Annotated in this window: 51 protein-coding genes and 1 pseudogene (2 of these 52 only partly in view); 16 read left to right on the forward strand and 36 right to left on the reverse strand. The window is 60.9% G+C overall.

The window, feature by feature from the left end; all coding sequences use genetic code 11:
* Positions 1–570 carry the end of a 4-hydroxybenzoate 3-monooxygenase gene (gene pobA / locus ACFO3E_RS11680; RefSeq protein WP_066531237.1) on the forward strand. 600 nt of this gene lie to the left of the window's left edge, so 570 of the gene's 1,170 nt are visible here — the last part of the coding sequence; the start codon falls outside the window, past its left edge; the stop codon is at positions 568–570.
* Between the two features lie 8 nt (positions 571–578).
* Here the strand turns inward: pobA and ACFO3E_RS11685 are convergent, their stop codons facing one another.
* The 3 genes from ACFO3E_RS11685 to ACFO3E_RS11695 form a co-directional block, all read right to left on the reverse strand.
* Positions 579–1,523, reverse strand: a complete 945-nt coding sequence (locus tag ACFO3E_RS11685; RefSeq protein WP_197486365.1) for a DMT family transporter — start codon at positions 1,521–1,523, stop codon at positions 579–581.
* Between the two features lie 183 nt (positions 1,524–1,706).
* Positions 1,707–2,387, reverse strand: coding sequence for a pentapeptide repeat-containing protein (locus tag ACFO3E_RS11690; protein ID WP_197486366.1), 681 nt, complete (start codon positions 2,385–2,387; stop codon positions 1,707–1,709).
* 21 nt (positions 2,388–2,408) lie between these two features.
* A complete protein-coding gene (locus tag ACFO3E_RS11695; protein ID WP_066531241.1) occupies positions 2,409–2,735 on the reverse strand; it encodes a hypothetical protein in 327 nt (108 codons plus the stop codon).
* Positions 2,736–2,866: 131 nt separating this feature from the next.
* On the opposite strand from ACFO3E_RS11695, the gene ACFO3E_RS11700 reads away from it, so the two are divergent.
* Both ACFO3E_RS11700 and ACFO3E_RS11705 read left to right on the forward strand, forming a co-directional pair.
* Entirely contained in the window at positions 2,867–4,261 is a 1,395-nt protein-coding gene (locus ACFO3E_RS11700; protein WP_380804874.1) for an RNB domain-containing ribonuclease, read from the forward strand.
* Between the two features lie 24 nt (positions 4,262–4,285).
* A complete protein-coding gene (locus tag ACFO3E_RS11705; RefSeq protein WP_066531776.1) occupies positions 4,286–5,242 on the forward strand; it encodes an SDR family NAD(P)-dependent oxidoreductase in 957 nt (318 codons plus the stop codon).
* Positions 5,243–5,372: 130 nt separating this feature from the next.
* Here the strand turns inward: ACFO3E_RS11705 and ACFO3E_RS11710 are convergent.
* The 3 genes and pseudogenes from ACFO3E_RS11710 to ACFO3E_RS11720 all read right to left on the reverse strand — a co-directional run bounded on the left by ACFO3E_RS11710 (position 5,373) and on the right by ACFO3E_RS11720 (position 9,871).
* A pseudogene (locus ACFO3E_RS11710) lies at positions 5,373–6,121 on the reverse strand (SDR family NAD(P)-dependent oxidoreductase).
* A complete protein-coding gene (locus tag ACFO3E_RS11715) occupies positions 6,121–7,443 on the reverse strand; it encodes a family 1 glycosylhydrolase (protein WP_225870631.1) in 1,323 nt (440 codons plus the stop codon). The pseudogene ACFO3E_RS11710 and the gene ACFO3E_RS11715 overlap by 1 nt, the downstream one beginning before the upstream one ends.
* Positions 7,444–7,570: 127 nt before the next feature.
* Positions 7,571–9,871 carry an arylsulfatase gene (locus ACFO3E_RS11720; RefSeq protein WP_380804877.1) on the reverse strand — a complete coding sequence of 767 codons (2,301 nt, stop codon included), beginning with the start codon at positions 9,869–9,871 and terminating at the stop codon, positions 7,571–7,573.
* Positions 9,872–10,013: 142 nt separating this feature from the next.
* Here ACFO3E_RS11720 and ACFO3E_RS11725 point away from each other — a divergent pair, with 142 nt between their 5' ends.
* Entirely contained in the window at positions 10,014–11,258 is a 1,245-nt protein-coding gene (locus ACFO3E_RS11725) for a TetR/AcrR family transcriptional regulator (RefSeq protein WP_380804880.1), read from the forward strand.
* A 68-nt stretch (positions 11,259–11,326) separates the two neighbouring features.
* Here ACFO3E_RS11725 and ACFO3E_RS11730 read toward each other — a convergent pair whose 3' ends face one another.
* Positions 11,327–13,276, reverse strand: coding sequence for a flavin-containing monooxygenase (locus ACFO3E_RS11730; protein ID WP_380804882.1), 1,950 nt, complete (start codon positions 13,274–13,276; stop codon positions 11,327–11,329).
* 160 nt (positions 13,277–13,436) lie between these two features.
* On the reverse strand, positions 13,437–13,904 hold the full coding sequence (locus ACFO3E_RS11735) for a YaiI/YqxD family protein (RefSeq protein WP_380804885.1): 468 nt from the start codon (positions 13,902–13,904) through the stop codon (positions 13,437–13,439).
* A gap of 195 nt (positions 13,905–14,099) precedes the next feature.
* On the opposite strand from ACFO3E_RS11735, the gene ACFO3E_RS11740 reads away from it, so the two are divergent.
* Entirely contained in the window at positions 14,100–15,269 is a 1,170-nt protein-coding gene (locus ACFO3E_RS11740; protein ID WP_380805150.1) for an acyl-CoA dehydrogenase family protein, read from the forward strand.
* Between the two features lie 381 nt (positions 15,270–15,650).
* Positions 15,651–18,197: a TonB-dependent receptor gene (locus ACFO3E_RS11745; RefSeq protein ID WP_380804887.1), complete on the forward strand. Its 2,547-nt coding sequence runs from the start codon at positions 15,651–15,653 to the stop codon at positions 18,195–18,197.
* 191 nt (positions 18,198–18,388) lie between these two features.
* On the opposite strand, the gene ACFO3E_RS11750 is transcribed toward ACFO3E_RS11745, so the two are convergent.
* The 4 genes from ACFO3E_RS11750 to ACFO3E_RS11765 form a co-directional block, all read right to left on the reverse strand.
* Positions 18,389–18,847 (reverse strand): hypothetical protein, encoded by a 459-nt coding sequence (locus ACFO3E_RS11750; RefSeq protein ID WP_066531249.1) that lies wholly within the window; start codon positions 18,845–18,847, stop codon positions 18,389–18,391.
* Between the two features lie 197 nt (positions 18,848–19,044).
* Positions 19,045–20,997 carry a pyrroloquinoline quinone-dependent dehydrogenase gene (locus tag ACFO3E_RS11755; RefSeq protein ID WP_380804890.1) on the reverse strand — a complete coding sequence of 651 codons (1,953 nt, stop codon included), beginning with the start codon at positions 20,995–20,997 and terminating at the stop codon, positions 19,045–19,047.
* 106 nt (positions 20,998–21,103) lie between these two features.
* Positions 21,104–21,550, reverse strand: a complete 447-nt coding sequence (locus ACFO3E_RS11760) for a nuclear transport factor 2 family protein (protein ID WP_380804893.1) — start codon at positions 21,548–21,550, stop codon at positions 21,104–21,106.
* A complete protein-coding gene (locus tag ACFO3E_RS11765; RefSeq protein ID WP_380804895.1) occupies positions 21,547–22,164 on the reverse strand; it encodes a TetR/AcrR family transcriptional regulator in 618 nt (205 codons plus the stop codon). The genes ACFO3E_RS11760 and ACFO3E_RS11765 overlap by 4 nt, the downstream gene beginning before the upstream one ends.
* 300 nt (positions 22,165–22,464) lie before the next feature.
* Here ACFO3E_RS11765 and ACFO3E_RS11770 point away from each other — a divergent pair, with 300 nt between their 5' ends.
* The 3 genes from ACFO3E_RS11770 to ACFO3E_RS11780 all read left to right on the forward strand — a co-directional run bounded on the left by ACFO3E_RS11770 (position 22,465) and on the right by ACFO3E_RS11780 (position 25,031).
* On the forward strand, positions 22,465–23,247 hold the full coding sequence (locus tag ACFO3E_RS11770; protein ID WP_066531789.1) for an SDR family NAD(P)-dependent oxidoreductase: 783 nt from the start codon (positions 22,465–22,467) through the stop codon (positions 23,245–23,247).
* 451 nt (positions 23,248–23,698) lie between these two features.
* Positions 23,699–23,941: a hypothetical protein gene (locus ACFO3E_RS11775; RefSeq protein WP_066531253.1), complete on the forward strand. Its 243-nt coding sequence runs from the start codon at positions 23,699–23,701 to the stop codon at positions 23,939–23,941.
* Between the two features lie 277 nt (positions 23,942–24,218).
* Positions 24,219–25,031 carry a transglutaminase-like domain-containing protein gene (locus tag ACFO3E_RS11780; protein ID WP_380804898.1) on the forward strand — a complete coding sequence of 271 codons (813 nt, stop codon included), beginning with the start codon at positions 24,219–24,221 and terminating at the stop codon, positions 25,029–25,031.
* Positions 25,032–25,043: 12 nt separating this feature from the next.
* Here the strand turns inward: ACFO3E_RS11780 and ACFO3E_RS11785 are convergent, their stop codons facing one another.
* The 10 genes from ACFO3E_RS11785 to ACFO3E_RS11830 all read right to left on the reverse strand — a co-directional run bounded on the left by ACFO3E_RS11785 (position 25,044) and on the right by ACFO3E_RS11830 (position 31,455).
* Positions 25,044–25,739: a polyamine aminopropyltransferase gene (locus tag ACFO3E_RS11785; protein WP_225870636.1), complete on the reverse strand. Its 696-nt coding sequence runs from the start codon at positions 25,737–25,739 to the stop codon at positions 25,044–25,046.
* Positions 25,740–25,754: 15 nt separating this feature from the next.
* The gene (locus tag ACFO3E_RS11790) at positions 25,755–25,976 is read right to left on the reverse strand and encodes a hypothetical protein (RefSeq protein ID WP_066531260.1); all 222 of its coding nucleotides are present in this window, start codon (positions 25,974–25,976) and stop codon (positions 25,755–25,757) included.
* Positions 25,977–26,329: 353 nt separating this feature from the next.
* On the reverse strand, positions 26,330–26,665 hold the full coding sequence (locus ACFO3E_RS11795; protein WP_066531262.1) for a DUF6481 family protein: 336 nt from the start codon (positions 26,663–26,665) through the stop codon (positions 26,330–26,332).
* Between the two features lie 75 nt (positions 26,666–26,740).
* Complete coding sequence (locus tag ACFO3E_RS11800; protein WP_066531263.1) at positions 26,741–26,947, reverse strand: cold-shock protein; 207 nt, start codon at positions 26,945–26,947, stop codon at positions 26,741–26,743.
* A 271-nt stretch (positions 26,948–27,218) separates the two neighbouring features.
* Positions 27,219–27,374: a hypothetical protein gene (locus ACFO3E_RS11805; RefSeq protein ID WP_380804902.1), complete on the reverse strand. Its 156-nt coding sequence runs from the start codon at positions 27,372–27,374 to the stop codon at positions 27,219–27,221.
* Between the two features lie 39 nt (positions 27,375–27,413).
* Positions 27,414–27,692 (reverse strand): hypothetical protein, encoded by a 279-nt coding sequence (locus tag ACFO3E_RS11810; RefSeq protein ID WP_066531265.1) that lies wholly within the window; start codon positions 27,690–27,692, stop codon positions 27,414–27,416.
* Between the two features lie 278 nt (positions 27,693–27,970).
* The gene (locus tag ACFO3E_RS11815) at positions 27,971–28,867 is read right to left on the reverse strand and encodes a dienelactone hydrolase family protein (RefSeq protein WP_066531267.1); all 897 of its coding nucleotides are present in this window, start codon (positions 28,865–28,867) and stop codon (positions 27,971–27,973) included.
* A gap of 44 nt (positions 28,868–28,911) precedes the next feature.
* Entirely contained in the window at positions 28,912–29,220 is a 309-nt protein-coding gene (gene sorB / locus ACFO3E_RS11820) for a SorB family sulfite dehydrogenase c-type cytochrome subunit (RefSeq protein WP_380804905.1), read from the reverse strand.
* A complete protein-coding gene (gene sorA / locus ACFO3E_RS11825) occupies positions 29,217–30,416 on the reverse strand; it encodes a SorA family sulfite dehydrogenase catalytic subunit (RefSeq protein ID WP_380804907.1) in 1,200 nt (399 codons plus the stop codon). The genes sorB and sorA overlap by 4 nt, the downstream gene beginning before the upstream one ends.
* Positions 30,417–30,456: 40 nt before the next feature.
* Positions 30,457–31,455 carry a LysR substrate-binding domain-containing protein gene (locus tag ACFO3E_RS11830; protein ID WP_066531271.1) on the reverse strand — a complete coding sequence of 333 codons (999 nt, stop codon included), beginning with the start codon at positions 31,453–31,455 and terminating at the stop codon, positions 30,457–30,459.
* 331 nt (positions 31,456–31,786) lie between these two features.
* On the opposite strand from ACFO3E_RS11830, the gene ACFO3E_RS11835 reads away from it, so the two are divergent.
* Positions 31,787–32,320 (forward strand): hypothetical protein, encoded by a 534-nt coding sequence (locus ACFO3E_RS11835; RefSeq protein ID WP_380804909.1) that lies wholly within the window; start codon positions 31,787–31,789, stop codon positions 32,318–32,320.
* Positions 32,321–32,470: 150 nt separating this feature from the next.
* Here ACFO3E_RS11835 and ACFO3E_RS11840 read toward each other — a convergent pair whose 3' ends face one another.
* From ACFO3E_RS11840 to ACFO3E_RS11875, 8 genes are all read right to left on the reverse strand, one after another.
* Complete coding sequence (locus tag ACFO3E_RS11840; protein ID WP_066531274.1) at positions 32,471–33,454, reverse strand: hypothetical protein; 984 nt, start codon at positions 33,452–33,454, stop codon at positions 32,471–32,473.
* On the reverse strand, positions 33,451–34,227 hold the full coding sequence (locus ACFO3E_RS11845; RefSeq protein ID WP_066531799.1) for a hypothetical protein: 777 nt from the start codon (positions 34,225–34,227) through the stop codon (positions 33,451–33,453). The genes ACFO3E_RS11840 and ACFO3E_RS11845 overlap by 4 nt, the downstream gene beginning before the upstream one ends.
* A gap of 13 nt (positions 34,228–34,240) precedes the next feature.
* A complete protein-coding gene (locus tag ACFO3E_RS11850; protein ID WP_380804912.1) occupies positions 34,241–34,657 on the reverse strand; it encodes a DUF6152 family protein in 417 nt (138 codons plus the stop codon).
* A gap of 9 nt (positions 34,658–34,666) precedes the next feature.
* Positions 34,667–37,078 (reverse strand): TonB-dependent receptor, encoded by a 2,412-nt coding sequence (locus ACFO3E_RS11855; RefSeq protein ID WP_380804915.1) that lies wholly within the window; start codon positions 37,076–37,078, stop codon positions 34,667–34,669.
* Between the two features lie 39 nt (positions 37,079–37,117).
* Entirely contained in the window at positions 37,118–38,440 is a 1,323-nt protein-coding gene (locus ACFO3E_RS11860; RefSeq protein ID WP_380804917.1) for an SMP-30/gluconolactonase/LRE family protein, read from the reverse strand.
* A gap of 187 nt (positions 38,441–38,627) precedes the next feature.
* On the reverse strand, positions 38,628–39,449 hold the full coding sequence (locus ACFO3E_RS11865; protein ID WP_380804919.1) for a DUF6644 family protein: 822 nt from the start codon (positions 39,447–39,449) through the stop codon (positions 38,628–38,630).
* The gene (locus tag ACFO3E_RS11870; protein WP_380804922.1) at positions 39,446–40,075 is read right to left on the reverse strand and encodes a DUF6644 family protein; all 630 of its coding nucleotides are present in this window, start codon (positions 40,073–40,075) and stop codon (positions 39,446–39,448) included. Before ACFO3E_RS11870 ends, ACFO3E_RS11865 begins: the two co-directional genes overlap by 4 nt.
* A 362-nt stretch (positions 40,076–40,437) precedes the next feature.
* Positions 40,438–40,935, reverse strand: coding sequence for an Hsp20 family protein (locus tag ACFO3E_RS11875; RefSeq protein WP_380804924.1), 498 nt, complete (start codon positions 40,933–40,935; stop codon positions 40,438–40,440).
* 986 nt (positions 40,936–41,921) lie between these two features.
* Here ACFO3E_RS11875 and ACFO3E_RS11880 point away from each other — a divergent pair.
* From ACFO3E_RS11880 to ACFO3E_RS11905, 6 genes are all read left to right on the forward strand, one after another.
* Entirely contained in the window at positions 41,922–44,150 is a 2,229-nt protein-coding gene (locus ACFO3E_RS11880) for a TonB-dependent receptor (RefSeq protein WP_380804927.1), read from the forward strand.
* A 9-nt stretch (positions 44,151–44,159) separates the two neighbouring features.
* On the forward strand, positions 44,160–45,566 hold the full coding sequence (locus ACFO3E_RS11885; RefSeq protein WP_380804929.1) for an MFS transporter: 1,407 nt from the start codon (positions 44,160–44,162) through the stop codon (positions 45,564–45,566).
* A 27-nt stretch (positions 45,567–45,593) separates the two neighbouring features.
* A complete protein-coding gene (locus ACFO3E_RS11890; RefSeq protein WP_066531290.1) occupies positions 45,594–46,535 on the forward strand; it encodes a TauD/TfdA dioxygenase family protein in 942 nt (313 codons plus the stop codon).
* Positions 46,536–46,729: 194 nt separating this feature from the next.
* Positions 46,730–48,397 carry an arylsulfatase gene (locus ACFO3E_RS11895; protein ID WP_380805152.1) on the forward strand — a complete coding sequence of 556 codons (1,668 nt, stop codon included), beginning with the start codon at positions 46,730–46,732 and terminating at the stop codon, positions 48,395–48,397.
* Positions 48,398–48,618: 221 nt separating this feature from the next.
* Positions 48,619–49,302, forward strand: coding sequence for a glutathione S-transferase family protein (locus ACFO3E_RS11900; RefSeq protein WP_380804932.1), 684 nt, complete (start codon positions 48,619–48,621; stop codon positions 49,300–49,302).
* Between the two features lie 115 nt (positions 49,303–49,417).
* Entirely contained in the window at positions 49,418–49,669 is a 252-nt protein-coding gene (locus tag ACFO3E_RS11905) for a hypothetical protein (RefSeq protein WP_380804935.1), read from the forward strand.
* A 28-nt stretch (positions 49,670–49,697) separates the two neighbouring features.
* Here the strand turns inward: ACFO3E_RS11905 and ACFO3E_RS11910 are convergent, their stop codons facing one another.
* The 6 genes from ACFO3E_RS11910 to ACFO3E_RS11935 form a co-directional block, all read right to left on the reverse strand.
* Complete coding sequence (locus tag ACFO3E_RS11910) at positions 49,698–51,404, reverse strand: cation acetate symporter (protein ID WP_066531302.1); 1,707 nt, start codon at positions 51,402–51,404, stop codon at positions 49,698–49,700.
* Complete coding sequence (locus tag ACFO3E_RS11915) at positions 51,401–51,721, reverse strand: DUF485 domain-containing protein (protein ID WP_066531804.1); 321 nt, start codon at positions 51,719–51,721, stop codon at positions 51,401–51,403. Before ACFO3E_RS11915 ends, ACFO3E_RS11910 begins: the two co-directional genes overlap by 4 nt.
* A gap of 90 nt (positions 51,722–51,811) precedes the next feature.
* Positions 51,812–54,907: a TonB-dependent receptor domain-containing protein gene (locus ACFO3E_RS11920; RefSeq protein WP_380804938.1), complete on the reverse strand. Its 3,096-nt coding sequence runs from the start codon at positions 54,905–54,907 to the stop codon at positions 51,812–51,814.
* A 625-nt stretch (positions 54,908–55,532) separates the two neighbouring features.
* Complete coding sequence (locus tag ACFO3E_RS11925; RefSeq protein WP_380804940.1) at positions 55,533–56,561, reverse strand: PQQ-dependent sugar dehydrogenase; 1,029 nt, start codon at positions 56,559–56,561, stop codon at positions 55,533–55,535.
* On the reverse strand, positions 56,558–57,631 hold the full coding sequence (locus ACFO3E_RS11930; protein ID WP_380804943.1) for a methyltransferase domain-containing protein: 1,074 nt from the start codon (positions 57,629–57,631) through the stop codon (positions 56,558–56,560). Before ACFO3E_RS11930 ends, ACFO3E_RS11925 begins: the two co-directional genes overlap by 4 nt.
* Positions 57,632–57,633: 2 nt before the next feature.
* A protein-coding gene (locus tag ACFO3E_RS11935; RefSeq protein ID WP_066531310.1) for a DUF5989 family protein crosses the window boundary here: on the reverse strand, positions 57,634–57,671 show its final stretch. It continues 175 nt past the right edge of the window; only the last 38 of its 213 coding nucleotides appear in the window; its start codon lies off the right edge, out of view; the stop codon is at positions 57,634–57,636.

Genomic DNA, 57,671 nt, shown 5'->3' on the forward strand with positions numbered 1-57,671 from the left:
GCCAATCATGAGCGCGGATTTGCGCTGGCGTCGATGCGGTCGGAAAAGCGCAGCCGTTATTATATCCAGGTGCCGCTGGAGGAACGGGTCGAGGATTGGCCGGACGACCGGCTGTGGGATGAACTGGCGGTGCGGTTTGGGCCTGAGGCCGGCGCGCGGATCGTGCGCGGACCCGCGCTGGAAAAGTCGATCGCGCCGCTGCGGTCCTTCGTATTCGAACCGATGCGCCATGGGCGACTGATGCTGGCGGGGGACAGCGCGCATATCGTGCCCCCTACCGGGGCAAAGGGGCTTAACCTCGCGGCTTCAGATGTGTTCTACCTGTCCGATGCGCTGATCGGCTGGTTCGGGCGGTGCGACGCCGATGCAATTGCGGGCTATTCGACGCGGGCGCTCGCGCGGATTTGGAAGGCGGAACGCTTTTCCTGGCAGCTGACGCGGTTGATGCATCGCTTTCCGGACAATGATGCGTTCGACCGGCGGATGCAGTTGGCTGATCTCGACTATATTGCATCGTCGGTGGCCGCGCAGACGACGATCGCGGAAAATTATGTGGGCCTGCCTCTATAGGTCTGTCGTCACAGTTCGTTGGACGAAGGCACGACGATGGTTCGTGTCCTCCGTTCGCGCCAGATGACATAGCAGCCACCTGATCCGATCAGCATCGCGCCCACAACGCCGTTCCATGTCGGAAACGCGTCAAACAACAGGAAGCCCCACAGCATCGCCCAGACGATCTGCAGATAATCAAAGGGTGCAAGCGCCGAAATCGGAGCGAAGCGGACAGCGGCGGTTATCATGATCTGAGCAATGCCGCCCATCAGGCCGCCGAGCGCCAGCGCCACCCATATGGCGGGCGAATGAGCCTGGAACAGGAACGGCATTGGCACTGCCGTCGCGATCACCGATGCAATGTTGAACCAGAAAACGGTCGCCGTAGGACTTTCGGTCTGCCCGATCTGACGCAACGTCATTGTCACCAGCCCTGCGCCCAAGGCGGCGATCAGTGCAACCGCTACGCCCAGCGCCGGAAGCCCGGAGCCGCCGGGACGCACCACGACCAGCACGCCAAGCAGCCCCACGGCGATCGCGCCCCAGCGGTGCCACAGCACCTTTTCCTTGAGGACCAGCGACGAGAGAATTGTGGCGAAAAGCGGCGAGGAGAAACTGATGACGGTGGCCTCCGCCAGCGGCAGCATCGACAGGGCGAGGAAGGTGCAGAACATGACGCTGAGCCCGAGCGCGCTGCGGGTTGCATGCGCGCCGGGCCGCTTCGTCCGGACAGCGGCGATGCCGCCGCCGACCATCACCCACAAAATGATCGTCGGAAGCGAGAAGAGGTTGCGGTAGAAAAGGATTTCAGCGGGGCCAACGCCATGAAGCGTCGCATATTTGAGCGCCGCCATCATCGTGGCGAAGCATGTGACGCCGCCGATGCGCAAGGCTATGCCGCGTCCGCGATGTTCCACCGGAGGAAGTGCGGCGGCGGGCTTCGTGCCGAGCGTGCCTGTTCCGCTTTTCATATCCATCGCTTTTCCTTGGGCGTCGTAAGAAGCGCCCCGCACCTGCACGATAATGACGCGGCGCGGAAGGGCTTCGTTGGCTCAACCGCACTCGTGGAATAAGGGGCTTGGTTAGCCGAGCAGGGCACATGCAGTTTGCACCTTCTCACCTGCACGGCGAAGGATTGCGGCCGGCCGCGGTTTTCAGCGGATATTAAGGCCCAGCTCACCCAATATTTGCGCCGCCTGCTCCCGCGAAATTGTAGCGCCGCGGAAGAGTCCGGCGTCAACCAGACGCAGGCCGCCAAGATCCGCGCCGCGCAAGTCTGCGCCTTCGAAGCGGCAACCCTGCATATTCGCCTCACGCAGGCTGGACTGCTGGAAGCTCGCCTGGCGGAAATCACATTTGCGCAGGTCCGCTTGCGAGAAGTCCATGCGGGTCAGCGTTGCTCGCCGGAAGGAGAGGCCGGGCAGCTTGGCGTCGATGAGCAGGGTCTCTTCGAAATGGAAATCGACCCCCCGCACATCGGTAAGGTCTGCCCCGGTGAGCTTGCATTGTCCGAACTTTGCGCCCTCCAGCACTGTCCGCTTGAAGGACGCATTGTTGAAGTCGCTGGCGGCGACGGCCGCTTCGCTGAGGTCGCATCCTGTCAAGTTCGCGAACGCCGCGCGGCAGGATCGCCAGCGCGTGCGTTCTAGCTTCGCCCCGCTGAAATCCGTTTTCCGCAGATTGCAGCGTTCGAAAGACCAATCGGATAGATCGAGGCGCGAAAGATCTGCGTCCGACAGGTCGCACTGGATGAGCGACTGTGGTCCCTCAAGCTGTTGGAGGGTTTCACGGTCGAGCGTTCGGTCACATATCGGAGGCCCGTGTTCAGGGCTCATCGACATGCTCCGCGAACGCAGTCAGTTATCGCAATATTCCCAGCGGCCCGCGTTGCAGGCGGCGACGGCGCGACGCCATGCAGCCATCTGGCGCGAATAGTCGGCGCGCGCGTCTGCATAGTCGCCCTGATTGCCGCTTTGCGCCTGCCGATAATTTTGCATCATCCGGGCGTCGCGTTCGCGGACATAGGCCAGCTGCTGCTGGTTCATACGCTTGATGATCGCACGGTCGCGCGCGCGCGCCGCTGCGCTCCGCATCGTCGGATCATTCGGATCGTCAGCCAGCGCCGCCGATGGCGCGAGCGCCGCGCACGCCGCCGCGATGCAAATGGATATACTGAACTTCATCGGTTCCGCCCCCCTCATCCCTTATTCGCCTATTTGCTTTCCGTTTCTGCAACGTCAATCGATTTGCGACGAGCGGCGGGAGCATCGCCAATTATGGACAATCGCCGGGCCGCCTGATCTAACTGGCGGGGATGAAGACAGTTGTTGATAGCGGCAATGCGCTGGGCGCGGGCCTTGCGCTCATCCGATCCGAATTTCAGGTCCCTGCGGCATTTCCGCCCGATACGGTGCAGGCCGCAGAAGAAGCGGCCCGGCGTGTTCCGACCGAGCATGTCGATCGCACAGACCTGCCCTTCGTCACGCTCGATCCCGCTTCGTCCACCGATCTCGACCAGGCACTGTGGATCGAACCGAGCGGCGGCGATCTGCTGCTGCATTACGCCATCGCCGATGTGGGCTGGTTCGTCGATGATGGCGGCGCGATAGATGTGGAGGCGTGGCGGCGGGGGGAGACGCTCTACCTACCCGATGGCAAGGCGAGCCTTTATCCGCCGGTGTTGAGCGAGCGGGCGGCCAGCCTGCTCCCGCAAGGTCCACGGCCCGCCATCTTGCTTGTCGTTCGGGTTGACGGGGATGGCGCGGTTCGATTGGACAGCGTGGAGCGCGCATTGATCCGCAGCAGGGCCAAGCTCGCCTATGACAGTGTGGGGGCGGCGGACCTTCCGAAGGAGTTTGGTGAACTTGCGCGGCGTATCCGACATGCCGAAGCGCATCGGGGATCAGCGCGGGTCGATCCGCCGGAGCAGGAGGTTTCGGCCTTGGCGGGAAGCGGCTTTGAATTGGCGTTCCGGCCGCGTCTGGAATCGGAAGCGGACAATGCCAGCCTGTCGCTGGCGGCCAATCTGGCGGTGGCGGATGCGCTGCAATCGCATGCGACGGGCCTGTTCCGCGTTATGGCCGAACCGGATGAAAGGGCGGTGGCGCGGCTGAGGCTGAGCGCGCAGGCGTTGAAGGTCGATTGGCCGGCATCCATGACGCTCAAGGATTTCGAGCGGAGCTTGACGCCTGGCAATGCGCAGCATGCCGCGCTGATGATGGCGATCCGGCGCGCGGGGCCGGGGGCGTCCTATGCCCCCTATCGGGCAGGAGTGACGCCCTGGCATGCCGCTATGGCCGCCACTTACGCCCATGCGACCGCGCCGCTGCGGCGTTTAGCGGACCGCTATGTTCTGCGCGCCGTGCTGGAAGTGGCCAATGGCCGCGCAGTTTCCCCCGCCGTCAGCGAGGCGTTTGAGAAGCTGCCGACATTTATGGCGCGGGCGGATACATTGGCAGGGAAGATCGAACGGGCAGTGGTGGACCTTGCCGAGACACTGTTGCTGAGCGGGAAGGAAGGGGAAAGGTTCGGCGCCGTTGTAACGGATGTGGATGAGCGCGGCGCCAAGGTGCAGCTTTGCGATTGGCCGGTTACGTCTCGCCTGGCCGTGCCGGGGTTGAATCCGGGGAGCAGCGTTGCGCTGCGCCTGGAAAATGTCGATACGGCTCGTCGATCGCTTCTCTTCTCGCTGACGTCCAACGGCCGGTGATAGGGAAGGATGACAGGAGAGATCATGGCGCAAAATCAGAATAACCAGGCTGCAAGTGACGACTTTCCCACCGCGCAGGACGTGCTGCGCGACGTCGATCTGTCCGGCCGTACGGCGATCGTCACCGGGGCGTCTTCGGGCGTGGGCACGGCGATCGCATCGGCGCTCGCGGGGGCTGGAGCGGAGGTTATGCTGGCCGTCCGCAACGTCGAGGCGGGAGAGCGCGTCGCCGCCGAAATTGCCGCGGCAGGCGCCGCCGTGCGTCCTCAGGTGGCCGCTGTCGATCTGCTTTCGATGGCGTCGGTTCGCGCCTTCGCAGCAGGATGGGGCGATCGCCCGCTGGACCTGCTCATCAACAATGCCGGTTTGATGGGGCCGCCGCTCACCCGCACCGAAGATGGGTTCGAGAGCCAGATGGCGGTCAATTATTTCGCGCCATTTCTGCTGTCCGAGCTGTTGCTGCCCAACCTTGCCCGGCGCAAGGGGCGGGTGGTGATCGTCTCTTCGGGCTCGCATCAATTCTCCGAGCTGCGCCTGGACGACCTTAGTTACGAACGGCGCGACTATGAGAAGTTTGAAGCCTATGGGCATGCCAAGCTTTGCGCGAACCTGCTTGCCGTGGAATATAGCCGCCGCCATGCTGGCAGCGGCGTGACCATGAACGCGGTCACGCCCGGCGGCGTCGCGACCAATCTTGGCCGCCATGTCACATTCGAGGACGCCGTGCGCCTGGGCTGGGTGAATGAAGATGGCACTTTGCCGCAGGGGCGGATGAAGACGTTGGAGGAAGGTGCTGCCTCACCCGTGTGGACGGCAGTCGCGCCGGAGCTTGAGGGCAGGGGCGGGCTTTATATCGAGGATTGCGCTATCGCGTCGCTCTGGTCATCCGCCTTGCCGCCCGGCTGGGGCGTGACCGCCGCTTCGCTGGATGGCGATGCGGCCCGCCTCCTGTGGGATGTCGCCGAACCGCTGATCCGTTAAGGCGGTGCTGGACCGGCGCAAGAGAGGTTTGCGACCCAAAAGAGACTTGCCCGGCCCAGCGCAACCTTTTTACCCATGCGCGCAAGTTCGGGCTAACCGATCATCTTCGTCACTCTGATCGTTTTTCCAGTTACTGGTCAGAGCTTGGCCAGCCGCCCGCCGTCCACTGCCAGCGACGCGCCCGCGATGAACTTGACTCGTCGCTCGCAAGGAAAGCCGCCGCAGCGGCAATGTCTTCGGGCGTACCGACATCTTTCTTATCGATCACCTCCGCGCCTGATTGGACATTCGGATTGTTCCAGAGCATTTGCGTATCGATCGCTCCGGGAAGCACGGCATTGGAGCGGATCTTGACGCCGCGTCCCTCGATAGCCGTGCTGCGGGTGAGGGAGAGCATGCGGCCTTCGCCGCTGCATAGGGATAGGGTGCGGCGTTGGCGCTGGTCTCTATGGCATGGACGCTGGCTATGTTGACGATCGCGCCGCCCTTGTCGCCAAAATGAAGAAATGCCTGCTTCGTGAAAAAGGCCGCGCCGAGCAAATCGACCCGCAGCACTTTCAGCCAATCGTCGCCTGACCACTCCGCGAGCGTCTTGAACGGCATGAGCCCCGCATTGTTGACGATGATATCGATCCTGCCGAAGCAGGCCAGAGCTGTGCGGACGCAGCTTTCCACCTGATCCTCCGCGCCTACGTCGCAGCTGACGCCGATGGACTTCGGGCCGAGCTTGGTCGCGGCTGCTTGCGCAGCTTCGACCTTCAGGTCCGCGATGACGATCGCTGCGCCTTCTGCATGGAGCCGGGCCGCGATGGCTGCCCCGATCCCTCCGGCCGCGCCCGTGACGATCGCGACCCTGCCTTCAAACCGGGGCTCCATCATCAATCCTCCTGCACGGCTGGGGTGGTGGCGGGCGTCTTGATCATCTGTTTCGCGCGTGCACGCTGCTCGACGGCGAAGCTGCGGCCCGCATCGCTCGGGAGGACGACAGGGACCGTCAGGCATAGGCTTTGCGTCGGCAGCACGTCGCGCCATTGCTGGATCAGGCGCATATAGGCTTCGCCTACCGGGCGGATTTTGCGATCGAGGTCGTAAAGGCCGAGCGGATTGACGTTGCCGCGCTTTTCCCGGAGCGCGCTGTCCCAATCGACCTGGTCGGTGAGCGAATACCAGGTGAAGCCGACGACCGGTACACCGTCGTTGCGAACGCGCAGCACATTGGCCCATTGTTTCCACAGCCAATCGACAGCTTCCGTGCCGAGCGGCCCTTGCGACAGATTGGTTTCAGTGTGCATCACCGGCAAACGATAGCGCTGATGATATTGACGGGTTATCTCGCTATAGCCGAATATCTCGCCCGAGGCGCGCGTGGTCCCGTCCACGGCCACCCGATGTTCGTTGGTGACATAATAGTCATTGCCCATGATGCAATGCTGCTTCAGGCGGTTGTCGAGGAAGAAGTGATATTCCTCCCGCGTCATGCCGTTATCCATGAGATATTCATACATCTCTGAATCAAGGCGACGGCCATAATTGAGATCGAGCGACAAAAAGCGCTGCGAGTTCATGATTTCGGCGGGGCGGATCGCCGATGGAGCTTCCGCGTGGAAATATTCCGACGATTCACTTTGGATGAAGATCGCGTCGGGGCGCACTTCCAATATTTGCCGCATCGCCATCACATTGGCGCGCACGATATGCTTGAGCGCGGTGACGAAGGCGCCGTCATTGCTGAGCTGCTCGTTCCACCAGCCATAGCGCGCGGAAAAGGTGGCGCAGATATACATCTCATTGACCGGCGTATAGAGCTGAACCCAGGGAAAGCGTTCGGCAAAAGCGCGGGCGTAGGTGCAGAATTGCAGGGGAAAGTCAGGGTTCTGGAAATTGCCGATCCAATCCGGCACGCCGAAATGGCAAAGATCGACGATGGGGACGATGTTCAGCCGCTCCAGCTCGGAAAAGCTCTGGTCGGCAAAGTCCCAGTCATATTTGCCGGGCCCGAGCCAGGTGCGGTGAATGGGCGGGCCGTAACGCAGATAGCCTATGCCCATATCCTGCACGAGGGCGAAGTCTTCACGCCAGCGATCATAATGACCGCAGCTTTCCATCTCATCGACGCGCGTGCGGCCGTTGTCGATAGTCGGCACGCTGTTTTCGACACCTGTGGCGAACATGAAGGTGGTGATGGGCTTTCTCCCGGCCAAGGTTCTCCCCTGAACGCGGCGAAGCTGCTGCGTATCCCCATGTCTCCAATATCGCGCGCCAAGGCCGAGTTTGACTGTTCAGGATGCTCTCACGACGTCACAGCATCCTGCACTCAGCTTTTCATGGTCAGCGAAGGCGGATGGTCACCTTGTCGATCGCCGCATTTTCGATTGGGTAGCCCAGAGCTGCGCGCGCCGGATAGCGTCCCACCGGCGCTCCGCTGTCGATACCGACGCCGAAGGTTTCGTGGATGCTGAAGTGGATCGGGGTGCTGGGAACGTCGTCGCTGCCGACCGGCTGCCCATCGACGGAAAGGCGTAAAGTGCCGCCCTTGCCGATGCCGCCGCCGGCATAGTCAAAATCGACTTGCAGAATGTGCGGGCCGGGCTTTGCGGCTGTGGGCGCCGTCAGATGGACGGTTTTCGTATCGAACAGCCGATAGGTAAAGCTGGGGCGCCCCTGCTCATTAAGGTAGAGCGACATGCCCGCATCGGTCCCACCAAGCGCGGCGACGACACCGCGCGCCTGATCCGCCGCGTCGATCTGTGCGCGGATCGTCCAGGAGCGGCTATAGAGGCGGGGAATTGCTGCCTCCGGAATGCCTATGGCTCCCGCGTGATAATCGACCTCCTTGCGGCCTTCCGAAGGGTCGGGCAGTCCGGCCTTGCTCATGACCTGACCTTTGAGAGGCAGGACGCGATTGGCGGCCGCTTCGGTCATGAATAGGGCCTTCATCTCCTCCACCTTCGCGGGGTGTTTGGCCGCAACATCGGTGGACTGGGAAAAATCGCTGCGCAGATCGTAAAGCTCCCACTTGTCCGCGCTCATGGGACGATCAGGACTATATGCCCGCCAGGGAAGGCGGCCGTGGAAGGCGGAAGCCATCCAGCCATCCTGATAAATGGCCCGATTACCGAACACTTCGAAATATTGCGTCCGGTGTCGCTCGGCGGCCTTCTTGTCGTTGAACGTATAGGCAAGGCTGACGCCGTTCATCGGCTGTTGTTTCACGCCATCGACCGTGTCGGGGGCAGCGATGCCCACCACGTCCAAAATGGTGGGCGCAATGTCGTTGACGTGGCCGAACTGGCTGCGCAACCCGCCCTTGTCCTGGATGTGATCGGGCCAGCTGATGACCATTGCGTTTCGCGTTCCGCCGAGATGGGACGCGACAGTCTTCGTCCACTGGAACGGTGTGTTGCTGGCCCACGCCCAGGCGGCATTGATATGAGAGTAGGTTGCAGCGCTTCCGATCTCTTCCTCGCGGGCGAACTCCTTTGCACCGGGCGCGGGAGAAACGCCGGTCAATGCGCCCATATAACTGAGGCTGCCTTCAAGGCCGCCTTCTGCACTCGCGCCGTTGTCCCCGGCGATGTAGATGAACAGCGTGTTGTCATACTCGCCGCTCTTCTTGAGTTCGTCCACCAGCTTGCCGACCTGCGCATCGGTATGCGCCAGGAATGCGGCATAATTTTCCATCAGCCGTGCGGAGAAGCGCTTCTGTTCCGGGCTCAGGCTATCCCAGGCTGGCATCTCTGATGGACGGGGGGTGAGCTTAGTACCCGCCGGGATCACACCCAGCCGCCGCTGGCGGGCGAAAATCTCTTCCCGCAGCTTGTCCCAGCCTTGATCGAATTTTCCGCGATAGCGATCAGCCCATTCCTTGGGCACCTGGATCGGAGCATGGATGCCGCCGGTCGCGAAATAAAGGAAAAAGGGTCGGCTAGTGGAGGACGCACGCATGTTGCGCATCCATGTGATCGCATGATCTGCCAGATCTTCGGTCAGATGATAATGATCGCCCGCGGGCCGCATCACAGGAGTGGTGCCCTGGTAAAGCGTGGGTTCGAACTGATCGGTTTCTCCGCCCTGAAAGCCGTAGAAGGTGTCGAAGCCTTCCCCGGTCGGCCAGCGGTCGAACGGTCCGACGGGCGAAAGCTCCCAATCCGGCGTTTGATGCCACTTGCCGAACGCGCCGGTGGCATAGCCATTTTCCCGCAATATCTGCGCGATAGTCGCGGTTTCCTTGCCCTGAAAGCCGCTGTAACCGGGGCGGGCGTCGGAGGAATTCATGACCGCACCGATCCCGGTCACATGCGGGTTGCGGCCGGTCAGCAGCGATGCGCGCGTGGGCGAACAGATCGCAGTCGTGTGGAAGCGATTATAGCGCAGTCCGCTGCGCGCGAGGGCGTCGAACACCGGCGTTTGGGCAGGGCCGCCAAACGAAGAAGTTGCGCCGAAACCTACGTCGTCAAGGAGAATGAGGACGATATTGGGCGCCCCGGCGGGAGCATGGCGTTCATAAGGAGATGTAGCGGCAGGGGTGCTGGATGGCGCAGCAGCCAGAGTGGTCTGTGCGCCAGCGGTAAAGCCGCTGATCAGCGCCACCAAAGGCAGCATCGCTGCAAGCTTCGCAACATTGCGCACAGAATTCCTCTCCACCTGACGTCGCATATGATACGAGACTATACGGTATTATGATATGTTCGCAATAGCTTTGTCGGCGGGGTTGACCACAGGGGACGGATGGACGAACTCTGGGGATGCGTGAAAGGCGGATGCTGACTGGATGAAGGTTTCTAAAAAGCGGTTTGACCCAGCCGAGAAGCGGCAGAAGATCATGCGCCATGCAGCCGGTCAGTTCCTACGCCACGGCTATGAAGGCTGCACGATGGATCTCGTAGCGGCCAAGGCCAAGGTCGGGAAACAAGCCATTTACGAGTTTTTCGATAGCAAGGAACATCTATTCGCCGAAGTGACCCGTGCGCGGCTCGCCGAATTTCGTATCACCGCACCACGCCGCGATCTGCCAGCCCGCGAGGCGATCGAGCGGTATCTTATTGAGACCGTTGATAAGGCCGCCGATCCGACCGCCTCAGGCTTGTTGAGATTGAATATACTGATCTTTCGGCAGCACCCGGCGCTTGCAGCGGAACTGCATGACGGGCGGCGGCGGGGTGCGTCCGAGCTTGCGGCTTACCTCGTCTCTCTGGGAGAGGGGGAGTATGCTTCTCTGCGAGGCATCGACCCGCTCAATTTTGCAACACGCATGGCGGGCGTGGCGACAGAGGGTGTTCGGCACTTTCTAGGCGTTCCGTGGCAGGGGGAGGAGGAGCGGCAGGCGTCGGCGCGCTTTTCGGTTCGACTCTTCTTCGATGGCTGTTCGTGCGATGGGGCGCGGCCAGATCTTTCAGCTCACTCGCATGGACCCCTTAGCCCCGTGCGGCCCTACGCTGTCACGCGGCTTCCCGAGAGCCGGTTCGACGGATTATGCGTGAAGGCGCTGGCGGGCTTTCTTGATCATGGCTTTGACGGCATGAGCCTTGACTTGCTCGTGGCCGAAACAGGTGTCAGCCGGGCCACCATTTATCGCCAGTTCGGAAATAAGGATGGCCTTTTCCATTATGTTTTGGGCCGGGAGATTGACCGCCGGGCGGCAGTGACATGGCGTACGCCCCGCGCAAGCGATTTCACCAGCGAATTGGAAGTGTTGGCGGCGGATGTTCTCGCCGAACATCTTTCCTCGCCCTCCATCGCGATGTACCGCCTCTTGATCAGAGAGGTAAAGCGCGTTCCCGCTTTGGCCGTTGCTTATTATGACAGTCAGATTGATCGTCTGCGCGAACCTCTTTCAGATATTTTTGCGCGGCATCGAAATATTCGGCCGTGCGAAGGCTGTGTGAGGGCGTTTCACACTCTCGCAACCTTTGGAGTGAGGTTCCTAACGAGCCCGGCATCGCTCGACAGTGCCGGTATCGCGCAACTTTCGCGCGAAACGGCACGGATCATGGCGCGGCCCATCGCCGTAGATTGAAGGCCTATGTCTTGACGCGAGTAAATGCAGGAGGGGAAGTGCCTATCCGTGGCGCTTCCCCCACTCCGTCAATCGAGGCGATAGTCGCTTTGTACGGGTCCTCGCATCTCGTTCCACATATCGACAAGCCGGAAGGGCCAGGGTCCGACGGGGCGGCCCTTGCTGTTCTGATAGTAGCTTTTCGCTTTCGGGTGCGTCCAGATCATGTGCTTCATGCGATCATCGATCCGGCGGTTGTGGCGTGCAAAAGCGTCCTGCGTCGGCTCGATGGTGCGGGCGCCATTGGCGATCATATGATCGAGACACTCGATCATATAGTGGACCTGGGCTTCGCTGACGATGTTGAGGCCGCCCGCATGGTTCGGCCCCGCATTGGGACCAACTGACATGAAATAATTGGGATAGCCGGGGATGGTCGTGCCCATATAGGCGCGCTCTTCCTCGTCCGCCCAATCGACTGCCAAGTCATGGTCGCCGCGCCCCTTGATCACAAGATCCTTGACCAGCTTGCCATGGTTGAACCCAGTGGCGCAGATGATGACGTCGAATTTATATTCCGTGCCATTCTTCATGCGGATGCCGTCCGGCAGGATTTCCGCGATGGGCGTGTCATCCAGCGTGACATGCGATTGCACTAGCGCGTCGTACCATCCGGCATCCATCACGATCCGTTTTGAAAAGATCGGGAAATCGGGCGTCAGCTTTTCGATCAGATCGGGCCGAGACGCGAGCTTGTGTCGCATGTGCGACAGCGCATATTGACGCATCCCTTCATTCAGAGCGGATACGGCGATGCCGTCCTCCGGATAGTTCGGGTCCTTGACGACATTGGGATAGAGGCCGTCGGCTGCGAACCAGAATACGCGGAAGCGGAACCATTCCTTGTAATGCGGGATATGCCGCAGCGCCCATTTGACCGCTTCCGGCACTTCCTTGGTGACTTCGGGATTGTTGATCATCCAGTGCTTGGTGCGCATGAAGACGACCATCTCCTCGACCTCGCCGACGATGGTCGCCACGATCTGAGCCGAGCTGGCGCCGGTGCCGATGACCGCGACTTTCTTGCCTTTAAGATCGATCCCCTCGTCATAGCCCGCCGAATGCGTCAAGACCCCACGGAAGCTGTCGATGCCCGGAATGTTCGGCAGGCTCCAACGGTCGGCGGGCCCGAAGGCGTTGAATATGGCATTGGCCCGGATCACGTCCCGCTCGCCAGTCTTCACATTTTCAACTGTGACGTTCCAGAGCGCGGTCGCTTCATCGAACACCAGGCTAAGCACGCGTGTTTCGAAACGGATATGGCGGCGCAGGTCATATTTGTCGGCCACGCTGCGGAAATACTCGCGCATGTCGGCGCCGTGCGGATGATAGTGGTTCCATTCCGGACTGATTTCAAAGGAATAGGAATAGAAGTGGCTAGGCGTATCGACGCCGACGCCGGGATAGCGGTTCTTCCACCAGGTACCCCCGACCTCCTCATTCTTTTCGATCACCACATGATCATATCCGGCCCGTTCCAGTTCGATGCTGGCGAGAAGGCCGGTCAGCCCAGCGCCGATCACCAGCACCTTGAAGCCGGGAGGCGGCGGTGTTCTTTCCGCCTTTTCCTTGCGAGCAGCTGTACGCTGGAAGCCGCTCTGCTCCAGCACCATGGGGATGAATTCATTTTCGACCGGCTCGCCGACGCTGACGGTCATCATTTTCTGCATGAGGGCGAGCGGCGGGTCCTCATTCCGCGCCGCGCCGGGCGTGGTGAGCACGTAAAGCAGCTTTTCGCGCAGGTCGTCGATGCAGTCCTGCGGAATCTGATAGTCCGGATTGGTGTAGGGTGGATGGATGTGGACCTTGAACGTCTCCAGCATGGATTCGTCATGCGTCAGATGAACATAGACCATCAGCAAGGTTTGGAGGTTCGCTTGCTCCAGAGCGGCCTTAAGTTCCGGGCTGTCCTGCATCGGCAGTTGGTGGACCGGGGCGGTTGATCCGCGTTCGGCGCTATGGTGCTGCATCGTGCTCATATTCTCTCCTAAATATCGGGCGTGTATCGCCGCTATTTTTTTGTCGCTGCGCGTCAGGCGGCGGCCTGCGCTTCACTCTCCATATCCCGGCATATCTTGCGGAGCCCGCCTCAGGGACGCGCCAGATAATTTCGGCAACATATGCCGGAATTGGCGAGAGTCAATTTCTAAGGGCGCGCTTGAGCCGTATCACCGCCTCATCGAGTGCGGACAGGAAGCGCGACCGATCCGCCTTCGCAAATGGCGCTGGTCCCCCCAGGCCGTCGCCCACCGCGCCCGCGCGTAAATCGGCCATGATGGCCCGCACCGCAACGGCATTGCCGATAGAGGCTGTGGTGAAGGCTTTGCCCGTCGGCGCGATCACTGCGCCGCATCCGGACTTGAGGCAGCGGTCCGCCAGCAAAATGTCCGTGGTGATGACGATAGAAGCGGCATCGACATGCTCCACGATCCAATCATCCGCGGCGTCGAAGCCGTCGCTCACCACAATGCGTGAGATGAGCGGATGCGCCGGCACTCGGATGGGACTGTTGCTGACGACGATGACTGGCACATCATGGCGCCATGCGACTTTATATGTTTCGTCTTTGACCGGGCAGGCGTCAGCATCAATGAAAATCTGGGGCATGCAAGCGATGTAGATGGCGCTGCCGGAAAATGGGAGGGCCTTCTGTCCGGCCGGAGATCCGTTCAAGAAGCTTATGCGGCAGGTCGCGAATGCGCCATCCTGATCGATGTGTCCATGATGGCTGCGCGTGGATTCTGGATTATGCGGCTACCGGGGGCTATTACATGCCAGAAGCGATAAGGCAGGGGCGGGATGATGATGAAGAGGCCGGAGCAGGAAGAAACTTTCACCGATATTCGCGACGGCATCCGCCGCCTCTGCGCGCAATTTCCGGGGTCTTATTGGCAGCAGCTGGACGCAGAGCGCCGCTACCCGACCGAGTTCGTGGCCGCGCTGGCGCGCGAGGGGTGGTTGTCGATCCTGATCCCCGAGCAATATGGCGGCTCGGGGCTGGGGCTATGCGCAGCGATCGCCGCGTTGGAAGAGGTGCATCGCTCCGGCTGCAATGGCGGCGCGGCGCATGCGCAGATGTACACGATGGGCACGCTCCTGCGTCATGGTTCGGAAGAGCAGAAGGCGCGCTACCTACCAAGGATAGCCTCGGGGGAACTGCGCCTGCAGGCTTTTGGCGTTACCGAGCCGGCCAGCGGCACCGACACGACCCGCATCCGCACCTTCGCGCGGCGGGAGGGTGGTGACTATGTGGTGAATGGTCAGAAGATCTGGATCAGCCGGGCGGAACATTCGGACCTGATGGTCTTGCTCGTCCGCACGACGCCGCGCGAGGAATGCGCCAAGCCTAGCGAGGGCCTCAGCGTGCTGCTGGTCGATATGCGCGACGCGGTGGGGCATGGTCTGGTGATCCGGCCGATCCGCACCATGCTCAATCACGCCACGACCGAACTGTTCTTCGACGACCTGCGCGTGCCTGTGGAAAATCTGATCGGCGAAGAAGGGGAGGGGTTCCGCTACATCCTGTCGGGCATGAACGCCGAACGTATCCTTATCGCGTCTGAATGTATCGGCGATGCCCGCTTCTTCATCGACCGGGCGAGCGCTTATGCAAAGGACCGTTCCGTCTTTGGGCGGCCCATCGGGCAGAACCAGGGCGTGCAATTTCCGATCGCGCGCGCCCATGTGCAAACTACCGCGGCAGCCGCGATCGTGGAGAAGGCCGCTGCCTTGTTCGACGCTGGCGCGCAGTCCGGCACTGAAGCCAACATGGCGAAGATGCTTGCGTCTGAAGCGTCCTGGTATGCTGCTGACATGTGCCTGCAGACGCATGGCGGTTTCGGTTTCGCCGAAGAATATGACATCGAACGCAAGTTCCGCGAAACCCGGCTCTATCAAGTCGCGCCCATCTCCACCAATTTGATCCTCAGCCATGTGGCGACCCACGTGCTGGGGCTGCCGAAAAGCTTTTAATTGGGCAGCTGGTGGAGGCCCTCCTCTTGTCATGTTCAGCGATTATCAGACTAGGCGACAGACGCTTCGCCAAAATCGCGGCCTGACCTTCCCGCAGTAGCGATGAACGGCGAGCAGCCGACTCAGTTCTCGACCGGATAGATGCTCCCGCGACGGGATAACCAGTGATGTAATTCCACCAGCGCGCATCAAAGGGTGGAGGGCGCCGAACGAGGCGCGCTGCTTGGCAAATCGCTACCCTTGGCGCGAAAATAGCTCATAAAGAGTGGCTAAAATGATACACAATTGCGCATTGCTCGATTGCGAAGATTGTTGCCCTACCCTAGTGTGAAGCATCGACCGCTAGAAAAAAGGCGGCGACCTAATAATTGGGAGGGAATCTTGAACAAGCATTCCGCACTGCTTTTCGGTACCGTTGCCTCGATCGCGGTGATGGCGACCGCCCCTGCGTCCGCACAGCAAACATCGGGAGACCAACTCGGCGCAACCGCCGATATCATCGTGACGGCGCAACGCCGCGCAGAACGCGCGCAGGATGTGCCGATCGCCATTACGGCTTTTTCGCCCGAGCGCCTTCAGCAGCAAAATATCACGCAATCGCAGGATCTTAACGCCAGCGTCCCGTCACTCGTCGTCGGTTCGGCAGGGCAGGGCTCGCGCGATTCCCAGACCTTTACGCTTCGTGGTCAGGGCGCAACCTTCCAGGCGTCGCCGGGCGTCGTCCTCTATTTGAACGAAGTGCCACTGCCCGCGCCGATCACATTGAGCCAGCAGGGCGGCCCCGGCAACTTCGTCGATCTTGAGAATCTTCAAGTTCTCGCAGGCCCTCAGGGTACGTTGTTCGGCCGCAATACCACTGGCGGCGCAATCCTGCTCGTTCCGCACAAGCCGACGAACAATTTTTCAGGATCGCTGCTTGCCAAATATGGCAATTATGACGCCAAGGAAATTGAGGGCGTTATCAACATTCCGGTGGTCGAGGACAAGCTTCTCGTCCGCGTCGTCGGCGCTTATCATGATCGCGACGGCTATACTCGTGACGTGACCTGGAACAAGGATCGCGACGACACGCACTGGTATTCGGGCCGCATCGGAATCACATTCCGCCCGACCGAACGCATCGAAAATTACTTGATGGCCTATGGCTCTTATTCGCGCTTCAACGGCACCGGCCTTATTCACAAAGGCTTCAATATTGACGGAACGGCCGGCCTCGCTCAGCTAGGGCTCTGCTCCAATACGCCGATCGCAACGAGCGGACCTTTTTCGTGCGATGTTTACCGCGCGGCCACGGCGCAGGCCGATGCTCTCGGGCCGCGCCAGACGGCGCATGGTGTTGATGATTATCAAAAGACCAAGACCTGGGGTATCACAGATACATTGTCGTTCGACCTCAACGACGAACTCGTACTGCGCAACATCATCAGCTATCAGAAGTTCAAGAGCTTCTACCGCTACGACGGCGACGGCACCGTTCTGCAGCAATATGATGTCGATCCCTACAAGCTGCCCGCGCCAGGACAGGTCACGCTTCCCGGTGTGGGCACTCCTGTCGTGTACAATAATACATCGCCGGTCACGCTGCCACGGGACAGTTACAAGCAATTTACGGAAGAATTCCAGATTCAGGGCACCTATCTGGACAACCGGCTGACATTCACGGCAGGCGGCTTTTACTACAGCCAGAAGCCTGATGGCGATCAGGCGGGCAGCGCCATCAACTATTGCCCGGCGGTCATCACCGGCACGCCGATCCCGGCGTTCGTCGATTCCCAAGGCACGTTCCATGCACCCGCCTGTGTCGCCAACGCGACGCCGGGCTATGTCGCGACGACGTCGAAGGCGCTCTATGCGCAGGGCACGTTCGATTTCGGCGCGATGACGCCGTCGCTCGACAGCCTGCGCCTCACGGGCGGTTTCCGCTATACCTGGGATAAGATCAAAGGTTTCTCGCAAAGCTATACGCCGACCCTGACCGGCCAGTTCGTCTGCTCGGCCGACTCCGCGCTGGTTAACGCGATTTCGGATTGCAACTTCACCGCTTCGTTGAAAAGCAAGGCGGCCACATGGCTGCTCGGGCTCGATTACAAGCCTGTTCGGGAAGCCATGATCTTCGCGAAGGTCAGCCGAGGCTACAAGGCAGGCGGGTTCAACCCCTATGCCGTCCGCGTGGACACCCGCACCTTCGAGCCGGAAAAAGTCACCTCCTATGAGGTGGGGTTCAAGTCGGACTTCCGCATCGCCAGTGTTCCGACCCGGCTCAATGCGTCCTATTATTATCTGAACTACCAAAATATCCAGAAGGCGACCGGCGATTTCAATCCCGTAACCTTGGCAAGCGGCGCACGCATCAATGCAGCAAAGGCCCATGTCTCGGGCGTCGAGCTTGACGCGTCCATTCGTCCGTGGAAGCCATTGGAGATCGGCGGCAATTTCAGCTACACACGGTTCAAATATACCGAATATAGTCTGATATCGAACGGCTTCCTGGCGGATTGCTCCGGCGCGGCGCCACCCGCCGGCACGCCCACGGACCTCACCTGCCTTCCGGGTCAGTATGTGGTGCCGTACATCTACAGCTTCCACGTGGCGGTGAACCTGCCCATCGCGGAAAAGCTCGGGAACATGTCGTTCTTCGTGAACTATGCGCATAATTCGCCGCAGCATAGCGAAGCGACGGTGGTCGCGCCGCAACAGCCCGGGGAGAAGCTGGAAGCTTTTGGCTTGCTGAATATGTCGCTTGACTGGAACAACGTCGCAGGCTCGGGCCTGGACGCAGGGGTGTTCGTGACCAACGCCACCAACAAGCTCTACCGGATCAGCAACACCGACGTGTACCAGGGCGGCTCCTTGCTTTCCTGGGCGACGATCTACGGCGAGCCCCGGATGTATGGGCTCAAGCTGCGCTATCGCTTCGGCGGGGAGTAAGGGAGGCCGGCCTTCTCCCGAAGGCTGAACTTTGAGCAAAGACAATCGGCTGGTCCCGCAAGTGCAATGCGGGACCAGCCGATCTTTTTTGAGCGGCTATCGCCGGGCGTGGCAATTTAAACGCTTGCGACGCTGCGATAGGCTAACGGGTCGGCTTCACGAAGTTTTGGGCTTGGTCACCGTGGGCGAGACTACTCACCCGAGTAAGTGACTATGACGGCGTTGTGGCCCGTCTCTTTGGTAATCGCGATAGAAGCCTGCCGGTCTTTGCCGATCGCCGACATCATCGCCGTTCCTCCTGATAAAAATTCGGAGGTTTTCTTCATCCCTGCCGCTGCAAACCGATCACGATAAAAGGCAACCACCTTGGCCGCGTCGTCGGTGGTCAGCAGCCGAACTTCGTGGTTGGAGTCATCAGAGGCACTGTTGAGCGATTGGATTTTGGCTCCCGGATAGAGCGGCGCAAAATCGGGCATCTTGAAGTCAGCCGGTGGCGGTGTCTGGCTCGCAGGACTTGAGATTGGAAGAGCGGGAGCGGCTTGCGGCGTCTCCACCTGGTTGGTGAGCGATGGCGTAGCAGTGTCTTGCTTTTTATCGCCCGACCCGCAGGAGGCCAGGATGGTCAATCCGATGAGAAGCAAGAAGCGCATGCGACTCTCCTCTATGATCGGCTTAGCCTAAAGCATTCAGGCCGGTTCAAGCAAATTAAGATGCTAAAGCTTTTGTCCTGCGCGACGGAGTGAGCGGGCATGCCGCGGCCAGATGTTCCCGCTCTATAGCGCGTTCCGCCAGCGATAGCTGATCTGCATCGCTGTTTGTGAGCCTATGCCGGAGCGAAGCGGCCGCTTCACTCCGGAAGAGCGTAGGCGATCAGAGCGTCATTCTGGCGCGTGCCGAGATATTTGTGCCCCCCTGCCGCGATCACGACGAACTGTCGGCCATTTTTGCGCAGGCGATAGGTCATCGGCGTGGCCTGGCCGCCGCCCGGAAGGCGCGCCTGCCAGACGATTTTTCCGGTGCGAATGTCGAAAGCGCGGAAATAGTTGTCCGTTGCCGCGCCTATGAACACGAGTCCCGAAGCGGTGATGACTGAGCCCCCGAGATTGGGCACGCCGGTCTTCAGCCAGATCGGAAACGGCGCCTGGTCCCGGGTCGTGCCGAATGGAACTTCCCAAAGCCGCTTCCCCGCCTTCAGATCGATGGCGATCAGCGAGCCCCAGGGCGTCCGATTGCATGGCGCGCCAAAGGGTGACAGCATCGGTCCCATTGTGAGCCCGTATGGGGAGCCGGTCCCAGGAAGCACGGGTTGGCCCGCCTTCTGAAGCTGAGCCACCTGCGCGCGCGGAACGAGCTTCATCAAGGCCGCAGCCTGTGTGGTGTTCACGATCAGGATGTTACGATGTGGGTCTATCGAGACGCCGCCCCAGTTCGTTGCGCCCATGAAGCTGGGGAATTGTATCCAGCCCCGTGTGGATGGCGGGGTGAACAGCCCTTGATAGTTTGCCGAGCGAAACAGGTCCCGGCATTTGCCACGGTCATAAGGCGTGAAGCCGTACATGGCTTCTTCGGTCAGATCCTTCGCGCGAACGATGAAGGCCGGATTGGCCGGGAAGGGCTGCGTTGAGGAAAGCTGTTCGCCGGGAACTGCGCCCGCTTGTGGAACCGGGCGTTCGACGACGGGGAAGACGGGCTTTCCGTTGCGGCGGTCGAGGATGAAGATATGGCCCTGTTTGGTGGCCTGCGCGAGGGCAGGCACTACGCCCATGGCGGTCGGCAGGTCGAAGGCGACCGGCTGCGATGGCAGGTCATAATCCCATAGATCATGATGCACTGTCTGAAAGTGCCACCGCACCTTGCCTGTGGATGCGTCCAGCGCGACGACCGAGCTTGAGTAATGGTCAAGGCCCCGGCGCTCACCGCCGAAATGGTCGGGCGCGGCATTGCCCATCGGGACATAGATCATGTTCAAGGCCGGGTCCGCGGACATCGGCGCCCAACTATTGGGAGTGGCGCGGACGAGAGACTCGCCCGGGTGCGTCTTCGATGCGGACTCCATGCCGGGAGGAACGGCATTCCATGCCCAGGCGAGCTTGCCTGAATGGACATCGAAGGCGCGAATGGCGCCTGCCGGGACATCGACCCGCACATTGTCGATGACGCGTGCGTTGACGACGATCTTATTGTCGATGAACACGGGCGGCGATGATACCGCCATGTCTCCGCGCTCATATTTGCCGAGACCCTGCCGCAGATCGAGGATGCCGCCCGCCCCGAACGACGCGCAAAGGCGCCCCGTCGCCGCGTCCAGCGCGATTAGGCGCATGTCGAGCGTTCCAGCCACGATGCGGCCCGCACAAGGCGCGCCCGCGGCAACGGCGGGATCGCGCACATAGGTGACGCCCCGGCAATTTAATTGATAGGTGCTGAAATTATCGGACTTTGGATCGAACGCCCAAATCTCGCGGCCGGATTCAGGATCCAGAGACACGATCCGGGTGACGCCCGAGCAGGTGTAGAGCCGATTTTCCGCGATGATCGGCGTGGCCTCGAATGTGGGCGAGCTCTGTCCCAGAGCCTTGATCATCCCGATATGGTAGGTCCATGCGGGTTTCAGCGCCCAGACATTCTCAGGCGTGACCTGCGTCAGCGGCGAATATCGCGTTCCGCCTGCGTCTCCACCCCAATGATTCCAACCGGCAATGGGCCCTGCCAGATCGATGCGGGGATTGGGCGTGAACCAACCCTGCCCATAAACGTGCATGGCCGCGCCGATCAACGCGACAGGCAACAGGATCGCCAAGGCAACGCGCTTGGCTTTTCGGAAAGCACGAGGAGGCAGGCTGGAGGTCACATCTGTTCTTTCATCGGATGAATGATCGCGCAGGTCGGAAACTTGGTCCGCCGGGCTAGATCTGGAACACGTCGAATGAGCCGACATGTGCGCGATTATGCTTGATACGCTCCACCATGCGCCAGCAGCCATCGATCTTACGCCAGCGATCATGATAGTCGCCTAGCGTGGCGAAGGTGAGGTGCTTGCGTTCGCCAATCCCTAGATGCATGTCGCTGACATAGCAGCGGCTCTGCGCCTCATCCCCATTCACATCGACTATGAGATTCCCAAGAAGATGCTGCGTTGGTCCGCATGTATCGAGATAGCGGCGCAGGGTAGCAATAAAGGCGGCACTGCCGTCGAGCCGGCCTTCACCAACATCGGCGACCGCGTCATCCACCAGTATTTCGGCTATCCTGCTCCAGTCGCGTTCGTCCATCGCGCGGGCAAATTCGGCGAGCTGCCGGGCAATCTGATGGTGCGCGATCACGTCGTCCAAGGTCATGTCTATTCCGATCATCTGGTTCCATTCCTTTGAAAGAAATGGCGCATCTGCGACGCCATGATCCTGGTCGCTGTGTCGCCCGGATTGCGCAGGTGCTGGCGGACGAGATGAAAGCAGGTCTGGTCTATCCCAAGCAGAAGGATTTGCGCCTCAAGCATGACATCGCTGTCCTGCTTGGCTGCGGCGAAGGCTGGCTGCAGTTCTGCCAGCATGTCGATCAGCGCGTCGCGCTGAAGCGATATTTTGCGGTATAGCTGCTCTTCCAGCGCGGCCACTTGGGTGAGGAGAGTGCAGGTTTCCACATTAGACCGGTGAAAATTGAGATAGCCCGCTGTCCATGCCATGAGTTCGGGAAGTTGTGGGTTACACAATTCTGCAAGGTGACGAAAAACGGGCTTCCACGCGGGTTCGAAATCATCGGCTATGGCTATGACCACCGCGAGTTTCCCATCGAAATGGCTGTAAAATGCGGCCCGGCTGACGCCTGCCTTCACCAATATCTGTTCGATTGAACTGGCGACATAGCCGCGTTCCGAAAACACCTTCAGCGCCGCCTGTGCGATAATGTGGCGCGTGCGGGAGCGCTGCTCCTCCTGCAACTGATTTCGCCGGGGGGTGACGGTTTCCAAAAATGTCAGCTCCGATGTTCGGCTAACGAGCTAGCATGGTCCGTGCAGAGTGACAATACAAAGTGTATGGGCGAACGATGTGTATGGGGGGGGAACGCCACACTGGTTGGGCCGCTGTGCTGGAAGAGGGTTCGATGTCTGTCGCGCGCTGCCTAGGCGCAGCTGTCCAATCGCTTAGCCGTGGAAGCGATGGGCGCCCGACAATGTCGTTCAATGATCCAGCCCTTGAGCTATGGATGGCTTTCTCCTACCGGAGAGCGGCTGAATAGTGCGAAAAAGACAGGTTTGGGAGGCATCGCTGTGGTTGATAAACGCGTTGCGATCGTCACCGGCGGTGGAACGGGCGTCGGGGCCGCGTCGGCCAAAGCTCTCGCTGCCGACGGATATAATGTGTTGGTGAACTACGCCCGCAGCAAGGACGCGGCGGACGATGTGGTCGCCCATATCGTTGCAGGCGGCGGCGACGCTGTTGCGGTGCGCGGTGATGTCGCGAGCGACCATGATTGCCGAGCGCTCGCTTCGGCCGCAGTTGGTCGCTGGGGCCGCATCGATGCTCTGGTCCACTCGGCGGGAGTGACCCAGTTCGTGTCGATGAGCGATCTGGAAGGGCAGGATGCCGAGGACTTCCATCGTATCTATGGCGTGAATGTTATCGGTGCTTATCAAATGGCGCGGGCGGTGCTCCCTGCGATGCGCGCGCAAGAAGGGGGCGCCATCATACTCGTTTCCTCGATCTCCAGCTTGAATGGAACCGGCAGCTCTTACGCCTATGCGGCGTCCAAGGGAGCCCTGAACACCTTGACCATGGCGCTGTCCCGTAATCTCGCTCCGATCCGCGTCAATGCCGTGCTACCCGGCGTGATTGATGGCGACTGGCTTCGCAGGGGGTTGGGGGAGGACGGATTCGATCAGGCCCGCAAGACGTTCGAGGACGCATCCGCACTAGGCCGCTTGTGCACGCCAGAGGACATCGCCTCCACGATCCGGTGGCTGGTGAGCGAGGCCCGCGCGATGACGGGCCAGCTTGTTACGATCGATGCGGGGGCGATGATCGGCCGCCCCCCGCAAGTTGTACTCCGCTAGCTCAGGTTCCGCCGCGCAGGTGTTCGAGCCACTCTCACAGAGCAATGGCGTTGGGCGAGCAGGCGTAATCTAGACGCGACCTTCCCGCAGCATTCGATAGATTTTTCCGGGAAAAGGCGTTTACGGGCGACAGCAGGCCGAATATCCGCTATTGCATCATTATTGCGCGGAATTTGCTGCAGGCATCCGCCGTGACTGAGAGACCAACGCGCTCCCGCTTGCAAGCCGAGGAGCGCTTCATGGACGACCTGAATTATTTGCTGCGACGAGAGCAGGAAGAACTGCTTCGCGCACAATATGCGCCATGCATATCAACGCGCGCGGCATATCAAGGGCTGGCGCAAGGCTATGCCCGGCGCATTCGCGACCATCGTCTCCCTTACCGGTCGAAGAGGGCGGACGGGTCCACGCCCTTTAACCCCTTTCCTTTCGGGCCCTGGGGAAATCAAGCATGAGCCGGGTCATCCATATCGATCAGTCCCCGTCCGCCATCGAAGCGCTCTGCGCCAAGCATATGTTTCGGATGTCCACGGTCGAGCCGCTGCTGTCTGGCGGGTCGAGGGTTGTGTTGCTCGATCCCAGGGACGCGGAGGCGCTTCGCGTCATTATGAAGCACAAGCTGATCCTGGGCGAGGTAAAGCGTTCTCCCTCTCATATCGCCCGGCAGTTGCCGCCCAATGGTTCACGGAGATAATTGTGGAACAATCCCATCGTCTGGAACGCGGGCGGCTCGCGGCGCTCAGTCAGGCTCTTCTGGCAAATTGTCCGCGGCAGAAAAGCCAGCATGAGGAACAAGCCCGAGCCTATGCTAAGATCATTGATGTGTTGAGCCGCGAGGGACATGAAGCCCTCGCGCGCTTGCGCGACTGATTGGGAGCGGCGGCGAACGAGCCTCGGGAACAGGAGCGAGCTTCGCGAAGTTCTTCGCGTGCTGGCAGCCAAAACCGGCCGCGAGCAGATCAGGATATTGCATGCGCCTTAAAGTGGAAGCGAGGCTCGCCTATCATATGCCGCAGCAGGCTGACGTGCTTCTGGCGATTGAAGGCGCGCAGATGCCGGAGCAGCGGCTGGTAAATGACCTGCTGACCGTCCGTGGCACCGAACCGTTGCGCACCGTGCCGGGCGATGATGGGATTGGCCGCAGAACCTGGGCTACCGCGCAGGGTGATTTTCTGGCGGAATATCACGGCACCTTCGACGTCGAGCGAGGCGCCAGGTCTTTGATAGGGCTGCCCGTCTCCGCGCGACCCGATCTGCCTGCCCATGTCATACCCTATCTTTGGCCTAGCCGGTTCTGCCAGTCCGATCGCTTCGTATCTTTCGTGGCGCGAGAGTTCGGAGACTTTGATGGAGGGGCGAAGATCGATGCGATGGCGCAGTGGATACGCCGCAACATCGATTACAGGCTGGGTGCGAGTCACGGCACGACGAGTGCGGTCGATAGCTTTGTGGCGCGCGAGGGGGTCTGCCGGGACTTTTCGCATGTGATGGCGGCCTTTGCCCGCGCAGCTGGTATCCCGGCGCGCCTGGTTTCGGCCTATGCCTGGCAGCTGGACCCGCCCGACTTTCATGCTGTCGTCGATGTCTGGCTGGACGATGGCTGGCACCTGGTCGACGCCAGCGGGCTTGCTCCAGTGGAGGGGCTTGTGCGCGTAGCCGTCGGAAGAGACGCCACCGACATCTCGTTCATGACGATTTTCGGATATGCGGAGCTGGTCAGTCAGGAGGTTTGCGTGACCTGTCTGACGGCTGATACGGTGGACAGCCCTACGCTTGAAAACTGAGCTGCCGGAACCTCAATCGCCCTTGGATGCGAGCCAGATCGTGTGGATTACATGTTCCTCACCGGCCAGGGCAGGGATGCTCACCTCGTCCACGCCAAAACCAGCTTGTTCAAGGCGATCGACAAAGTCGTCATCCGTATAGGCCGACCATATGGCGAGGATGCCGCCCGGCTTCAGGGCCTCACGCGCCACTCGCAGTCCCCAGTTGCAATAAAGCCGTTCGTTGGGAAGGTGGATCATTCCGTCAGGACCGTTATCGACGTCGAGAAGAATGGCGTCGAATCCCGCCTTGTGCCTGACGATCACGTCGTGAACATCGGCCATCTCCAGCGACAAGCGGGGATCGATGAGATAGTCCTTGAACAGATGCGCCAACGGACCTCTGGCCCATTTGACGACCTCGGGCACAAGTTCGGCCACGACGACTTCTGCCGTAGATGACAGTGAACGGAGGGTCGCGCCCAGCGTGAAACCCATGCCGAGCCCACCGATAAGGATGCGGCCGTCGCGGTGGGATAGCCGATCGCATGCCAGCGTCGCCAGGGCCTCTTCCGAATGGCGAACCTGATTGCCCATCAGTTCATCGTCGCCGAACTGGATCGAATAATCGTCCCCGCGACGCCACAGCATCAGTTCGCCGCCATCGGGCAGCTTGGCTGTGTCAACCAGCTCTACGGGAATTTCTTCCCTGTCATCTTGTGACGCCAACGCTGTCATTGCGTGTTATGACCGTGACTTTAGCTGGTCATATTGACCAGGCTCCGCCTTGAAGACGTCCCGAGCAAAGTTACGGACTGCAGCCGCTGATTTGAACGTCTCGTCCTGCAGATGGGAGGTTACGAGTGGATAGCCTTGAGAATTATAGCGGGTCTCCCGAACCGTGAGCCGAAAGTTCCCTTCATCATCCTTGCTGATCAGATAGGGGCGGACTGCTTCTCGGCTCATGGAGACTCCTGACTGTAATTTAGATTATCGGCAGCAAAGAGGTGCTGCCGGGGATGGAGGTTAGCCCACCATCGCCATGACAACGCGCTTCAATTCACTGCTCGACAGGGTCGCCGGGCGACCCGGAGCAGGAGACCGCGCCTCTAACCGGCATAAGGCCGGGGAGAGCGTTGCGCGTTTTTCGGGTTTGGAAAACATATTCATAATCAGTCCTTGCGGTCTATGCCGCGTTCCAATGTATGTCTCGCCGCACGGCACAGCCTGTGTCAGGCGCGGCCAAATTGTCGGCGAGGACATGAAGTGTGTATCTGGGAATGCGCCGCATCGGCCAAAAAGGCTTTGCAGCGCCCCGCTCAAGACGATGCCCGGTTCTTTCGGGCGAGATAGCGTGCGTCGCGGGCCGACTTGCGTTCAGCCTCACTGAGTTCGGGCTTTTGCTTGGCTGCCTTTGCAGCAGCCTCTTCGCTGGCCTGCGCCCGCTTGGCCGCCTTTTGCTCTTTCGCCGCGAGTAGTGCGTTCTGGCGCTTTTCCCGCGCCGCAGCCTCCTTAGCAAGGCGGCGTTCCACATCTTCGGGGGCGGAAGCCCGAACCACCGGCGCTTTGGTCCGCAATCGGTCGAGAACCTCTGTCCGGGCGCTCGCCGCAGCGGCTATGCGCTCCTGGAAATGTGGTTCCTTATATCTTTTCATTAAGAGGAAAGTCCTGTCTTTTTAAAATTCGTGCGGGCCATCGCGCGGGCGGCCGAAGCCGCCCAGCGCCTGCCTTCACGCAGGTTGGAGGTTGGTTGCCGATGCCTTGCCGCGCTGATCAGTTTCCAGCGTGTAGGACACGCGCTGATCCTTCTCGAGCGTGCGCATGCCCGCCCGTTCAACGGCGGTGATGTGCACGAAGGCGTCGCCGCCGCCGCTTTCCGGCGCGATGAAACCATAGCCCTTGTCGGCGTTGAAGAATTTGACTGTTCCGGTGATCATATTGGAGCTCCTTGTCCAAATTTCATGGGAGCACGCGAAGATGCGCGCATCCTAGCTTCAAGAGGCAAATGTGGGACAAAGGAGAGCCGAGGCGGCCCGATATCCGTCGAAGCGCGACGTTCAGCGAGATGTTGATAGCACAAGTCGATGCAAAAGCAAAATGCGGGTGCCAGGCCGACCGGTCGACCGCTTTCCATCTGTCTTGGAGAGCCTCTTTATCTCCCGTTGTTTTCGCCTTATTGCCACACCCATGGCGTGACTGGATGCGCCGTTATTTCGAGGGCGCAGCCTCGTCCCGCTTGGCTTGAGCCAGTGCGTCATTCAAGGTCGAATATCGCCATTCCCGATAATGGTAGCGATATGCCGGCACTTTGGTGATGCCATAGCGAGCCATGAGTTCGGCTTCGTCCTCCGGGGCAACAGTCATTTTTCTCTCCCATCCTGATTAGCGAGTTGGGCGGCAGGATTATTGCCGTCCTCCGGTTGCGGGCCGGGCGAGCAGCTTGACCGCATCTTCGACCACGGAATATCCCGTTGGATCACCGATCGCCAAATCGAGCGGCCGCGCGCCCAAGGAGGTGTTGTGGGTGTTTAGGAAGCGGATTGCTTCCTCATGCCCCAGAAGAACGAATGCAAGATGGGTGATCAAACCCTGCCGCCTCGCCTGGTCAGGAGAAATCCGCGTCTCGCGGTTGACGAACGCTCGTCTTCGCGGGCGTGCGGGTGTGATGGCGTCCTCCGTCATGCGAACAGATGCTTGTGCAGTATCGATTCACTGCCTGCGCCAGCTGGCCGGATGAACGAAATATGATGCCGGGAATAAAGTTGATTGAGGTCCATGGGAGACTCCCTGGTAAGCGGGAGCGCGATGGTCTCTCAGTCAAGAACGCCTACATTGCTATGTCCTTGATATTTTCCATATAGGCTTAATCTGGAATCTTACAACATTTGCGCTGCCGACGGAACCTGCGTGCCGCCCATATGCAGACGCAAATTGCCGGTCGGCAGGCAAATTGGTGGACCTCAGGTCAAGGTGCGTTTGAACAGCGCCAGCGTCCGGCTCCAGGCGAGATCAGCGGCCGCCTTGTTGAAGCGGGGCGTCGTGTCGTTGTTGAAGCCATGTTCGGCGCCTTCGTAAGTATAAGCGGTGTACCGTTTGCCCGCCTGCTTGAGCGCTTCCTCATAGGGTGGCCAGCCGGCATTGGTGCGCGCGTCATTGCCGCCAAAATGGAGCAGCAGTTCGGCGTTTATCTTGGGCACATCGGCCAGCGGCGGGGCGCTGCCGTAGAAGGGCACGGCGGCGCGCAGCTCGGGAAGGCGCGTCGCCAGCAGATTGGCTATGCCGCCGCCGAAGCAGAAGCCGGTCGCGCCCAGCCTGCCATTGCCACCTTCGATCGTCAGCGCGTGGCGCGCGGCGGCGACGAAATCCTCACCGATCCTGGCGCGGTCGAGCGTCGCGAACTGCTCGCGCGCTTTGTCCTCGTCCCCCGGATAGCCGCCCAAGGTCGTGAGAGCGTCAGGTGCGACCGCGATGAAACTATCGACGGCGAGACGGCGGGCGATGTCCTGGATATGCGGGTTGAGCCCGCGATTTTCATGCGCGACGATAATGACGGGCAGTTTCTTCTTCACCTTTGCAGGCCGTGCGACATAGGCGCGGATGGCGCCATTGCCCTGTGGCGAGGGGATGTCGATCCATGCCGTGCTGATGCGCGGGTCAGCCGGGGCGATCACCTGGCCGATAGCGAAATCGGGGCTAAGCGCCGTCAGCAGCGCCGTGGCGGCGGCCACGCTGCCCGCATGGACCGCGCATTGGCGCAGGAAGCCGCGCCGGTCGAGCGCGCCGTGCACATAGGCGTCGAAAAGGTCCAGTACATCGCGGCTGAAATCAGTGCTGACGGGTCGGTCGGTGGCTGACATTACGGCACTCCAACAAGGGGTGGGGTAAGGGAAAAGCGAGGCGATCAGCCGTGCGTTTGTTGCAGGGCAGCGGTGAGGGCATCGACATCGGCGGGATCGATCGGCGCGCCATAGACATTCACCATCTTATTGACGGCGTCTCGCCAGAATTGCGGGCCTTTGCCGCGGGGCTGGGTGGTGATGTAGTCCAGCGAATGGCAGCCCATGCAATTGTTGACGATGATCTCGCCCTTCGCGCCCGCCAGAGCGAAGGGAACGGTGTCGGCTGGCAGTTCATAATCCCGAGTCCGCGCCGTGGCGGTAGCTGCAAGCGCGATGAGACCGAGGGCGAGCAGATAGGGCTTGGGGCTCATGCTGCCTTCACTCCGATGGTTTCGACGACATTGCGCATGTAGCCCGCTGGTTGCCAGCGGGGTGTCAGGGGCTGTGTTTCGCCGTCATGGCCGATGGCCCGGACCTTGATCCGGTGATCGCCAGCGGCGAGGGTGGCGGGCGCGGTCCATTCGCGGAAGGAATAGCGGCCAAGATCCTGGCCGAGCCGCGCCTCCTTCCAGTTGGCGCCGTCGTCCAGTGACAGTTCGACGCGGGCGATGCCGGTGCCGCCGTTGAAGGCGATGCCCCGGAAGGTGACGGGGCGGCCCGCGCGAATCCGGTCGCCATCCTTGTGGCTGGTGACGAAGGAGCGGATATTGAACCGGCCGATAGGCTTGGTCTTGTCCGGCTTTTGCCCAGGCGCCACGCAATTGCAGTCATTGTCGGGGATGCGATAGGCGGTCTTCATCCAATAGCCGTCATATTGCGCATCGACGACATTGATCTCGTGGAGATGCTTGACCCAATAGGTGCCATAATAGCCCGGCACAATGAGGCGGAGCGGATAGCCGTTGAGGAAGGGCAGGTCGGCCCCGTTCATGGCCCAGGCGACCATGACATCGCCATCGCGGGCGTGGTCGATGTCGAGCGCCTTAATGAAATCCGGAATGCTGTCGGCGGGCGGCGTATCGAGGCCGTTGAAGGTCACCTGCCGCGCGCCTTGCCGAACGCCCGCGCGGTCGAGCAGCGCCTTTAGCGGCACGCCCAGCCAACGGGCGTTGCCCATGGCCCCATTGCCCAGCTGCCCGCCGCCGACGCGGGGATCGGAAAAGCCGCGGCTGTTGCCCGAACATTGATTGACAGCAACGATCTCCTGCCTCGGAAAATCGCGCTTCAACGCTGCCAGCGAGAGCGACAAGGGCTTACCCACATGGCCGCCGATGGTCAGGCGAAACTGGGCGGGGTCGATGGTGGTGGGCAGGCCCGACAGATGATAGCGCACGAAAAAGGCGTCATTGGGGGTGAGCAGCCCCTGATTGAAGATCTCGAACGGCGTTTCGAGCTGCGGCGGGCGCATGGTGAGGCCGATGAGCGGGCGCTTTGGCGGCAGCTGGACCAGGGGCCGTTCGCCATTGTCGAAGGGCAGGCGCACGGTGGACGCCCGCGCAAGGCCCGGCGCGGTGATCAGCATGCCCGCCGCTGCGCTGACGAATTGCCGTCGATTGATGTTGTTCATGGTCGTTACTCGTTAAGGATGTCGGAAAAGATATTCCTCTTCAGGCGCTGAGTCTTTGCGCTTGTAGATCGGCGCGATCGGCAAAGCTCAGCAGCGGTGCGGCGCGTTCCTGGCTCGGCCGACGCTTCACACCTGCCAGCACGGCCGCGTCGAGATGGGGCGCGAGCATCTCCATCAACTGATAAGCATAGTTGCGGAGCAGCGATCCCTTGAGCGTCGCGATCTTGGTCACGCTGGGTTGGAAGAAGCGGTTTGAGCCCGGCAGCACCATCAGAGAGTCGCCCGGCCCGCTGCTGACGGCCATTTGCGATACGATGCCGACACCCATGCCCAATCGGACATAAGTCTTGATCACATCGGCATCCATGGCGGTGAGCCGGATGTCCGGTTCTATACCCGCCCTTTCATAGGCTTCGTTGATCTGCGATCGGCCGGAAAATTCGGGATTATAAGTGATGATGGGATAGCGGGCCGTGTCGGCCAGCGAGACATGCTCGGCGCGGGCCAGCGGATGATCGGGCGGGACGATCACGACATGCTCCCAGCTGAAGCAGGGATAGGTTTGCAGTTCAGGATAGTCATCCACCGCTTCGGTCGCGACGCCGATATCCGCTTCGCCCCGCAGCACCAGATCGACCACATAGCGCGGCGTGCCCTGCCGCAATTCGATCTCCACCTCCGGAAAACGCTCGCTAAAGCGCAGGAGGACCGGGGGGAGGACATAATTGGCCTGATTGTGTGTGGTCGCGACGACTAGGCGGCCCTTATCCTCCTGCACGAACTGTTCGGACAGGCGCTTGAGGTTGTCCGCCTGGTGAAGCAGCTTGTCGATCAGTTGGGCGGCATTTTCCCCGGCCTTGGTCAGGCCGGTGAGGCGCTTGCCGCGACGAACGAAAATGTCGACCTTCAGTTCAGCTTCCAATTCCTTGATCTGCTTGCTGACGCCCGATTGCGATGTGGAGAGCCGGTTCGCGACCTCGGTCAGGTTGAGATTATGCTGGATCGCCGTGCGAACATAGCGGAGCTGTTGAAAGTTCATGGACGTCCGCCCCCGCCGATAGCGAGCCGTACGATGGCGAAGGCCGAAGCCTTATCCCTGCAAAGCTGTGTCACCCCTGTTTCCCCTGATCATATCGTTTAAGGCATCCAAGGCAGGGTAGCTTTATTTACAACTTAAATGATTGAGAAACACTGTGTTGGCAAGGGAGGGGCCACGGCTTTGCGCTAAAGGTATTCCGCGAACGAGCGTTTCCCGGACGCCTAAAAAACCGTCTATTATCATAGGTTTATATAGATTCAGCTCGCCACTGAAGGCTTGCCCGCAGCTTTCCTTTAGGCCCAACGAGAATATCTAACGTCCCTTTCCTTGGTTGGACGTCGATCTGCCGCACCTAAAACACGCGTTGCCACTGGGAGGATTTTGTCAGGACATGAAGATCGCGTTTGCCGCAATTATAGGAACTTTGGCTTGCGCCGCGGGAGCGGCCGCATTGCCAAACGAGCAATCCCAGCTGCCAATCAAGGAGTTTATGGGCCATGTGATGCAGCGCAATGCCGAGCAGTTGTGGCAATGGACCGCGCTGGAAACAGACGTTCATGGCGAGCGATCCGGAAAGCCCGTGACGGAGGAGGATTGGGAGAATGCGGAGAGCGATGCGCTGACGCTGCAGCAACTCAGCTACGCGCTGGAGCATTCGGCCTACCGTATTGCGGATGTTGAGTGGGACAAGCATCTGATTGCCTTCAGGGAAGCGGCGAGCGCCAGTGCCGATGCGGCAGAGCGCAAGGACTTCGTGGCGCTGCAAAGCGCGGGCGACCGGATCAATGCGCAGTGCGTCGCATGCCACCTGACCTTCGCACCGGATATCGAGGCGCCGCCGCCCCCGCTGCCGGAAGGCTTCTGATAGGAGAACGAGGCCAGGCGAAGACATTGCGGGGCGGACTGCGTCGGTTGAGGAGGTCCGCTCGCAGACGCGGTTCCTGAAATAGGTCCTGTCCAAGGGAAAACTGGCCGACCCCGAAATTTGGGCCGGCCAGATGCAATGAGGCAGTATCTAGCGGGCGATGACTGGCCGGTCGGTGGGCACACCGACAGCGCCCCCGCCGAAAGGCCCGTTATTTTCGACGCAGACCCGCTCGACACGTTCGTGCAGCAGCGGCTGGCCAGGCCGGTTGGCGGGCTTCACATCATAATGCCAGCCGTCCGGCTTGTCGGCTTCGGTGTAGCGCTTGACTGGGATCGTCGCGGTCCAGGGACGCGAATAGACGGTCGGGTCGGTGAAGGTCGCGACATAGTTGAAGCCGCTGCCCTTGGCATCGAAGATATAGCGTTCGGTCGCGCGGCCATTTTCGCTGATGAAATCGCCATAGCGGCCGAACAGCGCCTTGCCATTCTGGTTCTGCACATCGACGATCAGCGTATTGCCTTCCCAATGACCGCGCGCATCCCCATTCCATAATTTGATGGCGCCGGGCAGATGCGGCCGGTTGTCGAGCGGGATGATCCGCGTGCCGGAATCGAACAGGAAGACGACATAGTTGGGGAACTGGCGGATCTCGAAGCCGTGCCACATGAAGGATTTGGGCACGCCCGCCGGTGCGCAGCGCGCCAGCGGCTCAATGTAGCGCGGCTTGTCCGGGTTCGGGAAATTCTTGGCGAAATCCTCCTGCAGCGCACGGGCGGCGGGGAGGTAGGGGATTTGGCCGTCCACCGGGTCGGACACGCGGCTCGGCGCGCGTTGGTTGCGGGGCAGGTTCGCCGAGTCCGAAGGTTCTCCGGGCGGTCCGGCCTGCGGGTCGGTGAAGTTGCTGTGGTTAGAGATGGTGTTGGAATAGAAGCCGGAAATGTCAGGCTGGCCGTCCGCCAGCTTGGCTCCGGTCCAGGCGCCGGAAGCGATCACCGGCACCTGCTTTTGCCAGCGAATGCCGCCGCCATTGCCAGCCACGCGCGGCTGGGCGGGAGTGGCTTCGGGCGTTTGGGCGTGGGCTGCGGGGGCGAGCGCCAGCAGCGCGCAGAGCGCAATCTTGCTCGGTCTCATTTGACCTCCTTGTGCGGATAGGCCTGCTCATAGGGCAGGGTGAAGCAATAATCCTCGATCAGCTGGAAATTCTTGTCGCGTCGGCGATTGAGCAGCAGTTCGATCGACCAGGGCTTGGTGAAGACTTTGGGGTCCTCGATCGTGGCGCGATAGCTGATCGTGTCCTTGTCGACGAAGCTCCAGCGCTCGACCACATGCAGGGCGTCGCTGTGATAATTGCCCGCGCGGTCGAGCCAGGTTTCCTCATTGAAGCCGGTCACGTCCACGACCAGCGTGTCGCCGTCCCATTTGGCGCGGGAGTCGCCCAGATAATAGCCGTCCTCGGTATCGGTCTGATGGCCGGTGCCATTGGTGAAGATGGTGCGGACCTGATGGCCGAACTGGTGGACGAGCGTCAGATCGCTGTCGCGCTGAAAGATCTGGAAGGGCGCGGGATAATAGATGCCGCGCGGCGTCCCTTGCACCCAGCATTTGAGGCGGGGATCATCCTTCTCGCGCGCGGCGAAGTTGCGCTGCTTTTGCGCGAGCGCCTCGGGGCGATAGGGGATCGAGCCGCCCTCCACCACGCCAGGCCCCGGAGGCGCATCCTGGCGTCCGGCATGCGGCTCCAGGTCGTAATCGGCCTCGCTCAACGTCTGCCAGATGCCCGCGAAATCGGGATGGCCGTCCGCGCGGCGCGGGATTTGGCTGCCGGTCTGCGCGCTTGCCGCCGTTCCGGTGAAGGCGATCGCCAGCAGCGCGGTCGCGGCGGCGAGGCGGCGGGCTCTTGTCATCAGTTGTCCCATCTCAGCGCCTCGTCGGTGCATCGGGGGCGCTGCCGGTCTGGACCTTGCGGCCGCTGTCCAGCGTGATGGTGGCGGCATAGCCGAAAGGACCGCCATTCTTGGCGCGATAGCCCGCGATGCGGATGTTGGTGCCGGGGCTGACATCCTCTTTGCTGAGGCCATTGGTACGCAGCGAGCTGGGCGTGCCGAACTCGAAGCCCCAGTTGGTCACCGATCCGTCCTTGTCCTTGACGTCCAGATAGATCCAGCTGTGCGGATTGACGAAGCGCGCCTTGGTGACGACGCCCTGGATGGCGACGGGCTTTGCGGAATCGAACTCGGCCGCAAAGGCGTGGTGGGCGACGCTTTGGGTTGCCGAGCCGCCTACCGCTAGTAGCAAGGCGGTCACGGCAATGGTGCGCCAGTGTTGATAAGCCATGAAGCCTCCTCAGAACTGCGTGCGAAGAAGTGCGCCGACGTAGCGGCGGGCGCCGATACCGTCGTAGCCAATCGGCGCGGTGTTGCTGAAATCGTTGATGCTGGTCGTGTAGCGCGTGTCGAAGACATTCTTCGCGACGACGCTGAGTTCCGTCTTCGCGCCGCCATGATCGCGGATGATGCCGAAGCCGACATCCGTCAGATTATAGCCCTTCTGCCAGCCATAGTCGGACAGCAGCTGTTCCAGATTGTGGCGCGAGCGGTAGCTGTTGTTGGCGAAGGCGTGGACCGACCAGCCCGAGTTCGACAGCTCACCGACATAGTTGAAGCCGGTGATGATCGTCCAACGCGGCGCGCCAACGACCTGGCGTCCGGTGTTGTTGCAGATCGCGACCGTGGCCGGATAGGAGCGGGGGCAGGTTGCGGTCGACCAGTCGGAATAGGTCGCCTTGTTATAAGCGCCGCCCAAGGTGAGGCTGAGGCCGTCCAACAGCTGGAGGGCCGCATCGAACTCGACGCCGCGCGCCTTGACGCCGGGGATGTTGCCGAGGCGCGAGCTGTAGCCGGTCGATGAACTCGGGTCCGGTTCGCTTGTGACGTTCTGATAGTCGCGGACCTTGGTGTAATACGCGTTGAGGTTAAGGGTCAGCGGACCGAATTGCCCCTTCACGCCCAGCTCGAAGTCGGTGGTCTTTTCCGGCTTAACATTGCGGCGCGTGCCGTTGTTTTCGAACGCGACCGCGCCCGACTTGCCGCCGCCACTCGCCGAGGCATAGAGCAGGACGTCGTCGGTCAACTTGTAATTGGGATTGATGAGCCATGAAATCGAATCATCATCGATGCGCTCGCCTGTGATGGTGGCGAAGTCCGTGCCCAACTGCGCGCTGCGGATGGCGTCTGCTGTGGCGTTTCCGGTCGAGACGAGCGGCGCGCCGTCAGCCCGGAACGAAGTGCGGGTGATGTTGCTCTTCTTCTGTTCGCGTGTGTAGCGGATGCCCGCCGTGATCGATGCGCGATCGGTGACCTTCCAGTCGAACTGGGCGAATGCGGCCTGGCTGTCGGAAATCGGATTCTGGTTGCTGAACGCGAAGATGTTGGCGAGCGAGGCGCGCAGCAATTCCCGGCCCGTGGGTGTGTTGAGCGTATTATATTGCGCGTTGGTAGCGTAGAAAGCGCCTGCGTCCGCGCCATACAGGTTGCGGCTCGTGGTGTCGGTTTCGATGCGGAAGAAATAGAGGCCCGCCTGATATTCGATCGATGGCGTCAGCGAACCGGCGATGCGGAATTCCTGCGAGAGCTGTTCGGTATCGACCAGCGTGCCGCCCCGCGCGATGGCGAAGCGGGTCTGCTCACTGTCATTCTTCGCGTCGAAGTGGAAGGTGCGATAGGCGGAGATCGACTTGAGTTCGAATGGCCCAGTGTCCCAAGTCGCGATAACCGAAACGCCGCGGTTGCGGGTGATCAGCGGTTCGGCCTGGTCCATGTCGATCGTCCGCCACGACCCGATGATGGGCGTGTAACCACCGAAATAGCTGCGGGCGAGGCGCGTGCTGTAGGTCGTCGTGCGCGCGGAACCGTCATTCAGCGTTGCAGGATCGACCATGAACGGCTTGGTGTTGCTGTTCTCGTTCGTTTCGGCGGAATCGAGGTTGAGGCGCAGCGAGAAATTGTCGCTGGGCTTGAACAGCAGCTGGGCGCGGCCGCCCCACCTGTCGCGTTCATGCCAATAGCCGCCACGCGGGTTGACGTTGCGGATGTCGCCGCGCTGTTTATCGACGAAGAAGGAGACGCGGAACGCCAGCACATCGTCAACCAGCGCATTGGTGTAGGAGCCGCGCGCCTTGAAAGAAGGCGTTGAAAGCCCCCCTTCCAGCTCGATCACGCCCTCCGGCGTGAAGGAGGGGAGTTTGCTAGTATATTTGAGCACGCCGAGCGACGTGTTCTTGCCCAGCAGCGTGCCTTGTGGGCCGCGCAATATTTCGACCTGCTGCAGATCTGTGAAGTCCTGATAGGTCATGCCGACATGGCCGAGGAAGACGTCATCGACGATCACGCCGACAGCGGCTTCCATATTGTCGTTGCCGCTGGTCCTGCCAATGCCGCGCAGCGACACGCCGGTGCGGCGGGCGTTGGGCGTGGTGGCGGTAAGGCCCGGCGCGCGCTGGGTCAGGTCGGCGATGGTGAAAACGCGCTGCTGGGCGATCGTCTCGCCGCTCACGACGGAGATAGGGATGGGGACGTCGTTGATGTCCTCGGCCCGGTTGCGCGCGGTGACGACGATGGCTTCGGCCGCGTCAACCGCTGCTTCCGCCTCGGCGGCGGGTGCCTGGGCATAGGCGGCAGAGGCGGTGGACAGGAAAAGGCCAGCGCATAGCAGCGCCACGCCGCGCCCGCGCGATGGCTTGTTGTCGATGGAAAGCATGATGTGATCCTGAAATTTAAAAGTGGGCGATGCGAGCGATTACTTGCCCGGACGATCGACCCCGTGGGTCAGTGTGGCGATGCGATAGACCGCGCCGCGACCGACGACATAAAGCTGCGAACGGTCCTTGCCGCCGAAAGCCAGATTCTGCGGAGCGCGGGGCAGAGGGATGATCCCCAGAGCAGAGCCATCGGCGCCGAAGATTTGGACGCCCGCGCTGGTCGCGACATAGACGCGGCCGTCCGCATCGACGGTGATGCCGTCCGCGCCGCTGCTCGGGCCATTGGGCGTTTCCTTGAACCCGGCGAGCTTGGCGAAGTCGCGGCGGTTGGAAACGCTGCCGTCCGCGCCCACGCTATAGGCGATCAGCGCCTCGCCAGCGGTATTGGCAACATAGAGCGTCTTTTCATCGGGGCTGAGCGCTACGCCGTTCGGCCGACGGATATCGTCCGCGATCAGTGATACTTTGCCGCGCTTGTCCACCCGGTAAAGGCCGGTCTTCGCTGGCGAGGCGCCCGCCTGCGCCGGTGCGCCGGGATCGGTGAAATAAATGTTGCCGCTGCGCGCCGCCGCCAGATCATTGGGACGGTTGAAGGGCTTGCCGGCATAGCTGGTCGCCAGCGCCTTCGCCTTGGGCTGAAGCACCGCGACGGCGGAGGGAGCGGTCTGCACGGCGAGCAGATCGCCCGCAGCGTTCACCGCCAAGGCATTGGCCGACCCGGTCTTTTCCAGATAGGTCGAAACGCTGTTATCGGGCGCGATCCGCACGATGCGGTCGGCGCGGTTCTCGGTGAACAGGAGCGACCCATCCTTCAGCAGGACCGGACCCTCCGTACCTTCAAAGCCTTCGCGCACGACATCAACGCGAGTGTCGGCGGCGACGATGCCGGGGATAGCGGGAGTCTGCACCTTCTGCCCCGACAGGAAGCCGCCCTGCGCGGCATAATCCTGCACGCCGACCGCGCCCGCGACCTGAAAGCCCTGCTGCGCGAGCAGCGACGCGGCTTTCTTCGCGCGGCCTGCATGGTTGGATACGGTGACGAGCTGGCGGTCGCGCGGAATGAAGGAGCGCAGGCGGCCGAGTTCGGACGGCTGGATGTTGAGATAGACGGGCAGGCCGCCGATCGTGCTGATCTCATCGGCGCGGCGAACATCGATGAACAGCACCTTGTCGGGCTGGGCGAGCAGCGCATCGACCTTCGCGCGATCAAGTACCTCGACGGCATTCTGCGCCTCGGCGGCCTGCGGTGCCGTCTGCGCGACGGCCACCCCGCCAGCAAGCATCAATGCAGCGGCGGCGGCTGACCAGGAAAGAACGGCGCGGTGCGAACGCTTAGTGGAAGCGCGAGAATCGGTGATCACTTATTGCCCCTATCTATATTATGAATGTTATTCCGATAGGGAGCATCAGGACTGGCCTGAACCAACTTGTTGTTCTACCTTTATGACATAATCCGCTTTTGAACTTTGTCGCGGCTGGAATGAATATTGGGCGGACAGCATGAATATGCGGCCCGCCCTGATAGTCAGATATGACGATTTCAGAAGGTCAGCTGAACCCAATCCACCTGCCTGCGGCGGCGACCGTCACCCATGCGAGAGTGGAGGCGAAGGCGGTCACCTTCATGGAGACATCCGCCTGATGCGAGCCTGCCCGAATGTCTCGCACGCCAGCGCCTAGCGCGGGAACGACGGTTGCGGCGAGTAGGGCATTGCCGGCCCAGCCCGCGAGGTGCCCTTCATCCGAAATGCCATCAAGCGCGAAGAACCACGCGCCGAACGCCACGACGAAAAGACCGATGATAGCGGGCCGGTGACGCGGCTGACTGGCGGCGGCGAGGATGCCAGCGCCCGCCAGCCCGATCAGCATAGCGCCGCTGTTCAGCCCCTGCGTGGTCGCGAAGAGCAGCAGACTTCCGCTCCACAGCAGCAGCGCAAGCCCAAATATGGCGTTTTCCGGCAGGGCCATGCGGCCGCTCCTTACCTGGCGCGCCACAACATGGCTGAGCAGGATTGCAGCGGCCAGGGCCACCATCTTGATGAAGAAGGCGCCGCTCGGCAAAAGGGTGCGCGCCACGGTGATCGCCATTGCCACGCCAGTGACGATCGTGCCCACGACCCCCGTCACATACCAGGGATGCAAGGCTCGCTCCACATCGCGGTTACTCATGCCGGGCAGGATTAACCCCAACAGCCGCAGGTTGAGGCCCAGGACGGAGCCACCCAAAATGGCCAGAAACAATAGGTGCCCGGTTTCGACGACCGCGAAAATCCAGGCCGTTTCGTTGACATAGCGGATCACGGGTATGGCCGCGATGGCATCAACGGCGGGTTGGATGGACGGGGCGAGGTCGCGCAGGTTGACGGTCATGGGGCAAGCTCCGTTTCGACGGCGGCAAGGGTGACGGAGCGTTCCGAACATTGGGCGGCCGCTGCCACGAAACCCTGAGCGGTATCGCAGGAAAACCAATCATAGGCGGCGAAGCGCCCGGCGACGATCACCCCGATCCACAAGGCGAGCGAAAATGCCGCCGCGCGGCGGGCGGAGGCGGGCGGCTTGGCTTGATTGTCCCAAGCGGCGCGGTTGGCCTGCACCCGATAGTGAAAGTAGAATATGTTGGCGGCGGCGGCGATCAGGAAAATGAACTTCAGCCGGAATATGACATTATGATAATATTCCAGCGGATTGGCGAAGAACAGCGCCGCACCGGTAAGCAGCATCACGATAAAGCCCGCGACGGTGTAAGGAATTAGTGTGTCCGTCACCTTCGACACGGGCGTGTTCTTGAAGGTTACGCCCAGCAATCTCAGATCGACGAACAGGATCGACCCGGCAAAGAGCATCAGGGTCAGGACATGCGTGCCTTCCAGCAGCATCCAAAGCCGCTCCGACCCTTGCAGTTGCGCGCTCCATGAGGTGTCGGAAATGGCATGCCCCGAATTGTCGAACTGCGCGCCCAGCTTGAACTGCAGATAGGCCAGGAAAGTCGACAGCATATTCTCCACCCGCTCTGCGCCGCCTGCCTGAGGGCGCGGCGTGGCGTTCAGGTTCCGGGCGTCTGTATAAACCAGGACTTTTCGGGAGGCATCGGCATTGCCATGATACCCCGCACCGTCCGGCGTCGTGAAATAGGGAAAAGATTTGTCGAACCGAACGAAGCTTTCAGAATATCCTTATGAATATTCTTCCTAATCCACGCGCTGTGGCGGAATGAGATTATCGCCGCCCAGATGTTCAAGGATGGTCCTGGATGGCGAGGCGTGCCGCACGTGGCGGCACGCCAGAGGGGACAATGCTGTGTCGGAGGAGAGCCGGATCTTGCTGGCGCACCGCCGCCGTTTGTTTCAGCGATCCCGCTTCATTCCTTTGCCTCGCGGCGCTCGGCTTCGTCATCCGTGATTGCGGGAGAGGCTTGCGGCCGACCGGCGTTGCCATTGGTGGAGCTGATCGCGATTTTTCGAGGTTGCATCGCCTCTGGAATTTCGCGCATCAGCTCGATCGAAAGCACGCCATCCTGCAAATCCGCGCTCCTCACCTGGACGTGATCCGCCAGACCGAAGCGGCGTTCGAAGTCACGCCCGGCGATACCGTGGTAAAGGACGTGACCTTCCTCGCCGCCGCCCTTGCGGCCGGTCACGACAAGCATGTTCTGCTGTGCCGAGATTTCAATCTCGTCCTGACGGAAGCCCGCTACCGCCAGATCGATGCGATAGCGATCGTCACCTTTGCGGACAATGTTGAAAGGCGGGCAGCCCTCGCCGACATTTACAGCTAACCCGTTTTCAAGCACGTCGAACAAGCGGTCGAAGCCGACCGTTGACATTCGGAACGGGCTAAAGTCGAAGTTCGTCCTCATATCCAAGTCCTCCGTTGAGCAACAAGTCTATGACGATGTGTCCGAGAGAGCGGACGCTCTCCATGCCGGATCCTGCCGGCATCCGGCAGCACTTATTTGGTAAGCTCTGGTGGCTTTTCAAGCCCCGCGAGCGCGCCAAACCCAGATGAGCTTTACAGCGTCGGCGATTAGCATTGATTGCCTTGAGGAGCGGCTTTGCTATCTCATTTCATCGCACAGTGGTTACCAACAGCCATCAGCAATATCGGCGGTGTGCAACGGAAATTGGGGCGTGCCCAAGCAAAACTTCACTTGCATCGATCAACTCTATTTAATAGGTAGAGATACAGGATGCAGATGGCCACCGCATCGCGCACAATGTGCTTAAAAGGCCCGCGGCTTTTGAAGGGATGCAGCTTGCTCCGCGTCATCAACGGCTAAAGCGCACGATGCTTAGGCGACCACGCCATGGATCGTGTTCCCCCCTTATCACGGGGAAAGAACGATGCGACCGAGTACCGATACTAAGCTTCTTAGCAGCGAATCCTGAAAAGGTGCGGCAAACCTAGCACCCTATTTCATCCACATGCGCTGATCTATCTTCACGGCCGATTTTCGGCCGGGGCGGAGCGATGACCGCATTCCTCTAACAAGCGCCGTGAGGTGCTTGGTGAAAGGATGATCCATGTCCGCATGCCAATCCAGAGCCGCACCGCGCGGCTCAGCAAATCCTCGTGCCTATTCCATCTCGCTTCAGCATGCCGCTGCCGCCGTATTCGGCATTTCTGCGATGGATAGCGATCGGCGCGACGACTCCAAAGCAATCAAGAAAGAACCAAGGGAACTCCGTGCTTAACAAGAAAAACCATAGGGACATCATTTCCATTCGCCTGGGCCTGTTGGCTTCTACCGCCGCTATGGGCTTGGTGAGTGCGCCTCACGCTAGAGCTGCTGATGAAGTTCCCGCTGCGGAGGCTGCATCCGCAGTTAATGCGGAAGAAATCTTCGTGACGGCGCGCCGCCGCGACGAGGACGCGCAGGATGTGCCCATCGCGCTCAGCGTCGTCAGCGCGGACGCTCTGGAAAAAACCGGCAATTTCACATTGTCGCAAGTCCAGCAGCTCGTGCCAAGTCTCCAAGTCTTCAGCTTCAACCCACGCAATACCAACATCAATATACGTGGCTTGGGATCCAATGTCGCCCTGACCAATGATGGGTTGGAGAATGGCGTCGGCTTCTATCTCGACAACGTCTATTATGGCCGCCCGGGACAGTCGCAATTCGACCTCGTCGATCTGCAGCAGATCGAGGTTTTGCGTGGTCCGCAAGGCACGCTGTTCGGGAAGAACACGACCGCAGGCGCGATCAACATTACCAGCCGTGCGCCCAGCTTTGAACCCGAATTCTACGGCGAAGTAAGCGGAGGGAATTACGGCTATCACCAGCTACGCGCCTCGGTGTCCGCTCCCATCGTTGCAGACAAGGCGGCTTTCCGCCTGTCGGTCGCCGACACGCACCGGGACGGGTTCCTGACCAACCGTTATAACGGTTCAAAGGCTCAGGATTACGACAATTTTTCCGTACGCGGCCAATTGCTGATCACACCGACCGACGCGCTGTCAGTGAAGCTGATCGGTGACTATTCTCATCAGAAACAACATTATGTGTTGAACATTCCAGTCACTTATTTCGGCACTTATGACAGTGGCGCCGCGATCGCCAACAATATCTTCGATCGTGCGGCGCGTGCGGGATACACTTTGTTGCCTGCCGATCCTTTCGCACGCCAAGGCGATTCCGACGCCCGTTACCAGGCTTTCATGAAAAGCTACGGCGCATCGGGTCAGGTGGATTGGGATTTGGGCAAGGTCGCGCTGACGTCCATCACCGCCTATCGCTGGTGGGACTGGAACCCGGCCAATGATGGCGACTCCACCAGTCTGCCCGTCATGACCAAGGCACAGCAGGCCAACCGCCAGCGCCAGTTCAGCCAGGAGGTGCGACTTGCCTCGACTGGCAGCAACCGTATCGACTGGGTCGCGGGGCTTTATTATTTCTGGCAGACGGTGCGCGGCTATGGGGCTTCGGCTTATGGGACGGCAGCACCCAATTGGTTTCTGCCTGCAGTCAACCCCGTCATTGCCAACGCCGCGCTCAACGGCTTTGAATCGAACAGCTATTCTGAGCCGACGACAAAAAGCTACGCAGCCTTCGGACAGGCGAGCTGGAACATCAGCGATAGGCTGAGCCTGACCGCCGGGCTGCGCTACACGCATGAAAAGAAAACCGGCGTCTATCGCCAGTTCTGGGTGGCGGGTACGGATCTATCGACGCTGTCGGCGGCCGAAGCTGCAACGGCTACAGCGATCCGCAATCAATTCAACCCGCGTACAAATTATAGCGTGGGCCTTTCCGATGACAGCCTGTCGGGACTGGCGACGCTCAGTTGGAAGGCGGCACCGAACGTATTGCTCTACGGCAGCTATGCGCATGGGAACAAGTCGGGTGGGCTCAACCTCACCAATATCCCTTCTGGTGCTGTCGCAGAAGTCGAGCCGGAAACTGTCGATAATTTTGAAATCGGCCTCAAGAGCCAGTTCCTGAACCGTGCGCTGACGTTCAACGCGGCAGCCTTCTGGACAAAGATTTCCGACTATCAAACCGCGATCACCGAACTCAGCGCACTGGGCCCAGTTGTCCAATATATCTCGAACATTCCCAAGGTTCGATCTAGGGGCGTCGAGGGCGATCTGTCCTATGCACCCAGCAAGTGGGCGAGCCTCACCGCATCGCTTTCCTATGTCGATGCTACCTATCTCGATTATCGCAACGCGCCCCAGGCACCTGAACGGAGCGCCGCGCTGGCGCCCACGCAGGATCTGACCGGCGTTCAACTACCGGGCGTGCCCAAGTTCACCTATACGCTGGGCGCGGATATTGCCCAGCCGGTCAACGGCGGCAGCATTGCCATTTATGGCCATGCGGATTTCTCTCATCGCTCGACTTTCAACACCTCGTCCAGCAACAGCCGCTACGCTCAGGTGCCCGGTTACGGCATCATCAATGCCCGTATCGGCATCAGGGCGGAAGATGGCCGTTGGGACCTTTCGGTCTGGGCCAGGAACCTCACCGACAAGAACTACTTCCAAGCTCTTACGCCCGGCGCATTTGGGATGGTCTCCGGCACCATTGGTGAGCCGCGGACAGTTGGCGCCACCCTCAGGACAAAATTGTGAGGATTGCATATGGCGACGCTCTACACCCCGTCCAAATTCATAGCAGCACGGCCTTTCCCGGCAAGATCTGGTGGGTTGAACAGGTGGCGGCTTGCGAGCTTCGCCTCACTCTCCGTGCCGATCTATGCGGCGCAGATGCCGCTCGGCGTTCATCTGCCTGCGTTTTATGCGCAGCATTTCGGCCTGTCGCTGGGTCTGATCGGCGCGATATTCCTGGGTGAGAGATTATGGGGAGCGCTCGCCGACCCGCTGATCGGGACGCTTAGCGACCGGACGAACAGCAGGTTTGGACGGCGGCGTCCCTGGATCGTGGCGGGCGCCGTCATTTTCGGCCTGGCGGCACTGGCGTTGTTCTTTCCCGCGGCCAGCGCGGTATCGCCGCTCTATTTGGCGGTGGCCTTGTTCGCCATCTACCTGGGGTCGGCGATGATCCAGATCCCCTATCTGGCCTGGTCCGGCGAGATTTCGGGGCACTATCACGAGCGAACCCGCGTCGTGACATTTCAGACGGTCGCAGGGGCGTCGTCCCTGCTGGCCGTGCTGATCCTGCCGACTGTCATAGATCAGCTAAGGCCGGCCGACGCCGCGCTCAAGCTCGCGGCGATGGGCGCCGTAATCATCGGCAGCCTTGTCATCACCGTGCCGTTGGCGCTGCGCGCCTTTGCCGAACCTTCTGCACCCGCGACGCCGACGCAGCGCCTGCCACTGGGCAGGACTTTAGCGCTCCTGTTCCGCGAGCCGCTGCTTCGTCGCGTGCTGCTGTCCGACTTCGCGGTAACCGTGGGACAGAGCACACGCGGCGGCCTGATCGTGTTCTTCGTAACCTTCTACATGGGCCTGCCGCACTGGGCGAGCGGCCTTTTCCTCTTCCAATTCATCTTCGGCGTGATCGCGGGACCAATCTGGGCAGAGATCGGCTATCGTATCGGCAAGGCCCGCGCCGCCGTGGCGGGCGAACTGGCGCAGGTCGCCATCAACCTCGGGTTGCTGTTCGTGGTCCCCGGCCAGCTTGGCCCGCTGCTCGCACTGACGGTGGCGCAGGGTCTGGCGCAGGGATCGGGCAATCTGATGCTGCGCTCGATGGTCGCCGACGTCGCCGACGAGCATCGGCTGCGCACGGGGGAAGATCGTTCCGCCCTGTTCTTCTCCACCTTCAGCCTTTCGTCCAAGGCCGGGATGGCCGTTGCGGTCGGCATTGCGCTGCCGCTGGTCAGCTGGCTCGGCTTTGACCCCACGGCCGCCAGCAACACGCCCGAAGCCTTGCGCGGCCTGCTCTGGGTGTTCGCCCTTGGTCCGGCGATTACGCACCTGATTTCCGCGACGCTGATCCATGGCTTTCCGCTGCACGAAGTGCGCCATTCCGAAATTCGACGCCGGCTGGAGGAACGCGACGCCGCCCTCTCGCCTGCCGAATAAACCTCCACAGCCCCAAGGAGAAATGCAATGACTGACTTGATCCACAACTTCGTCAATGCGGCCGATGCCGAAAGCCCGCTCGACATCGTCCCGGTAGGCGGCCGTATCGGCGCCGAGGTCCGCGGCATCGCGCTTTCGGGCGATCTCGACCCCGCAACCGTCTCGGCGCTCGAGGCGGCGTTGGCCCGTCACAAGGTATTGTTCTTCCGCGAACAGCATGAGCTGACCGATGCCCGGCATGAAGAATTCGCTGCGCTGCTGGGCGATCCGGTCGCGCATCCCACTGTCCCGGTCGCAGAGGGTTCACGCTACCTGCTCGAACTGGATTCCAAGGAAGGTTATGCGGCTTCGAGTTGGCACACCGACGTGACTTTCGTCGATGCCTACCCCAAAGCGTCGATCCTGCGCGCGATCCATGTGCCGGCCGCGGGCGGCGATACGCTATGGGCCAATGGCGCGACCGCCTATGAAGAGCTGCCCGAATCTCTCAAGACCCTGGTCGATGGGCTGTGGGCGGTTCATTCGAACAAATATGATTATGCGCATGCGCTGGGCACGAAGGACGCAGCACGCGCTGAAGCCTATAGCGCCATCTTTGCTTCGACGGTGTATGAGACAGAACATCCCGTGGTTCGCGTCCATCCGGAAACCGGCGAGCGAAGCCTGATCCTGGGTCATTTCCTCAAGCAGTTCGTGGGCCTGAACAGCGCGGATTCACAACGGCTGTTCTCCATCCTGCAGGATCATATCACCAAGCCGGAAAACACCGTCCGCTGGCGCTGGGCGGTGGGCGACGTCGCCATTTGGGACAATCGCGCCACCCAGCATCGCGCGATCGCCGACTTTGGCCTGCAACGCCGCACCTTGCGCCGCGCCACCGTTGCGGGAGAAGTGCCGGTCGCAATCGACGGGCGTCGCAGCCGCACCGTGAAGAAGGAACAGCCGGCGAGCTTGGTGCCGGCCGAATGACGCGCCAGTCGCCAGCGATGATCGCCTGATCCGAATTGGGGGCCACCTCCTTCCTGCAGCGTGGTCCCCTATTTCTGACTTTCACGAACACGTAAGCTGTTCTGGCCTTAGACGAACTTCCTACGAGATAGGCGATAATGAAATTTCTTAAATCGGCGATTTTGCTGGCCGCAACAGCACTTTCTTGCGGGGCCATGGCGCAAAGCCCGACCGCGCCAGCTCTACGGAACAACAGCGCGCCAGCACCGGCAGAGCGCCGTCCCAATTTCCTCGTCATCGTGGCGGATGATCTCGGCTGGTCGGACCTTGGTTCCTTTGGTGGCGAGATTTCCACTCCGAACCTGGACGCAATCGCGACCGCGGGCGTTCGCTTCACCGGCTTTCACACTGCGCCGACCTGTTCGCCGACGCGGTCCATGCTGCTGAGCGGCATCGACAATCATCAGGCTGGTCTTGGCAGCATGGCCGAGACGCTCCAGCCGGATCAGGTCGGTCGGCCGGGCTACGAAGGCTATCTGAATGACCGGGTGGCTTCGATCGCCGAACTGCTGCACCAAGGCGGTTACCGAACGCTGATGTCCGGCAAATGGCATCTTGGCCTGTCGCCGGAGCGCGGCCCTGCGGCGCGCGGTTTCGAACGCTCCTATGCTTTGCTCCAGGGATTGGGCAATCATTTTGGCGCGGACCAGAATGACGCATGGAAAGCGATCGACGCGGCTCCAACCTATCGGGACAATGGCAAGATCGTGCCCTATCCCAAGGGCCGCTATTCAGTGGATTATTTCACCGACCGCCTGATCGGCTTCCTAGAAGAAGGGGCAAAGGACGCGCGCCCGTTCTTCGCTTACCTGCCATATTCCACGCCGCATTGGCCATTGCAGGCGCCGCCCGAAGTGATCGCCAAATATAAAGGCCGCTATGATGCAGGCTATGAGCGGCTTCGCGACACCCGACTGAAGCGTCAAAAGGAGCTGGGGCTTGTGCCTGCCGATCAGGCGCCCCACGCGTGGCAGGATGTAAAGCCCTGGGCATCGCTGACGCCCCAGAAAAGGGCTTTGGAATCGCGCAAGATGGAGGTCTATGCCGCGATGGTCGATCGCATGGACCAGAATGTGGGACGGGTCGTCGCCGCGCTGAAGCGGCTCGGCAAATATGAAGATACCATCATCATTTTCCTCGCGGACAACGGGCCGGAAGGCAATGTCATCGACGCACCATTTCAGGCCGCGCTGAAACCTGGTGGCGTGGCTAAGCTCGGGATCGACAACAGCTTGGGAAATATCGGCGCGGCGACATCCTATGTCGGATATGGCCCCGGCTGGGCGCAAGCGAACAGCTCGCCATCCTGGCTGGTCAAGGGATATCCGACGGAGGGCGGCACCCGCGTGACCGCTTTCGCTGCCGGGCCGCATATCGCCGGGGGACGGATCGCCAAGGCGTATCTGAATGTCACTGACGTGGCGCCGACCCTGCTGGAGCTTGCCGGCCAAGCGCAGCCCGCGAGCTTCGCCGGACGGCCGATCTTGCCGTTCCAGGGGCATAGTCTGGCGCCGGTGCTGAGCGGCAAGCAGGCGGAAGTGCGGCAACCGACCGAGGCGGTGGGGACAGAGCTTTTCTACCGCCGAGCGTTGCGAAAGGGCGACTGGAAGGCTGTTTTTCTACCCGCGTCGGGCAGCGCCTATCCGCGCAAAAGCGTCGGTAATGGCACATGGCAATTGTTCAACGTTGCAAAAGACCCTTCCGAGGCGAAGGATCTGGCGGCCATCGAACCCGCCAAGCTTCGCGAACTGGTGGCCGACTGGGACAATTACGCGAAGGACAAAGGCGTCGTGCTGCCCGTTGCCCCTAGGACGGAGAACTGAGGCGCATGAGGTAATCGCATTCATATCCGTTGTCGCGATACTGTCCTCCACATGGCGGGGGGCAGGGGCGGGAGGTGGCAAATTTCGTACCCGCCACCACCGATCGCCGCGTCCCTACAGTGAGTATCAAGGGGCGCGGCGACCAGCGGCTTTCAGACGCCAATTTTGCTTCTCTACGATCGGACGTTCCGCTAATCGGATCATGCTTGACCTGGTTGCGCATGATCAAGGACTCAACCGCCAGTAGAGGGCGTGCTGCGATGAGCGAACTGACGATCTGGACGTTGGATTGGGTGCCGGAAGGCCCTCGCGGTTTTGTGCGTGACCTCAGGCTGCGATGGGCGTGCGAGGAAGCTGACCTCCCATATGCCATTCGGACCGTCCGGTTCGATGACCGCGAAACCAATCATCTGGATCGCCAGCCCTTCGGGCAGGTTCCTTTCCTGGACGTTGGCGGACTGAAGATGTTCGAAAGCGGGGCCGCGCTGCTGCATCTGGCTCGGTCAAGCGACGTTCTGATGCCGTCTGATCCCGCGGGAGAAGCGGAAACATTGCAATGGACGATTGCCGCGCTCAATTCGGTCGAGATGGCTAGCGTGCCTTGGTGGTTCCTGACGCTTTCGGGGGACGAGAATAATCAAATGACCGGGTGGCTCGGCCAGCGTCTCGACCATATGGAACGGGTCCTGAGCGAGACCGAATGGCTGGCTGCGGGTCGTTTCACGGTCGCGGACCTGCTGATGGCGGATGTGCTGAGAATTCCCAAGGTTCGCGCCTTTGGCGATCGTCCGGCGACCGAGGCTTATGTGAGCCGGGTGACAGCCCGTCCAGCCTTCAAGAAGGCTTACGACGATCAAATCTGCTTTTTCAAAGCGGCTGACGAAAAGAGAGCGGAAAAAGCGTAAGGCTCATCGCCGCCTCTTATTATTCACCCCGCTCCCATACGACAGTCCGCCGAGCGGAGAGAGCAGGCGGTGGGCCGTTCCTAGTTCGGCCAATTTGCGATATTATGGCCCTGTCGTGACCAAGCGAAAGGAAGTCGCGATGCTGCTGATTTCGTTCGGGGCCATTTGCATGATCGCCGGGGTGCTCATTGCTACATTGAGCACATTGCGGCGCGGCCGCCTCAGTCAATCCCGCCGCATCAGGCGCGATGCCCCACGCCAAACATTAGAGCCAAGCGGCGAAGGCGACAGATTAAACCTTATGGGCGATTTGCCGGGCATTGGGCTTATCGTCATCGGCGTGGTGCTGATCTTCGTTGGCGCTTGAAGCTGCCAACCGTCGAGCGGCACGGTCTTCAATGATCGCTGGCGGCGAAAGCGCCGATGCCGGTCTCCGCCCGCACCCGCTGCGCCGGATAGCCCGCCTTGTCGATCGCCGCGCGAGGCGAGCGGTCGAATAGCGAGATTAGCCAGATCCCGATGAACCCTGCCGGGACGGAAAAGATCGCCGCTGAGCTATAGGGGAAGGGTGCTGGTCCCAAATTGAAGCTGTTGGTCCAGACCGCCGGTGACAACAGGGTGAGCACGAAGGCCGTCAGCAAGCCGATCGTTCCGCCCCAGGCGGCGCCGCGCGTGGTGCAGCCGCTCCAGAGCAAGGACAGGATCAGCACTGGAAAGTTGCCCGACGCCGCCAATGCGAAGGCCAGACTCACCATGAAGGCGACATTCTGTTTCTCGAACAGCAGGCCCAGCAGCACCGCCAGGGCGCCGAGCGCCAGCGTCGTCAGCCGCGACACGCGCAGTTCATCGAGCGACCTCGCCTTCCCATGCTTGAACACGGTCGCGTAAAGATCATGGCTCACCGCCGAGGCCGCCGACAAGGTCAGCCCCGCGACGACCGCGAGGATGGTCGCGAACGCCACTGCCGAGATGAAGCCGAGGAAAGCGTTGCCGCCGATGGCGTGGGCCAGATGGATCGCGGCCATATTGCCGCCGCCGCGCAACGCGCCATCGCTGTCCAGATAGCTGCCTTGCGTCCCCACCAGCACAATCGCGCCGAAGCCGATGATGAAGGTGAGAATATAGAAATAGCCGATCCAACCCGTCGCCCACAGCACGGACTTTCGCGCTTCTTTGGCATCGGGAACAGTGAAGAAGCGCATCAGGATATGCGGCAGGCCCGCCGTCCCCAGCATCAGCGCAAGGCCGAAGGAAAGGGCCGATACCGGGTCCTTGATGAAATTGCCCGGCGCCATGATCGACCGACCCCGCTCTGCAGCCTCCGCCGCATTTGCGCCGCCCGCGAGCGCCGCCTGCGTCTTAACTTCCACCGCGCGGGAGAACAGCGCTTCCAGGGAAAAGCCGGTCTGCGCCAGCACCATCAGCGCCATGAAGCTCGCCCCGCCCAGCAGCAGCACCGCCTTGATGATCTGCACCCATGTCGTCGCGCGCATGCCGCCGAACAGCACATAGAACATCATCAGCGCGCCGACGATGACCACCGCCACCGCATAGGGCAGGCCGAAGAGCAGCTTGATGAGCTGACCCGCTCCCACCATCTGCGCGATCAGGTAGAAGGACACGACCAGCAATGTGCTCACCGCCGCAAAGCTGCGCACCGGAGGCTGCGCGAAACGGTAGGACGCGACATCGGCAAAGGTGAAACGGCCCAGATTGCGCAATCGCTCCGCCATCAGGAACAAGAGGATCGGCCAGCCCACCAGAAAGCCGGTGGAGTAGATGAGGCCATCATAACCGTCGTTGAAGATCTGCGCCGAAATGCCGAGGAAGGACGCCGCCGACATATAGTCGCCCGCCATCGCCAGCCCATTTTGGAATCCGGTAATGCCGCCGCCCGCCGTATAGAAATCGGACGCCGTGCGGGTGCGTGCCGCCGCCACCTTGGTGATCCACAACGTCAGCCCGACAAAGGCGACGAACATGGCGATGGCCACCCAGTTGGTCGGTTGACGATCCGCCTGACCCTCCAACGCAGCGGCCAAGGCTGGCATCGGTATGAAGGTCAATGCAGAGGCGGCGAGCGCGGCAGTCGCCGCCCTCATGCGCGATGGTCCTTCAGGATCTCAGCCATCTGCGCGTCATGATGGCGATTGGCATGGACGACATAGACACCGGTCAGCGCAATAGCGAGCAGGATCAAGCCAAGGCCCACCGGGATGCCGAGCGACGTCACTCCACCCGCGATCGGCGCGCCCAGCAGCGCCTTGTCAAAGGCGATCAACAGAAGATAGCCGACAAAAGCGGAGAAGATGATCGCCGACAGCCACCAGCCCAGCCGAGCCCTGCGCGCCACCAAAATGGTGTAGCGCGGATCGGATGCTACCGCCTTGATCAACGCCGCGTCCTCGCCACCCGTCATCTCATGCCCCCTGCCCATATGCTTGCCCCATGATAGGGTTGAGACATGTGATTGCAACTGGATGAGTTCGACGTCTAGGCGATAGCGGCCCTAGAAATTCACTTCCGCTCCAACCAAGAAGGTGCGGCCGAAAATACCCTGATAATAGGTGTTGCGTGTCGCGTTACCTGTTGTGCCGGGGTCCGGCACGCCCACATCGAGCACATTGTCGACGTTCAGCCGCAGCCGGAACTGTTTGTTGACAGCCAAGCTGACGGAGGTGTTCCACACCGTCCACGCGTCAACCTTATCGACTTCGCGCGTGCCCTGCGGCTCGGTTGCATCGAAGCGTGCGGGTCCCACATAGCGCACTTGATTGAACCAGGTCAGTGGCCCTCGCTCATAGGTCAGATCGACGACAGCGATATCCTTACTGTTGCCGATTTCTCCACGCGTGTTGGTGATCGGCCCTCCTTCACGGATCTGATTGAACTCCTTCAACGTGTGTTGATAGTTGACCCCCAAGGTCAATCGGCTGTCATCACCCAAGGGCAAGGTATAGCTTCCCGCTACCTCAATCGCTCGGAACACGACGCGACCTTGATTGATATAAGGTTCTGACAAGGTCTCGACCTGGCCGAAAAACTCCGGGTCCGGGTCCGCGCTGCGCGTTATCAGAGCACAGAAGGGGTTATTGGGATAGTCTGTGGAATCATAGCATGTGGTCAACACATCCTCAGCGCTTGAAGAAGTAATGGCGTTGCGGATGTCAATGCTGACATAATCCACCGCAAGGGTGAACCCTGGCAAGAAACGCGGCGTCAATACAGCGCCAACCGTCCAGCTATTTGAATATTCTTCCTTCAGGTTTGGATTGCCTACAACCGTGATCGGAACAGTGATCGAGTTGATGTTTGATACGAAGTCCGGCGGCAGGCCGGCTGCGGCGCAGTTTGCCTGGCGAACAGTGGGGTTAGGTCCGCTTTCTAGGTTCGACACGTCGCAGGGATCGTAACCCCCATCGAAGGCAGGCTGGTTTGGAACGAACAGTTCACCCACGGCTGGCGCTCGAATGGCACGAGTGAAATTGCCCCGTATGGCTAGATCGGGAATGGGGGCCCAGCGCCCACCGGCCGTCCAGGTGAAGGCATTGCCCGTCACTGAATTATGCACGTAGCGCCCTGCGCCGTTGATTTCCAATTGATGGATCAAAGGGATGTTCTGATCTTCCCCGATCAACGGGGCTCGAAATTCGCCGAATAACTCGTTGGTCGTATAGGAACCTTTAAGCCCCAGGATGGGGATCGAACGGCCCAGCGGTGTTGTATAAAAGGCGTCAGGCCGGAAAGACGAGGATTCGCGCCGGTTCTCATAGCCAACCACCACGGCCAGGTCGCCACCCGGCAGCGTTGCGACGGCGCCACTTAGCGTTGCCAGGAAATCGCGTTGTGTGGTCACAGCCGTCGTGCGCGCAATCGTGGTGACATAGTCGCGCGCTGCCTGACTGGGGCTCCCCGACCCGAATATGTTGAGAGGTGCGCAGGTTTGCGAAATTGTACCCGCATAAGCGGTCTCATAGGGAGGCGTGTTGGGATCGGTTCGCGGGATTGGTGGTTGCGTCGGATCGGTAGGATCCGGGTTGAAGGGAGCGCATATGATATTGCCCGCTGCGTCCGTCGTCACATTCAAGGCGCGACGCAAGTTCGGCTCCACCAGAGATGGGATCAGCGAAATGCTCTTTGTTCGACCGTAGTTGCCGGAAATATTCCAAGTCCACTGGTGGCCCAGCGCATCGAAACTGCCCTCGACACCGGCGACGAAGCGATACAGATCCTGTTTCAGCCGTGATTCACCCGAAACAAGATCGGTGTTCGCACGCCCAAGATAGAAGACACCCTCATCGTCGCTTGACGGAAGGCCGTTGGCAATCAGACTTGCACGAATGGTCTCCCGATCAGCTGCGCTGAGAAAGGGGTTGTTCAGCGGAACGATGAAATTACCGTTCGGGTCGAAAGTGCCTGCGGGGGCCGACCGGAAAAAGGCGGTATTATAGACCGGTTGATCGCGCAGATTGGTGGCGCGCGTACGCGAATACCATGCTTCCCCAAACAGGCGTAAATTGTCGTTCAGCTCGAAATTGAACTGCGCTGCTGCGTTGAACCGTGTCGAGTTCACGCGAAGGTTGTCGATAGTTGCAAAGTTCAGCCCATCGCCACCGATGAAAGTTGTCGGGTCGGGAGTGGTCTGCCCCGGATCGTAGGGTATCAGCGTTCCGCTAGGCCCAAATTGGACCAATTGTCCTGCCGCGTTCCGGATGTTGCGTGGTGAGCCCGGGATGTTCGGATCCAGCGTGCCCCGGTCGATGAAGTAGGGGATGCCCCCTTCGGAGCCCAGAAAGGTGCGTACATTGTCCGCGAGGACCAGCGAATAAGGAGAGTTGGGATCGGACGGCTGTACAAACTGCCGCTGCCGCGCAACTGAGGCGCGCCGGGTTCCAAGCAGTCCCTTGTCCTCGGAATATTCTGCATTGACGGTGATATTACCCCTGCCGCCCGCGAAATTCTGTCCCACAAGGCCCCGAACTCGCCAGTTGAACAGGTCGCCGCGCTGGCTAATCCCGGACTGGCCGTCGATGCTGAAACCTTGGAAATCGCGGCGCAGGATAATATTGACGGTCCCTGCGATCGCGTCCGATCCGTAGATCGGTGCGCCGCCAATAGAGACGGTTTCAATGCGTTCGATCAATTTGGTAGGGATGGTGTTGAGATCAACTTGTGATCCGCTTTCCGCCGCGGAAAAGATCGATGGGGGATTGGCTCCCACGAAGCGACGACCGTTGACGAGAGTCAAGGTGCGCTGTGATCCCAAATTGTAAAGGTTCACGAACTGTTGGCCAACGTTGAAACCATTTGCCTGCGTACCGAACTGGGAACTGTCGGGAAGCGCGAAGCCAGGTAGATCCTGAAGCGCCTGGCCGACACTGGTATAGCTGCGGTTCTCGATTGTTTTGGACGTTACCGTCGCGGTCGGCTGAGGATTATCGACAATGGGCCGAGCGATGCGCGATCCTGTGACAATGATTGTGTCGGTGCCTTGACTTGCAGACGTGCTGTTGGACTGAGACGCAGAACTTTGTGCGCATGCAGGATGGTTCGCGGCAGCCAACACGAAGCAGGCCACCGTCGAGAGGAAGTGATGTTTTGCCATAGATCTGGACCCCTTGCCGCCCAGCCGTCGCTCGAAACGCCGGCAAGCCACCAACACCCGGAGACACGGTCGGGTCCCTTACCTTAACCGCCCCGTCAAATTTTGCTGCAACGTTGCTGAAATGCAACAATCGGTTTCGGATCGAAAGGAAATTATCAGGATGCGAGTCTATCACTGATCCTGCGATCATCGGACAGGACTTCGGCCCACCTTTCGCTACGGAAAGGTCGAAGTTTAAGGACGAACTTCCGCAATATCCCCAACCGTGGACTACATGAAAGCTTGGCAACTACTCCCGATGCGCCATCGTTATTATCATGCGGAAGAGTTATGACAATGTATCGAGCACCCTTGCTCGCGAAGGTAGTACCTCGCGTTGCCGACACAATGCGGGGTATTCCTTCGTGTGCGAACTTCTGATTTCGCATGCGCGGGAGCAGTTGATGCTCTCCTGTCACTTACCGGCTTAACGCTCCACAATGGCCGCCAAGTCGCGGCACCTGCGTCCACAGAGCAAAGCGAAGTGTAAAGCGCGGAAGCTATTGCCGATCGACTGTCACCCGCCAAATGCGATTGCCGACATCATCAGCGACCAGCAAGCCTCCGTCGCCATTGATCGCGACTCCTACGGGGCGTCCGTACGCCTTCCCCTTCGCGTCGAGAAAGCCGGCCAAAAACTGGTCCGGAGGGTCGCCCATTCGCAAAGGGCACAAAGATAGTAACTATACGGCCAGCCGTAGAAGCCGCCTTCCTGAACGGATGTCAGATAATCGGGGACGAGATCGCTCCCAATTTCATCCCGTTCATTGACGACCGTCCACAGGCGATTGGTCGCGGGCTCCCATGCCATGCCGTTGGGATTGCGCAGGCCCGACGCAAAGATCCGGCTCCGGCCGGTTGCGCGGTCGATCTCCCAGATAGCAGCCCGCCCTTCCTCCTCATCCATGCCATGTTCGGCCACATTGCTGTTGGACCCAACCGTCGCATAAATTTTCCGCCCATCGGCACTGGCGATGATGGTCTTCGTCCAATGATGGTTACGCGGTCCTGCCGGAAGGTCGGCCACATGCGCGCCGGCAGCCTCTATGTTGAGGGTCCCGGATCGATAGGGAAAGCGCAGGAGCGCGTCCGTGTTGGCGACATAGAGATCATCGCCCACCAATGCCATTCCGAATGGAGAGTGGAGCCCGCCCAGGAATATGCGGCGGACCTCGGCAACCCCATCCTTATCAGCGTCGCGCAGGATGGTGATGCGGTCGGCGCTCGGGACGGCGGCTCCCGCCTTCTTCATGAATAGCCGCATGAAGAAAGCCTTTATCCCTTTGCTGTCTTCCGGGCGCCGGGGCGCACTGCTCTCGGCGACCAGCACATCGCCATTGGGCAGGACATGCAGCCAGCGCGGATGGTCCAGCCGATCGGCGAAAAGATTGACAACCAGTCCGGGCGCGGTCACCGGCTTGCCGCCCGCTGGCCAACCACGAGCCGGTGCAACTTTGATCGTGGGAATCAGCGTCTGGCGCGGCGCGGGAAGCGTGGGGGTCGGCCCGAAGCCCGCCTCGAGGGGAAGCTTAGCCCGATCGCCGCAGGCTGTGGTGCCGAGTGACGCTGCCAGAGCGAAGCCAATGGAGCGCAAGGCGAGACGTCTTTCCATCATGCTACACCTGATGACTGTTTTCCAACGGCTGAACGATCATCGTCATTGCCGGCCGACCGTTCGGTAAATTGTGGCGGCAAGCCCATCCTCGCCTTGATGTCCGCGCCCCTTGCGCGGCCGATCGCCACGAATAGCCCTCCCTCCGCCGCGAGTGGCCGCATCCAGCCGCATTGGGCAAGTATGTCTTCCAGCCACCAGCCGCCCTCCTCGGCGTCAATGAGCTTCTGCTCCTCGTCGGCCTGACCCAGCAAGGCGCTGGGAACCGAGCGGATATAGTCGATGCCGTTCGCAGTGAACCAGCGGCGCACCTCTCCCAGACTGTGCCGATGCTCTTCGGGATGATGATATTGATCGCGCAGCCACGCCCGACGCCTTTCGGGCTCTCCACGCCGCTCGGCCAGCACATGATCGCCGGGAGCCCAGCGCCATCCGGACAGCCCCGCGACCAGCCGCCGCATCCGGTGGGGAAGCCGCGCATAGCTGTTGTAAAGGCCAAGGACTATCAAGCCGCCGGGCCGGGCGAGCCGCGCCACATGGGCAAAGGCTGCGCGCGGATGGGGCGTGTGATGGAGTACGCCCGAACAATAGACGATGTCGAAAGCAACCGCGCGCAAACCGGGATGATGCACATCGGTTTCGACGAAATGGACGCGATCCTTCCCCAGCCGCCGCGCTGCCGCTGCGCCCAACTCCAGCGACGCGCGGCAGAGGTCCGCGGCGATGACGATTCGCTCGCCATGGGCCAAATAGAGGCTCATCTGGCCGGTGCCGCATCCCACCTCGACGATCCGCGCGTCATAGGGGATCGCCGCATTCAGCATCTGCGCGAACCGGCTGCGCTCGGCGCGCGCGCGCAGCCAGTCGATGCTGTCGCGCGGCGGATAACCGGGGAAGGGCGCTTCGCTATAGAAGCTGCGCACCCGTTCGGTGCGGGCGTCACCGGGCAGACGCAGGTCGGCTATATCGTCGATCTCCTCATAGGTCGCTGCGCAGCCCCGGCATCGCAGCCTGTCGTCCAGCCCTTCGCCGCAGCGGGGACAGGCGAGCAGCGAGAGGGCTGTCGCGTCCATTTTCAGAAGATCGAGTAAATGAACGGCGCTAACGCCTGGA

Source organism: Sphingobium tyrosinilyticum, assembly GCF_042654265.1.
Classification (GTDB): Bacteria; Pseudomonadota; Alphaproteobacteria; order Sphingomonadales; family Sphingomonadaceae; genus Sphingobium; species Sphingobium tyrosinilyticum.

What these genes read in the sequence shown, in the direction of transcription:
- ACFO3E_RS11685 (WP_197486365.1), bottom strand. Translation starts at nt 1,523, where the DNA reads ATGAAAAGCGGAACAGGCACGCTCGGCACGAAGCCCGCCGCCGCACTT.
- ACFO3E_RS11690 (WP_197486366.1), bottom strand. Translation starts at nt 2,387, where the DNA reads ATGAGCCCTGAACACGGGCCTCCGATATGTGACCGAACGCTCGACCGT.
- ACFO3E_RS11695 (WP_066531241.1), bottom strand. Translation starts at nt 2,735, where the DNA reads ATGAAGTTCAGTATATCCATTTGCATCGCGGCGGCGTGCGCGGCGCTC.
- ACFO3E_RS11700 (WP_380804874.1), top strand. Translation starts at nt 2,867, where the DNA reads ATGAAGACAGTTGTTGATAGCGGCAATGCGCTGGGCGCGGGCCTTGCG.
- ACFO3E_RS11705 (WP_066531776.1), top strand. Translation starts at nt 4,286, where the DNA reads ATGGCGCAAAATCAGAATAACCAGGCTGCAAGTGACGACTTTCCCACC.
- ACFO3E_RS11725 (WP_380804880.1), top strand. Translation starts at nt 10,014, where the DNA reads ATGAAGGTTTCTAAAAAGCGGTTTGACCCAGCCGAGAAGCGGCAGAAG.
- ACFO3E_RS11730 (WP_380804882.1), bottom strand. Translation starts at nt 13,276, where the DNA reads ATGAGCACGATGCAGCACCATAGCGCCGAACGCGGATCAACCGCCCCG.
- ACFO3E_RS11735 (WP_380804885.1), bottom strand. Translation starts at nt 13,904, where the DNA reads ATGCCCCAGATTTTCATTGATGCTGACGCCTGCCCGGTCAAAGACGAA.
- ACFO3E_RS11740 (WP_380805150.1), top strand. Translation starts at nt 14,100, where the DNA reads ATGATGAAGAGGCCGGAGCAGGAAGAAACTTTCACCGATATTCGCGAC.
- ACFO3E_RS11750 (WP_066531249.1), bottom strand. Translation starts at nt 18,847, where the DNA reads ATGCGCTTCTTGCTTCTCATCGGATTGACCATCCTGGCCTCCTGCGGG.
- ACFO3E_RS11760 (WP_380804893.1), bottom strand. Translation starts at nt 21,550, where the DNA reads ATGATCGGAATAGACATGACCTTGGACGACGTGATCGCGCACCATCAG.
- ACFO3E_RS11775 (WP_066531253.1), top strand. Translation starts at nt 23,699, where the DNA reads ATGAGCCGGGTCATCCATATCGATCAGTCCCCGTCCGCCATCGAAGCG.
- ACFO3E_RS11780 (WP_380804898.1), top strand. Translation starts at nt 24,219, where the DNA reads ATGCGCCTTAAAGTGGAAGCGAGGCTCGCCTATCATATGCCGCAGCAG.
- ACFO3E_RS11790 (WP_066531260.1), bottom strand. Translation starts at nt 25,976, where the DNA reads ATGAGCCGAGAAGCAGTCCGCCCCTATCTGATCAGCAAGGATGATGAA.
- ACFO3E_RS11795 (WP_066531262.1), bottom strand. Translation starts at nt 26,665, where the DNA reads ATGAAAAGATATAAGGAACCACATTTCCAGGAGCGCATAGCCGCTGCG.
- ACFO3E_RS11800 (WP_066531263.1), bottom strand. Translation starts at nt 26,947, where the DNA reads ATGATCACCGGAACAGTCAAATTCTTCAACGCCGACAAGGGCTATGGT.
- ACFO3E_RS11805 (WP_380804902.1), bottom strand. Translation starts at nt 27,374, where the DNA reads ATGACTGTTGCCCCGGAGGACGAAGCCGAACTCATGGCTCGCTATGGC.
- ACFO3E_RS11810 (WP_066531265.1), bottom strand. Translation starts at nt 27,692, where the DNA reads ATGACGGAGGACGCCATCACACCCGCACGCCCGCGAAGACGAGCGTTC.
- ACFO3E_RS11815 (WP_066531267.1), bottom strand. Translation starts at nt 28,867, where the DNA reads ATGTCAGCCACCGACCGACCCGTCAGCACTGATTTCAGCCGCGATGTA.
- sorB (WP_380804905.1), bottom strand. Translation starts at nt 29,220, where the DNA reads ATGAGCCCCAAGCCCTATCTGCTCGCCCTCGGTCTCATCGCGCTTGCA.
- sorA (WP_380804907.1), bottom strand. Translation starts at nt 30,416, where the DNA reads ATGAACAACATCAATCGACGGCAATTCGTCAGCGCAGCGGCGGGCATG.
- ACFO3E_RS11830 (WP_066531271.1), bottom strand. Translation starts at nt 31,455, where the DNA reads ATGAACTTTCAACAGCTCCGCTATGTTCGCACGGCGATCCAGCATAAT.
- ACFO3E_RS11840 (WP_066531274.1), bottom strand. Translation starts at nt 33,454, where the DNA reads ATGAGACCGAGCAAGATTGCGCTCTGCGCGCTGCTGGCGCTCGCCCCC.
- ACFO3E_RS11845 (WP_066531799.1), bottom strand. Translation starts at nt 34,227, where the DNA reads ATGACAAGAGCCCGCCGCCTCGCCGCCGCGACCGCGCTGCTGGCGATC.
- ACFO3E_RS11850 (WP_380804912.1), bottom strand. Translation starts at nt 34,657, where the DNA reads ATGGCTTATCAACACTGGCGCACCATTGCCGTGACCGCCTTGCTACTA.
- ACFO3E_RS11855 (WP_380804915.1), bottom strand. Translation starts at nt 37,078, where the DNA reads ATGCTTTCCATCGACAACAAGCCATCGCGCGGGCGCGGCGTGGCGCTG.
- ACFO3E_RS11865 (WP_380804919.1), bottom strand. Translation starts at nt 39,449, where the DNA reads ATGACCGTCAACCTGCGCGACCTCGCCCCGTCCATCCAACCCGCCGTT.
- ACFO3E_RS11870 (WP_380804922.1), bottom strand. Translation starts at nt 40,075, where the DNA reads ATGCTGTCGACTTTCCTGGCCTATCTGCAGTTCAAGCTGGGCGCGCAG.
- ACFO3E_RS11875 (WP_380804924.1), bottom strand. Translation starts at nt 40,935, where the DNA reads ATGAGGACGAACTTCGACTTTAGCCCGTTCCGAATGTCAACGGTCGGC.
- ACFO3E_RS11885 (WP_380804929.1), top strand. Translation starts at nt 44,160, where the DNA reads ATGGCGACGCTCTACACCCCGTCCAAATTCATAGCAGCACGGCCTTTC.
- ACFO3E_RS11890 (WP_066531290.1), top strand. Translation starts at nt 45,594, where the DNA reads ATGACTGACTTGATCCACAACTTCGTCAATGCGGCCGATGCCGAAAGC.
- ACFO3E_RS11895 (WP_380805152.1), top strand. Translation starts at nt 46,730, where the DNA reads ATGGCGCAAAGCCCGACCGCGCCAGCTCTACGGAACAACAGCGCGCCA.
- ACFO3E_RS11900 (WP_380804932.1), top strand. Translation starts at nt 48,619, where the DNA reads ATGATCAAGGACTCAACCGCCAGTAGAGGGCGTGCTGCGATGAGCGAA.
- ACFO3E_RS11910 (WP_066531302.1), bottom strand. Translation starts at nt 51,404, where the DNA reads ATGAGGGCGGCGACTGCCGCGCTCGCCGCCTCTGCATTGACCTTCATA.
- ACFO3E_RS11915 (WP_066531804.1), bottom strand. Translation starts at nt 51,721, where the DNA reads ATGACGGGTGGCGAGGACGCGGCGTTGATCAAGGCGGTAGCATCCGAT.
- ACFO3E_RS11920 (WP_380804938.1), bottom strand. Translation starts at nt 54,907, where the DNA reads ATGGCAAAACATCACTTCCTCTCGACGGTGGCCTGCTTCGTGTTGGCT.
- ACFO3E_RS11925 (WP_380804940.1), bottom strand. Translation starts at nt 56,561, where the DNA reads ATGATGGAAAGACGTCTCGCCTTGCGCTCCATTGGCTTCGCTCTGGCA.
- ACFO3E_RS11930 (WP_380804943.1), bottom strand. Translation starts at nt 57,631, where the DNA reads ATGGACGCGACAGCCCTCTCGCTGCTCGCCTGTCCCCGCTGCGGCGAA.